This is a genomic window from Acinetobacter sp. NigerLNRRAM0016, from assembly GCF_054112845.1.
On sequence record NZ_JBSYVT010000019.1, the window covers coordinates 1 to 57,671 of the forward strand.

Genomic DNA, 57,671 nt, shown 5'->3' on the forward strand with positions numbered 1-57,671 from the left:
CTTTAAATTTGCATAATTAACACTTTTTGTCACTTATTTACAAAACACTGCAATCCATTTTAATTATTTTTTCTTATTCCCAAACAAGGCATTGATTTCACAACCAATAAGTAGCTAATATTGATTGGCACAAATTGTGCTGACTATAAACTAGCTTACAAAGCTAATAATTAAATAAACACAAAACATTTGTGGAGAATGTTATGAACGCTCAAAAAGGTTTTACCCTAATTGATACTCCATAAGTGTCCATATAAAATGAACATTCCATAAGTAAGCTCATATGGACATCATCGAATAAACGACAGACTCGTTCCCGCTATGAAGCAGAAATATTCCTTTGCTCTTCTTTTGTTTCTTCCTACATTGATTCATGCACAAGCGTTAGACTTAGATCAATATTCAGATATTTCATCAATTACGCAAATTGCTTCAAATCAAAAAATTCAAACAGAACTTCAAAAGCTGTTAAAGCATGATTATCAAAAATTTCAATCTCATTTTGAGCATTACTCAGCGCCTTATTTGTTGAAAACAGATGAGGCTTTGTACTATGAAGGTCGGTCTGCATCCAGTTTAGATGCTTCATCAGCGATTATTTTTGAAGATGGTCGATTGTTTGCTGCTATTTATTTTTATGAAACCAAGATACTAAAATACTTTAGTAATGATGCGAGTTGCTCAGAACAGTTACATCCTGCGATTCAAATTTTTGCTCAGCAGCGTGAAATTCAAAATATCGAGTATGTGACAGCTAGAGTAGATATCGCTTTAAAATATAATCTTGGTTTGCCTCCTCAATGCGAGGCTTATATAGAAAAACTAAAGAAAGGAGACTAATTTTAGTGATTGAACTTACATATATTTTTAAAAATAATTTTTTCTCAGTCCTGAGAGCAAATACTTGTCAGCCAATAATATCCACTAAAATATCTGCCAATTTTTGACCATTTTTACGATCTATCAATCTAGCAGACATGCCAAATGCTGTTGTCCCTGTAAAATCAGCCAAGAGCTGTGTCCCCAATAAATAAAACTTCTGAAGTTTGGCAACGTAGTTGGTCAATTAGCGATTGATAGATTTTCGGTCCAGGTTTAATTACACCAACTTCATAACTCCAAGCATAAGTATCAAGGGGAGGTAATAATGAAGAAAAAAATTTTCCATATGGCATAGCTAAATTTTAGCATAATCCCAATTTAATCCCCAATTTTTTTTAATTCTTCCAAAGTAGTTAAGGTATCTTCATATAGTGCAATAGACCGTAATTCTTCATTTAAATCATGTTCAAGTTCTTGCAGAAACTGGTCTGGAATATTTGCTGCTAATAGCTTTACACGTTCTACCAAATTTAAATTGCGGGATATAATAAATTTAGCATCATCAGGTTTTGGTTGTCACCCATTTTCTTTCAGCTATTTCATTAATTTTCTATATGGGAAACGTCTTTCTCCTATTTTATAAGTGTACCAAATACGTCAAAAGCAATGACTGATGGCTCAACATGACCTGTTTCTATAGATGATTCCATATTTTTAAAATCAATTAAATTAAGTTTCACTTTTAGTTGAGATTACCATAAGAGCATTGTCTCATTCTGAAGTAGATTGATGTAAAAAATTAAAGGAGATATTTATATCTCCCTTTGTTTGTTTTATTCACTAAAGTTTGTAAACATGATTTTAGGAAAATTTTTCATGAAGTGGCGACGAACTTGGTTGAAATCGTTAAGATCATGTTGAATTTTCGAAAAATTATTAACCCAAGCTAAAACGGCATCTTGATCATTTAAATTGGGGTTTACATTTAGAAACAAAGCTAAATCAAATGTCCGGTCAATATTAAACTCTTTGATGAGTGCAACGGCAGTCGAACGGACTTCTTCTGAAACAGATAATTTTGGGGAAAAGTAGTTATTCATCGCTAAAACTCCTTTGAAACAATATATAATGATATTTAAGAAGGTTAATTTGCTTCTTTGATATGTAAAATAACCTGTTGCAGGTTGAAATTAGCATAGATAGAACTTTGTATCAAGTTAAAATAACCTGCTATGGGTTGAAATGTTGTTTTGTGAGTTGTTATGATTAGATGTAGATTATCCGCTCTGATGGGCGAACGCAAAATTTTGAAGCTAAGTGATGTGGCGCATGCCACTAGTATTAACCGTAATACCTTGACGAATTTGTATTATGATCGTGCGATTCGAATTGAACTTTCGGTTGCAGATACCTTGTGTAAATATTTTAATTGTAATATGCAGGACTTGTTTGAATATAGTAATGAACCTGAAAAAAGGAATGACATTCAGTAATACGCCATCGCTATTTTAAAGCTGAATAGGATGCTTTAGATGCAATTCAGGATCATTCCAAATCGTCTGAATGTATTTCTCTTTAGCAAAATCTTGAATTATTCTTGCTCTTAATACATCAAAACCATTCCAATAGTCTAAAATTCCGTCAGGAAGTTTATCTGCTAAATCATCAATCCAAGGAATATGATGTAATTTTTCTACAATTGTTAAGGGATGAACTGTTCCAGTCAAAATAAGTTTAAACTGCTCTTCTGGAAGAAGGTGGCTATGTATAGATACATTATGGGTGTAATATCGCAGTAACACTTTGGTCAATAAGCAAAAATATAACAATGATCTATATCCACCATCACCATTTACATTGCTAATATGGTATGGAGGTGAAAAAGTTTCAACTGCATAATTTTCATAGATTTTAAGAATAATTAATTGCCCCGTTTCTGACAGTTCTCGAATAAACTTTATTTCTTTCACCCTTGAGTTATTTAAATATTCATTATTAGGATTTGAACCTAAGAGCAGCTTTATATCTTTTTCTAAATACTCATTCAAACGTGTATGTTGAATATCATATGGAGTCTGTTTACCAAAGAGTAACCAGTTTGGATTTACTGAAGTATGTTGCGCTATTTTTTCCAGTTGTCCAAATGTAGGTTCTAATTCTGCCCTAAACCATGCTTCAGCTTCATCAGCCGTATCTTCACGTATCTCAAAAGCTAATTCAGCAATTGTAAATTCTCTAAAATGATAAATTTTTTTTAATTCGCTTAATACGAAATTTAAACGTTTAGCTACTACTTTTTTCCGTTCTGTAGGAGAGTGTGATCGTAAAAATTTTTCAACGATTTTTGCCGCTTCAACTTGGATATTATCATTCATGACGAATGAATCATAAAGCCGAGAAGTTGCTTCAGCATTGATGGAACGTTGATTGGCTTTCGCAGCATCATCCACTTTATTTTTTAACTCTTCTGGAATTCGAAGGTTAAATTGAATGTCTTTTTTACCCATACATTCCATGAATACTAGAAATTTTAGTACTAGCATTATGCTATAAAAAAAAAATTGACATAAGTGTTAGCATATTGCTATGTTAGCAATATGCTAACAAGTAGTTTATTGCATATGAAACAAACAAATCTTCGCTTACCCACAGATTTAGTTTCTTGGGCCAAACAAACGGCAAAGAAAAGACATCAGTCAATGAATGCTTTTTTTATTACAGAATTGGAACGATTAAGAAAGGAGGAACAGAGTGAATTGACAAAAAAGTAATTATTTTCATTCGGCAAAAAGTATAAAAGCCCATGTCGTAACCATGAGCTTTTATGGATGTCTTCATTGCTGATCAGACATTTGTATTTTGATGAATAGGGACATTTTTGTCAATCCTATCTCAAGATCACTTTTTGCCTGTTTTTAATAAACAGGAGGCTCAAAATGAGCACTAAACTTAAAAATGGTCAGTCACGCTACCAATCAAAAGCCAAAGTTGTGACCATTAAAAAATTTCAGTTATCGACGTTGAGAAAGGCAGCTGATCGTTTAAATGATGCAGCGTTCGAAAAACATGGTGATGCGTATCTCGAATTCCCTGTGATTATCCAGGGAGATGGCAACCCTTCTGAAATTTTTAATCTGTATTTGCTGAAAAAACTTGAGCAAACAATACAGTATGATTTTAAAACATTTGCATCTATTGCTCATCAGCTTGTTGATTTTCAGCGCTTTTTAGAAGATGAGCAGCTGGACTGTTTGAAATTTCATAAACTAAAACAGTTAAATGCGATTTTTAAATATCGTACTCGTCTTATTGAGCAGGCAAATGCAGGTCTAATTTCAGCCAGTTCTGCACGTGGTCGAATTAATGCAGTGGTGAACTTTTATCGATTTCTTGTAACGGAAGACTTAGTTGACCATCAACGTTATGGACTTCCATTTCAGGATGTCTATAAATATATTGCCGTGGATAATGAGTTTGGCGCACGTCGAAAAATGGCAATTAAGTCACATGATCTTGCAATTCATGTTCCTGCTAAAGCCCAAAACTCTGAAGCGATTTTAGATGGTGGTGAATTAAGCCCACTTACTGTTGAAGAGCAAGCTGTTGTATTAAAAGCACTGCAAAAATCATCACTTGAATATCAGTTGATGTTCTATCTTGCATTGTTCACGGGTGCTCGCCTGCAAACAATTTGTACTTTACGAATCAAGTGCTTATTCAACCGAGAGTCTGATAATCATGGCTTTATTCGTCTGCCTGTTGGGGCTGGGACAGGTGTGGACACTAAATTTCAAAAGCCAATGACGCTGCTAATTCCGCATTGGTTGGCGCTAGATCTTAAAATTTATATCAATAGTGAGCAAGCTCAACAGCGTAGACAGAAGTCAAACTATGCTGACTCGGATGAAAATTATGTATTTCTCACCAAGCTTGGTACACCTTTTTATACCAGCAAAGCAGAACAGCAAGAGCTGACCGATAAGATTAAAGCTTCTGACTCATTTGGGGCTAGGCTTAAGCTTTATGAAGGCGAAGCGGTACGCAGCTATTTAAAAGGTGTGTTATTGCCTGAAATTCGCTTGATTGATCCGCAATTTCAAAGTTTTAAATTCCATGATTTACGTGCCAGTTTTGGTATGAACCTGCTTGAAAGTCAGTTACAACACCTGCCCGAAGGGCACTCGGCGATGACAGCTGTCGAATATGTGCAAGCTCGCATGGGTCATCGCAACATCAGCACCACTTTACAATATTTGAATTACAAATCTCGTTTACAGTGGCGTAATAAAATTCAGCATGAGTATGAGTCAAGTTTAATGAAGTATGTGATGTCTTCTGTCAATCCAGTAGGAGATTTTTCATGAGCTTCACACGTACCCCATTGTTTGTCCATATCTCCGATATCAACAAACAAATTAATGAATATGAGCGACTTGTTCTCGTCTGCAAAGATAAAACTGCTTCTTTTGGTTTTAAGACATTAGATATTGGAACTCTGTTTTACCGTAAAAGAGTATCTGACGAGATTTTGTCAGAACAGCAGTTAGCTGCATCATTTGATGAAAAAAGGCGTTATTTTTTACAATGTTTGACCGACTATTTGCTGCAAATGAGCGGATCAGATTTGTCAAAAGGACTTTTTTACTATACTAGTAAAATGTTTCTAGATTGGGTGGATCAGCAAAAGAAAGTTTTTGATTTATCGAATCAAGATAGTGTGATTGATGCGTATCGTCGTTACAGTAAATATTTAGTTGATCGCACTTTGCTTGCGGATACTGAAGAGGAAAGTTTGGCTGCACATACAGCAAAGCAATATCAGCGTAATACAGCCAAATTAATCGCATATGTATTTGACTGTCATGAAATTGATATTGTTAGTCAAGCAATGCAAGTACAGTCCCAGCGTTATGATGTACCTATATTACCGATTGCGGAAGAAGATCATCAAAAAACTTATGCGACTTTGCAGAATGTCTTTCTTGAAATCCATCGTATCGTTGTGCAAGAAGAGAGTTTTCCAGCGCATTTTAAATCGGTTGATGAAGAGAACTTTTATTTTTATTCCGGTTTTCATCATCAAAATGAAAAACAGCATATCCAGTTTGATATACAGAGTTATTTAGTCAAATATCCAGTTATTCCAGCTTTTTCCAAAATGCTAGCTGATTTTGAATTAGAAGAAGATAGTGAGCATCGAAAACGTTTACGTGAGAATCGCAATCAAGCGATTCGTAATCTTGAAAAACGTAATAAAGACAAACGACATACCGAGCGAGAACGACTCGCCTCCTATGGTCTTTGCATTGGCATGTTGTTATTTATTGCACAAACTGGGGCAAATTTAGACACTGCTCAACAGTTAGAACTCGATACGATGGAAATCCTACCAAGTACCCAAGGGCGAAGGTTTTCGGGAACAAAAAGCCGTGCAGGAGGCAAGACAGTATACCCAGAATTTGGGGCGAAATTTGAGCCAGTGTTTAGGAAGATTCTGGAACTTCGTGAATGGTATATTCAAGATGAAGCATGTGATTTCATCTTTCCATTACGCAACGAAATTCAACATTTGGGACCTGTCAGCTACAGCAGATTACAATTAATGAAAAAGCTTTTTCAGCGCATATTCCCACGAATGGTCTGGATTACACCACAACAGTGGCGTAAGCATAAAAGCAGTCAAACTGTTGAGTTTAGCGATGGTGATCTACTGCTTGAAGCTGAAGTAATGGGTCACTCACTCGATACGGCAAGAAATAATTATGCACGTACTTCATTCAAAGATGCAGCCCAGCAAATTTCACAGTTTTTTAATGAGCTGCGAGAAGTTGCGGTCTCAAAAACACGAACACTTGAGAGAATCGCTGTACAAATGTTAGATGAAACTGTTGATGTTCAGACCTTACCTGTCGGTGCATGTATTACAGCAGCTCCACATCCTGAAAAAGCTTTAGGTTTTACCGAACAAGCTCCTAAACCTAACTGTCAGCAATTTGAGCACTGTTTATTTTGCCAACATTATGCAGTTCATGCTGATGACGAAGATGTGCGTAAGCTTTTATCACTGAAAAGTCTGCTCGGCTACGTTAAGCAAAAAGCCACGGACTTAATCAAGTGGGAACAACAGTTCGGCGTTGTACTACATCGTATCGATGAAGTGATCGAAGAGTTATCAAATACTTATGGAAATTTACGTGATCGTATTTTTTTGATTCAGGAAGAAGTTGAAAGTGGTGATTTAGATGCCTATTGGCTCAATCATTTTGAGCTTTTAATCGATTTGGGGTGGGTCGCATGAGTTCATTTAATTCATATTTATACGGTCTTGGTGTTACTGAGCAATTCTTACCTGATGAGTACAACCTACAGAATAATCAGCTGACTGTTGCAAATACTTTTGTATTATCGCGAATGAAAAGCGGTGAAACATTATCAGTTTATTCAGACAATGTGTGGGATCTTTCTCCATATTTACCGAAGTGTCACTGTCGCCTGAATTTTGATAGCTGGCTTGAGAATTCCCGTGAAGATGACTTTCTCTTCTGCCAAATTCGGGCAGAAATGAAAAAAATCAGTTTTGCTTTGCTTTATATAAAATCTGGCAAGTCGATTATTAAAAGTATTGAGAAGCGGCATACTATTTTGCGCCAGTTTGCTGCTATCGCATACCGCAATGGCTGTACATTGCAGCAGTTATTTGGCGATGTTGCTTATATCTCAAAAGTAAATGATGCTTATGTTGGCGTGAGCCATCAAAAAGCACTCCAAATTAAAGCATTTTTAACTGATTGTTTTGCCTTACAACAGCAATATCCATTGCTCATTCCAGCATTTAATACATATCAACCGATTGAGCATTTAGCAAAGTTGGCTGCTCAACTCAAGTTGCAGTCGGGCAAAGTAGGTCCGCAAACTAAGTTGATTCCATCTCGTATTTATATAAGTTTAATTAATGGGTTAGCAGAGAAATTGAATGAGTTTAATCATTATGTACCTGCTTTACATCAGTGGTTTCAGCGCATTCAACAAGAGCCGTTTTTTGCGCGTATGCCACGTGAGTTTAAAGATTATAAAAATGCAGTGAGTTTTGTGGATGCTCGAGATTTGCTTGGCTTAACGGCACTGTTTGAAAATAATCAGATTCAAAAACATGCCAATCTCACCCGTTATATGACGTTGATTCAAGGTATGGCCAAGCTTTGGATTCATCTGTTTACAGGCATGCGGGATAATGAAGTAAATCAGCTGTCTTATGACTGTTACCAAACTGTTCAGAGCAATGAGCACCTAGTGCATGTGTTAATAGGCTATACCTCCAAGTTACATGGTGGCGGTAACAAGTCTACCTATTGGATTAGCTTTGAAGATATCCAGCTTGGGGTACGTGCAGCACAAAGCATAGGTGAAATCTATGCCTTGCTCAATCCGCATTATGATCTGTCTAATCCTGCTGAATACCCATTATTTCCAACCCTGTATTCGCAGAAACATCGGCATAAAAAGAATCAAAATATTGAAAATGAAACGGATTTTATTTCCAATTTTTCAGGTGCTCCGACTAGAACGCAGTCCAACTTTAACCAGTATCTAAACCGCATCTCGGCATCGTTTGGTGATGGATTGAGAATTACTGAAAGTGATTTAGCAGAGCTAGAAGCATTTGATGGTTTTCTTAATTGGCGAGAAGAAAAAGACTGTCAAATTGGTGAGTACTGGAATATCTGTACCCATCAATTTAGACGCTCATTGGCTGTCTATGGCGCTCGTTCAGGCATGATCGGACTTGGTGCCATGTCGGTTCAATATAAACATTTAACCGAAGCCATGACTTTGTATTATCGAGATAATGCGGTGTTTGCTCCAAACATTTTAGCCAGTGATAGCCAGAAAGAATTTATTCAAGAACTAGAATATCAGCGTTTGGTACATTCTTATGAACAATTTGAGGATGGTGTAATTAATAGTGCTAGCCGTTTGCTCGGTGGTGCAGGAAACTATTTGCAGCTGCAAAAAGACCGCGAGCAATTACTCACAGTATTTCCGAATCGTGATGAAACCATCAAGCGTATGAAAAAAGGGGAAATTGCTTGCAAGACTAGCCTGTTTGGTGCTTGTACTAATCCTGATTCTTGCGAAAAAATTTCATTTACTGCGATTACCAGTTGTTTGAATTGTGCCCATGCAATTTTCGATATTGCTAGTGCAGAGAAGATGAATAAAGCGGTTCAACGGCTACAGCGAGTTCGGGATGCGCAAGTGCAAGGTAGTTTGCTATACGGACAAATGGACAGAGACATTGTGGCATTGAATAAGACCATTCAAAAGATTAAAACTGTGAATATTGAGGGTTAAAACATGAGTGTACTCAATGAATATTATGCTGCTTTGGAGCGATTGAAAGCCAACAAACCGACCGTCCTACCAAAAGGTTCTGCCATTAATAATGACACGGTGGCGTTTGAGGCTGGACGTAAGCGGGGTTCGATTAAGAAGAGCCGTTATGCGGCACTGGTGGAGGCGATTGAGCTGGCTGCGATTGACGCAGAGCAAAATGTTCTTTCGCCTGCACAGCAAATTGAAAAAGCTAAAAGTAAGACCAAAGCGGTGAAAAGTGATTATGAGCAATTGAAAGAAGATTATGAAATATTGCTGGAAAAGTGCAATTCGCTGCTGCTAGAAAATTTTGAATTAAAACAAAAAACGCATCTAATTTAGATGCGTTTTGAATAGAATTTTATGATTGACAGCTAGTTGGTAAACGAGCCTTATCAATACCATCTTGAGCAGCGGGAGCACAAATCCATTTTGAAATTTGATTGTTTGCTGTTATTACAGTAGGAGTTAAAGTCATTTTCTTACCTGAATTTGTACCAGCGTTAAAAGTAACAGTGATTACACCACCATCAGTAACAGTTACTCCACCCGCAGTAAAGTATTTACCTGTCAATGCGTCTGCAGCTGCATCAATCGCCCCTGCTGGTTTAGTAGCTGCGGATAAATCATCTGTTGTAGGGGCACGATTATATTCATTTACAAAAACACCAATATCTGTTTGTAAACCTGAAGTTGCTTTAAAGCCTTCGGATGCTTGGGCACGACCAGTGTAGTCAGAGTAAGCAGGAATCGCAATTGCAGCCAAAATACCGATAATAGCGACAACAATCATCAGCTCGATCAATGTAAAGCCTTTTTGAGCATTCATAACATTCTCCACAAATGTTTTGTTAATTTATTTATAAGCTTTGTAAGCTAATTTATAGTTTGCACAAAATGTGCCAAAGTATATTAATCAATTATATGCTTTTAAATCAATACATTGTTTAATAGATTAAAAATCTTAGTGTATACATAAGTAAATTTATGAAATTAAGTGACAAAAAATGTCAGTTTTGTCGGTTTTGCGAGATATGCATATGAAAGTTACTTGCAGCAGGAAAACTAAATTATTAGCAGTTAAGCAGATGTGTGCTTGTTAGTTGAATTGTTTTGCTTATTTGCTTACCAATCCACTTTGAAATTGAAAATTCTGTCCTATGCTGAAAGCTTCATATAATAGGGAATAATAGAGTGAAACGGCTAAAAGACTTCAAAGTAAACGAACGAATACCTCGTCCAGCTGTAAAAGTTTTTCCCATTCAATTTGGTGATGACGAAGCGACTAGGCGTATTCTTCTGCATCATGCAAGACATGTGATTCTTCAGCATAAAGAAGAAATACAGAAGTTGGCTTATAAATGAGGCTGGACTTTTTTATTCTGTTTTTAGCTTGTCAAAATTTTAAAATACTTTACGATCAGTCTGCTTGTACAAAAATTCATCCTATCACACTAAGTAAAAGCTATTTTCTGATATGGACAAATTGGGAAAATTTGTCCTTTTAAAAGCATGTCCATATGGACAAAATGAAGAATGAAGTAAAACAATATAATTCAATGATTTGATGTATGTCCATATAAAGTGACTTATGGAATGGTAGCTATTAATGATCGTTGTCGCTATTATCGGTATTTTAGCAGCAATCGCAATTCCTGCATATCAAACCTACATTGCTAAATCACAAGTTTCAGCTGGGTTAGCTGAAATTACAGCCGTTAAAACAGGATACGAAAACCTCGTCAACGAAGGTACAACTATTACTGCTTTAGGACAACTTGGTTTTGCTGCTACTTCAAGCACTCGTTGTACAGCTTATGGAGCAGAAGCTGTAACTGCTGGTGCAGCAACAAACGCTCTTACTTGTACTTTAGCTGGCTCGCCAGCCATCGCGGGTAAAATTATCTCACTTAGCCGTGCGGCTACAGGAATTTGGACTTGTACCTCTGATGCTGATGCAAAATACCTACCTAAAGGTTGTACAAATGGCTCACCTACCGCTGGTACAATCGTAGCATTGTAATCCTCATTAAATATTAAAAACGCATCTAAGATAGGTGCGTTTTTAATTAAATATTATTGGCGCATTCGGTAATTCATTTTTTTGCTCTATTCCTTGCTCAACATAAAATTGCTGTAACAACTCACCTATTTTTAAAATTGCTTGTATGACCGCCTCAACATATTGTCGTTGGCTAAATTGCTGCACTATGTCCTGGCAAATTACATTCCAAACTTCTTGCTTAATGACCTGATGCAATCCGCGATCAAATATAAGTTCAACCTGCCGTTCACATAAATTTAAGTACAGCAGCACACCACTATTATATTCAGTATCCCAGACACCCAGTTCAGAAAATAACTGCTCGGCACGTTTTCGGGTATTCTGTTTATACGCTTGTAAACAAGGTAAATGCCCTTCTACCACCACCTGAATTTCACCGACATGCCCACATTCAGCTTGCTGTACAGCAGCTGCTATTTTCTGTAGGTCAACAGGTTTGAAATAACGTCGAGTATATTGAAAATAAAAACTATGCTTGAGCCAACGTTTAAAACTCGGTTGGGCATGTTCTTGCACATTCGGTGTTGTGACTATTTGCGTTGAATCTGTTACTGTTACCATGAGCCTGAAGCACCTCCCCCACCAAAACCACCACCACCGCCTCGGTAGCCACCTCCGCCACCAAAACCACCGCCAGAACCGCGCCCCGAACCACCTCCACCAGAAGCAATAATTTGTAAAATCAATTGTGCAAATGATGTAACAAGCAGCAAGAAAATTCCAAAGCCAACTAATAAGCTGGTGAGTAAACCGACTCCACTAACCAAACCAGCCACCACACCTGCTACTCCCGAAGTCGCCGCACTAAGCCGTTTGCCAATCATCATGGAGGCAAAAGTACCAACTACAACAATAATTAAGGCATAGGTCCAAAGTTGAGAACGTGCTTGCTGTTCATGTAATGCCTGTGCTTGTTGTTCTTTTAATTGTTGTGCGGCTTGCTGGGCAATTTCAGGATCTAAATTCAAGATTCGCTCGATTTCACTCAGCCCAGCTTGAATCCCCTGCGCATATTCAGCTTGTTTAAAATATGGCGTGATCTGATTACGAATGATCTGTCCCGCCACAATATCAGGCAATACGCCTTCTAAACCATAACCCGTCAAGATCTGAATTTTACGGTCATTAATCGCGATGACCATCAGCAACCCATTATCTCGTTTTGCCGTGCCCAACTGCCATTGCTCGGCAACCCGCATCGCATAATCAAAAATCGCTTCCTGTCCTGTAGTCGGTACAATAATGACACCAATTTGAGCTTTGCCTAGCTGATGCAATTTGAGAATCTGATCGCTAAGAAACTGTTTGTCCTGAGCTGAAAGAATATTGGCTTGATCAATCACAGGTGCATTCAAGCTGGATAAGCTACGCATTTGCCCATCAGCCAAATCATTCGCAACGTGTACCGAAGAGGATGCCTGTTGTTGAATCTCTGTAGGCACAGCCCCGTTTTTAGCTTGTTGTAGAATCTTACCGATCACAACGGCATCTTCAGTATGACTTTCTGTTTGATTAGTCTCTGCCCAACTCAATGAACATAAAATCAAAGACAAGAAACCACTGAGCAACCATAAAACTGCTTGATGCATCCTGTCTTTCAAACAAGTCATTTGACTATTCTGCTTCAAGATCAATTAAAAGGAGACTTTCGGGGCAGTCTGCGCACTTTGTTCCGCACTAAAGTTTGGTTTAGTATGCATGCCAATCACTTTTGCCGTCATCACCTGCGGGAACTGTCGCACATAGGCATTGTAATCTTGTACTGTGGTGATATAGCGATTTCGCGCTACAGCAATCCGATTCTCAGTGCCTTCAAGCTGAACCTGTAGATCACGAAATTGTTCATTGGCTTTTAAATCGGGATAGTTTTCGGAAACCGCTATCAAACGTGACAACGCACCTGTAAGCTGCCCTTGAGCTTCTTGATATTTCTGGAACAATGCTGGATCTTCCAAGACTTCCTTATCAACTTTTAAACCCGCGACATTGGCTCTGGCCTGAGTCACTTCAGTCAGGACTTGCTCTTCGTGTTTGGCGTAACCCTTCACCACATTGACCAAATTAGGCACCAAATCGGCACGGCGTTGATACTGGTTTTGCACTTCTGACCAAGCTGCGGTGACGGCTTCATCTTTGACTTGCATGGTGTTATAACCACAACCCGTGAGCATCAAACTACTACTCAACAACATGATCAGCGCACTTTTTTTCATCCACTGCATGATTCGATCCTCATTTTATTCTTAGCATGTCATTTTCACTGAATGACAACATTGTAGACTGAATCCATTTTGCTTGTGTTTGATTTGTTTTATTTTAAGCACAAAAAAGTCGGGGAATTCCCGACCCAAACCAGTTCAATCTTATGTAAGCGTGGCATCCGCTTGAAATCCTTGCATTTGATAATCTTCCGCTAATCGTTGTTTCCAGTAATTCACAATCTGACAATAGTCATGTGCAGCTGGATGAAAGTCCCGTTGATAATAACTCCAATATTCAGGTGCCAACTGCACCAACATTTTTAACAATAGACAGATGCCAAAGATATTCCCTTTTACTTTCAGGACACTCCTTTTTCGGTCTTGCCAAAACAGACGTGTCGCAGAATAAAAAGTTAAACTGGCAAATCCTGTGGTCACACTCCGCATTATCATGCGGCGTACAGCATCATCCCCATAGATATGCTGATACACATCAAAAGCCACAGCGCGATGTTCAATTTCCTCTATGGCATGCCAGACCCACAATTTTTGAGCATCTTCATCTAAAGTACTCAACACTTCGGGATGACGTAAAATATAGCCTCCCAATAAAGCAGTGAAATGCTCAAAGGCGCAGGTAATGGCCAACTGAATTTTAGGATGTAGACTTTTGACATGATGATCTTTACGCGCTAACCATGCCTGAAAACGATCCAGCTGATAATCATCACGTCGCCAAGCCTGATTAAATTCCGTGTGTGCTTTGGAATGCATGGCTTCCTGCCCAATAAATGCTGCAATCTGCGCCTGTAAAACTTGATCAGTGACCTGATCCCGCACGTTACGCACACTATGCACAAAAAATTGCTCACCAATCGGAAAAGTTGAAGATAAAGCAGTCAGCAAATGTGACATCACAGGAGAATTGGCAAAATAATGGCGATGAATTGCTTTCGGATTGAACTGCAACTGGCGCACAGTGATACCGTTTGCTTGAGGACGATTTAAGTATGATTTTTCTGTCGTCGGGTTCAGCATGGTGACATCTCAACTTGAGTCAAAATACAAAGTCTCAGTATCTAAATGTCATCGCTATCACTAAATGGCAAAAATGCTTAGTCCATTTGCCAAATGGCTCAACCCGATTATTGGTTAAATCGCCATAAAAAAACCCACCGAAGTGGGTTTTAAAATGCGCTTAATTTGAATGATATCAGGTCAAATTAAACATCGAGATAGTCTAGAATTCCTTCTGCTGCTTGGCGACCTTCCCAGATTGCCGTTACAACCAAGTCAGAACCACGCACCATATCGCCACCTGCAAAAATTTTCGGGTTAGACGTTTGGAATTTATATTGTTGCTTTTCAGCAGCAACAACACGACCAGAACCATCTAAACCAATATTCGCACCCGCAAACCAGTCCGCTGGACTAGGACGGAATCCAAATGCAAGTAAGACTGCATCTGCTGGTAAAATTTCTTCAGACCCCGGCACTGGCTCAGGGCTACGACGACCACGACTATCAGGCTCACCCATTTGTGTCGTTACGAATTTCACACCCGTAACTTTGCCATTTTCACCGACAATTTCAATCGGTTGACGGTTAAATAGGAATTTCACGCCTTCTTCGTAAGCATTTTTCACTTCACGTGCAGAACCCGGCATGTTGCTTTCATCACGACGGTAAGCACACGTCACATCATGCGCGCCTTGACGCAATGAAGTACGGTTACAGTCCATCGCGGTATCACCACCACCGAGCACAACCACTTTTTTACCATCAACACTGATGTATTCGCTTGGATCTTTTTCCCAACCTTGGCAACGATTGACGTTGGCAATCAAGAAGTCTAGGGCATCATACACGCCATTTAGATCTTCACCAGGGAAACCACCTTTCATGTAAGTGTAAGTCCCCATGCCCATGAACACTGCATCATAGTCGGCAAGTAACTGCTCAATGGTAATGTCCGTACCAATTTCGGTATTTAAACGGAATTCAACGCCCATCCCCGTGAAAATTTCACGACGACGTTTCATCACGTCTTTTTCCATCTTGAATTCAGGAATACCAAATGTGAGTAATCCACCAATTTCAGGACGCTTATCAAAGACCACTGGTTTTACCCCGTTACGCACCAGAATATCCGCACAGCCTAGACCCGCAGGACCCGCACCAATAATCGCAACTTTCTTGTCCGTCCATTTCACATGTGACATGTCTGGACGCCAGCCCAGTGCAAAAGCAGTATCGTTAATATACTTTTCAGCATTACCGATAGTGACTGCACCAAAACCATCATTCAGGGTACACGCCCCTTCACACAGACGGTCTTGTGGACAAACACGACCACACACTTCAGGCAAAGTATTGGTTTGGTGACAAAGTTCAGCCGCTTGGAAAATACGACCTTCCGCAATCAGTTTTAACCAGTTTGGAATGTAGTTGTGTACTGGGCATTTCCATTCACAATACGGGTTACCACAACCTAAACAGCGGTGGGTCTGATTCGCAGCCACTTCCGCAGTAAACGGTTTATAAATTTCCACAAACTCTGCTTTGCGGACAGTAATATCTTTTTTCTCTGGATCTTGCCGTGCGACATCCAGGAATTGAAAGTCATTATTTAGGCGCTCTGCCATGTCTCTCTCCGTGGGTAGGTGCAGTCTTTTTTATCTGCTGCACCTGCCTATATATCTGCAGTAGTGGAATTATTGTGGATCAGCTTTGGTCGTTTTCAAAAGCGTAAGCAAGTTAGCAGCTTTTGGTTTTACAAGCCAGAATTTACGGCTGTAAAAATCGAACTCGTTGCGGATCTTATACGCCCAAGCACTACCCGTTTCAGCAATATGCTCATCTAGAATACGTAACAAGAATTCTTGATGCTCTTCCATCGATTCTGTTGAGATACGGTTCAACTCAATTAACTCGTGGTTGTAGTAATCGACAAAGTCATTATCCAAGTCGAGTACATAAGCAAAACCACCCGTCATACCTGCACCGAAGTTGTGACCCACTTTACCGAGTACAGTCACCACACCACCAGTCATGTATTCACAGCAGTGATCGCCCGCGCCTTCAATGACCGCGAAAGCACCTGAGTTACGTACCGCAAAACGCTCACCTGCAGTCCCCGCAGCAAACACCTTACCGCCTGTTGCACCATATAAACAGGTGTTACCGATAATCGCAGTTTCTTGTGTTTGGAATGGTGAACCTTTTGGTGGGAAGATCGACACACGACCACCAGCCATGCCTTTACCGACATAGTCGTTCGCATCACCTTCAAGTTTGATGTGCAAACCACCTGCGTTCCATACACCTAAAGACTGACCAGCAGTACCTTTCAGGTTCATCACTACAGGATGCGCTTCCATATCTAAATTGCCGTAACGACGTGCAATTTCACCCGAGATACGTGCACCGATTGAACGGTCACAGTTACCCACTGTGAAGCTATATTCACCGCCAGTACCTGCTTCAATCGCTGGCAACATTTCAGCAACCATCTGCTCAGCCAACAAGCCTTTGTCAAATGGCGCATTCCCTTCAACTTGGCAATATTGAGCCTTACCTTGAGCCGCAGGATGTGATTCAAGCAATGCACTAAGGTCTAGGTGAGCATGCTTTTCAGTTTCACCCGGTAATACTTCGAGTAAATCGGTACGACCAATCAAATCTTTCAGGCTTGCAACACCTAATGCCGCCAACCATTCACGTGTTTCTTCCGCAATAAAGTGGAAGAAGTTGATCAACATTTCAGGTTCACCAATGTAGTGTTCCTGACGTAAATGATCTTGCTGAGTCGCAACACCGGTTGCACAGTTGTTCAAGTGGCAGATACGTAGGTATTTACAACCTAAAGCAATCATTGGGGTTGAACCAAAGCCAAAGCTTTCTGCACCCAAAATTGCCGCTTTAACCACATCTAAACCAGTTTTTAAACCACCATCAGTTTGTACGCGAACTTTACCACGCAAGTCATTCACACGAAGGGCTTGATGCGCTTCAGAAAGACCCAATTCCCATGGTGAACCAGCATGGTGAATCGAAGAAAGTGGTGATGCGGCTGTACCACCGTCATAACCTGAAATGGTAATAAAGTCAGCATAGGCTTTCGCTACACCTGCTGCGATTGTTCCCACACCTGGCTCAGAAACCAGTTTCACCGAAACCATCGCTTTTGGATTGACTTGTTTTAAGTCAAAGATCAATTGCGATAAATCTTCAATTGAATAAATATCGTGGTGCGGAGGTGGAGAAATCAGTGTTACCCCAGGTACTGAGTAACGTAAACGCGCAATTAAGCCATTCACTTTACCACCTGGTAACTGACCGCCCTCACCTGGTTTTGCCCCTTGCGCCACTTTAATCTGCAACACTTCTGCAGAAGTTAAGTATGCCGGTGTTACACCAAAACGACCTGATGCAATCTGTTTGATTTTCGAGTTACGAATCGTACCGTAACGCGCAGGATCTTCACCGCCCTCACCCGAGTTCGAACGACCACCAATGGTGTTCATCGCAATTGCAATGGCTTCATGCGCTTCAGGAGACAAGGCACCCAGAGACATCCCCGCTGAGTCAAAGCGCGGCAAGATTGCTTCAACTGATTCAACTTCTTCCAATGCAATTGAATTGTCTGTTTTTAACTTGAACAAGTCACGAATGGTCGCGATAGGGCGATGATTCACAAGTTCTGCATATTCTTTAAAGTCTGCATAGTTGCCTGAACGTACAGCCTTGTGTAAAGCATTGATCACGTCAGGGTTAAATGCATGGTATTCCTTGTCGAATACAAATTTCAGCAAACCACCTTGATCGATTGGCTTACGTGATTTCCACGCAGTATCTGCCAATTTTTTCTGATCATTTTCAAGGTCAACAAAGGTTGCCCCTTTAATACGGCTAGGTACGCCACTAAAGCATTTGCCCACCACTTCTTCAGACAGCCCCACGGCTTCAAACAACTGACCGCCACGGTAAGAAGCAACCGTTGAAATTCCCATCTTAGACAGAACTTTCAACAAACCTTTATCAATCCCTTTACGGAAATTTGCTTGCGCATGAATTGGATCACCCAATAACTCGCCTTTTACAATCAAGTCATTGATTACATCGTAGGCTAAATATGGATAAATTGCGGTTGCACCAAAACCTAAAATCACTGCAAATTGATGTGGGTCACGAGCAAAACCTGTTTCCACAATAATGTTGGCATCAGTACGTAAACCAACATTAATCAAGTGGTGATGTACTGCACCTGTTGCCATTACAGCATTGGCAGGTAAATAGCCTTCACGGATTTTTTTGTCCGAAAGCAATAATAAAGTTTTGCCATCACGAATCGCTTGTGCAGATTCTTCGCAGATACGCGTGATTGCTGCCGCTAAACCTTCACTCTCAGCGTAGTTCAAATCGATATCTGCAATTTCATAACCCTTACGACCTAAAGTACGGATTTGATGCATTTTCGAGTTTGACAGTACAGGACTTGAGACAATTAAACGATCTGCATGTTCTGGACCTTGTTCAAATACGTTTTGCTCACGACCAAAGCATGTTTCCAATGACATCACAATCGATTCACGTAATGGATCGATTGGCGGATTTGTTACTTGCGCAAACTGTTGACGGAAGTAATCTGATACATGACGGACTTGACGCGACAACACGGCCATTGGCGTGTCATCACCCATCGAACCTACCGCTTCCTGACCACTTTCTGCGATTGGACGTAGTAATTGGTCACGCTCTTCAAAGGTCACCATAAACATTTTTTGCGCTGCTTTCAGGTCATCACCTTTTAAACCTTGCTCGCACAAATATTCTTCAAGTTCTGGGCTGCCTTGCAGGCGAATTGAATTTTCACGTAACCATTCACGATATGGACGCATTTTCTTCAAATGGTTGCTGACATCTTTGGTATCTAGCAATTTACCGGTGAAAGTATCTACTACTAAAATCTGACCAGGACCAACTCGACCTTTAGAAATCACATCTTCAGGTTGATAATCCCAAACACCAATTTCAGATGCTAAAGTGATATAACCATTTTTCGTGATCACCCAACGCGCTGGACGTAAACCATTACGGTCTAACATACAGATTGCATGACGACCATCCTGAATTACCAGACCTGCTGGACCATCCCAAGCTTCCATATGCTTCGAGTTAAACTCATAGAATGCACGTAAGTCAGCATCCAATGTTTCAACGTTTTGCCACGCTGGTGGAACCAGCATACGCAGTGCACGGAACAGATCCATACCACCGCCCACAAGGATTTCAAGCATGTTATCCAAGCTTGAAGAGTCAGAACCGGTACGGTTTACGATTGGCTTAAGCTCAGTTAAGCCTGGCAATAATGGGTTTGCGAATTTTGGTGTACGTGCCATTGCCCAGTTACGGTTTGCGGTAATGGTATTGATCTCACCATTGTGTGCAAGGTAACGGAATGGCTGAGCCAACGGCCAACGCGGTAAAGTATTGGTTGAGAAGCGTTGATGGAACACCACAATATGTGATGCCAAACGTTCATCAGCAAGGTCTGTATAGAAGTCTGCAATCGCAGCAGGCATCATCAAGCCTTTATAGCTGATAACAGTTGAGCACAGTGTTGTGACATAGAATGACGGATCATTGCTAAGTTGCTGCTCTGCACGACGACGTGCCAAGAATAACTTACGGTTAAATTCAACCTCAGTAACTCCCATAGGGCAGTTCACAATAATCTGTTCAAAGGCAGGCAAAGATTGCATCGCAATTTCACCGAGTGCTGCATTATTCGTTGGCACTACACGCCAAGCCAAAACACGCAGACCTTCTTCTTCAATTTCTTTGCTCAGAATTTGTTTTGAGTGTGCCGCGATTGCTGGGTCCAAATTCAGAAAAATGGTACCTACCGCAAAAATTTCACTCAGGGTAATATCGCTCAGCTTTTTCGCTTCTTCTCGGAAAAACTGTTTTGGCATTGCCAACAATAAACCACATCCATCCCCTGTCTTACCATCGGCGGCGATACCACCACGGTGGGTCATACAGCTCAAGCTATGAATAGCGGTCTTGACCAGATCATGACTCTCGTCCCCTTGCATGTGTGCAATAAGGCCGAAACCACAGTTATCTTTAAACTCATCCGGTTGGTATAAACCTTGAGCGGGAGCTACAGTATTAGGCGATGGCATGTGCATAGCGTACCCTTCTTTCTACTTGGCCCTGAAACGGGCGCTGACTATCGAACTTCTTTGCGACTTAGTCTAACTTTCTCACACTAAGATCAATTTAATGCAATGATCTTGCACTCTCATGTCAAAGATAGACTGAATTTGTCTTTTGTACATGACCGAAATGCAAGAAACTATTGCGACTTTTGCGCACTCTTTTAAAGCAGGCAATCTTGATGTTTTCGCACACTCTTTGAATCTTTTCGCGCCAAAATAGTGACATCAACTCAAATCATGCACCATTTAAGCAAAAAATATGCCAATTTTATGATCGCTGATTAAATTCTTTTAAAGGTAGAAATATCAAGTGTTCGACCTCAATTGGCATCTTTTAAGCATTATTTTAATTGCACCATTTTTGCGCATTTAATCATTGGTATAGCACAATATGCGCCATTTTAGAACGATTAATTAAACGGATCTGCAATTTCTTGGCGCACTGGAGTGCTGCTATATGACGTTGAATTGGTTGATTTTGAATTATTCTCGGTATGAGATTGAGATTTTTGCACATCAATCACATTGCCGTCCGCATCTCTGCGCGTAACTGTAGTACTCGTGGTCGCATTACCCACATCGGCCTGACTGGAATTAGCACTCGCAGGCTTCGGCTTATTTGCATTGAGCATAGTTACATCAATTTTAGGTAAAGCCGCAGGACTGAGTTTCACGGCGTATAGTTGTGTCGAGCCCTGCATTTCTTCCATACCCATATCATTCACTTGAGCTGCGTAGCCTTCCAAAGCTCGTACTTGCGGCTGTACAGATGCAGGCAATTTCAGGTCAAGCTGCGCAAGTGCCTGCTTCGCCTCATTTTCACCTGAATACACACCATAAAACAAAACATATTGTTCTTGCTGTTGTTCTCCGCTTAAACGGAGATAAAAATAATTTTGTCGATTCCCCTGTTTATTTAAATAACTTTTAATAATGTCTTCTTCAGTTACATGAAAAAGCTCAATCGCCGTTTTATTTTTTTGCTCTGCAATAAACTTACTGCCACGAAATTCACTCGCATGATTTCCCGTTGCCACCACTCTAGTGGTCAGTGCAATCGGGCGCACCTCTTCTTGCAATGTACCTAAATTAGTTGTTGCTGTGACGCGTGCAGGCTGAATCTGCAACTCTGCATCTGATTCAACTGCTTTATTAACCTCTACCAGTTCTTCACTAGTATCCGACCCAGCCCAAAATATCAATGCAATAAAAAGACACACCACTCCGCCCACAAGCCAGATATAGCGCTGTGTATTTTGCCAATGTGTGCGGAGCGTTGTCATATGTAACCTTCTATTATATTTGATTCGCAACAATTGCCTGCTGCATCAATTCTACATCGAATTCTTTGGTGATCACGGCTTGACCAAGCTGTTTTAACAAAACCAGTCGCAATTGACCATTCAGCACTTTTTTGTCATGCGCCATATAACCCAAGAAGTCATCTAATGGAATCGCAGGACATACTATCGGCAAACCTGCACGCTGTATGATTGTTTTTGTACGCTCAAGATCGACTTCAGAAATCCACCCCATACGGTGAGACAAATCTGCTGCCATCACCATGCCTGTCGCCACAGCCTCACCATGCAACCACACCCCATAGCCTAAATAGGATTCAATCGCATGACCAAAAGTGTGTCCTAAATTCAACAACGCACGTTCACCTTGTTCTTTTTCATCATTTGCAACAATGCGCGCTTTATGCGCACAAGAACGATAAACTGCTTCAGCCAATAATGCAGGATCACGCGCAACCAGCCCCTCCATGTTTGCTTCAAGCCAGACCAGAAAGTCCTCATCTCCAAGCAAAGCATACTTAATCACTTCTGCTAAACCAGCGGATAATTCACGATCAGGCAAGCTTTTCAGTTGCGACATATCTGCCAGCACCACTTGCGGTTGCTGAAAAGCCCCAATCATGTTTTTCCCGAGTGGATGATTAATGCCAGTTTTGCCACCCACACTGGAATCCACTTGAGATAGCAGTGTCGTCGGTACTTGGATAAAATACACACCACGCTGGAAACAGGCAGATGCAAATCCTGCCATATCCCCAATGACCCCACCACCTAAAGCCAATACCGTACAATCTCGGTTAAATCCCGCTTCAAGCAAAGCATCAAAGATCAGATTCAAATGTTGAATATCTTTATATTTTTCACCATCAGGCAAAATACAAGTAGCGACTTTCTTACCCAAAGCCTCAATTGCTTGCACATAATGATCTAAATACAAAGGTTGAATCGTGGTATTGGTCACAATCATTACTTGTTGCCCCAAAATATAAGGTGCAAGTAAAGTTTGAGGATCTAAATCACTGCCAATGAAAATAGGGTAACGGCGTTCACCGAGTTCTACATGTAAAGTTTGCATGAATTCAACTGCTTTTCTATTCAATCAATCGGTTGTGAGGTAATCATGGTTAAGATTTTATGTGCCAGATCACGTGCAGCACCTTGATTGGTCTCAATCACATAATGAGCAACATCACGATACAAAGGGTCTCGAATCGCAAGTAAGTCTCGGAGTTTTTGCTCTGGATTTTCCACTTGCAACAGTGGGCGATTCTTATCGCGATAGGTCCGCTGTAGCTGGATTTCGACAGGAGTATAGAGATAAACAACAATACCACGTTGCTTTAAGAAAGCACGATTCGGGGCTTGAGTGACTGCCCCCCCCCCTGTAGCAAGTACCAAATGAGGGCGTGCGGTCAACTCATCAATCACAACAGTTTCACGGGTACGAAACCCCGTTTCACCTTCTTTTTCAAAAATCCACGGAATGGTCGCCCCTGTTTTTCGCTCAATTTCATGATCACTATCTAGAAATTCTCGGCCTAACAATTCCGCCAAATGCCGTCCAACTGTTGTTTTTCCCGCCCCCATCGGCCCTACCAAATAGATATTTGGTAGGGAATTAAACTCTTTGCTTGGCAAGGAGTCACCTATTAATTTTGTTTAAATTGAAAATATATTAATGATTTCTTGGAACACTGTCATTAACAATTCGTGGTGTCACAAAAATCAAGAGCTCTTGCTTGTCATCTGACTTGGTATCTTTTCTAAATAACCAGCCTAAATAAGGAATATCCCCCAAGAAAGGCACCTTGGTTTGTGAGTTACTAGTCGTTTGTTCAAATACTCCACCCAAAATTACCGTTTCACCATTATTCACCAAGACATTGGTTGTAATAGTGTTTTTATTCAAGATCAACTCACCGTTTGGCGCTTCACCCGCAATTGAATCCTTTGCAATATCAAGCTGCATTTGAACTTTACCATCTGGAGTGATACTTGGAGTCACCTCAAGGCTTAATAAAGCCTCTTTAAAAGACGTAGTTGCTGTGGAACCTGAAGCCGAGTTGGTCGTAGTTTGATAAGGCACTTCTTGACCTGTCGCCACTTTAGCTTTTTGCTTATCACCTGTCAGTACTTTTGGTGTTGAAATAACTTCACCATAACCATCCGCTTGTAAGGCTGAAAGCTCTAAATCCAACATAAAATCAGATAAGCTAATTAAGCTAAATGCAATTTGTCCAGCGGGATTGGTAACACCCAAATCCACATTCAAGTTATCTGGACGTTGGATGGTATATTTACCATCATCATCAGGTGTTTTTAGATCCCATAGCGTCTGGTCACTACCACCTACTAAGAGATCATTATTACTATTAATCCCTTGCGATAGAATCCCCCACTTCACCCCCATCTCTTTGGTAAATGAAGTAGATGCACGCACAATACGTGCTTCAACCATCACTTGCTGTACTTGCACATCTAATAGATCAATCATCTTACGAATTTGATCAATTTTCTGTGAGGTATCATTAATAATCAGCATATTGGTACGAGGATCAATTGAAACAGTCCCTCGTGGACTCAATAAGCTACCTACACTATCCCCTAAAGGATCTATATTATTACTATTACTTGAATTATTAGAATTCGAAGCATTTTTACCCTGCGTAATCATTTTTTCAATGTCACTAGCTTTAGCATAGTTCAATTGAATATATTCGGTTTGCAGAGGAGCAAGCTTTACGCTTTGTGCGATTGCTTTCGCTTCTTCTTCTTCGGCTTTGATGAGTTCTGAAACAGGAGCAATCCAAATCACATTGCCATTACGACGCTTATCTAGGTTTTTGGTTTTAAGAATAATATCGAGTGCTTGATCCCAAGGAACATCTTTTAAACGCAGTGTAATATTGCCTTGCACTGTATCCGCAGCAACCATATTAATGCCAGTAAAGTCAGCCAACAACTGTAATACACGACGTACTTCAATATCCTGAAAATCGAGTGAAATTTTCTTGCCTGTATAGCTATTTGACGCATGCGGTTTCATCGGATTCTTATCAACAGGGCGTTTCAAGCTAATTGTCAGCTTATTTTCCGCCTGATAAGCCATATACTCATAACTACCAGAAGACTGAATGGTAATAACTCCATTATTACCATCATTATAAGCATCCACAGTCGCCACTGGTGTCGCAAAGTCATTCACATTTAAACGGCGAGTTAAATGGGCTGGAATTTTAGTCCCCAACATGCGAACCACAATTTTACTGCCTTGTTGTTGTACATCTGCAGGCGTGTTACTGCCTAACAAATCAATAACAACTTGACCTTCACCTTCCGAGCCACGCTGAAAACCGATATTTGAAACACCTTGAGTTGGTGCCTTGACACTGGTCGCTACTGGTGTAGCAAAATTATTATCGGTTGAATTAATTTTCAGAATAAAGGTGTTGCCTTCAACACGTGTGGTAAATGCACCTGCATCAGTCAGATTCACCGTTAAACGTGAGCGCTGGGCATCTGAAGACACATCGACCGAACTTGCCTCTTTAGTCGCAACTTTAATATTGCTTTGTTTTAAGGTCTGTTGTGCTTTATCAAAGTCTAAAATCAGACGCGATGGTTGTTCCAACTGGTACGCTTGCGGTTGCGGTGGAATCCCATTAAACATCACACGAATTTCTGTACCTTGTCCCGGTATTTGCATCGGCACAACATTGGTCATGCTCACTTGTGCGCTGGCTGCTTGCATCACCGCCATCGCTACTGCACCCATAGAAAATTGACGGAAAATATGATTCATTGTATTACCATCCCCAAATATAAAATCTTGAATACTGTTTTTCATTTTTATTCCTTTAAATTAAGGTGCAGGCCCAATTAAAACCAGACTACGTGGGCGCTCAACATAACCTTCTCTTCCATCTGGAATAATTTCTATTAAGTCAATCTGTGTAGGCGTAATTTTTACAATGCGCCCTTGATTCATGCCCATATAGTTACCAATTAGCACACGCTCAATCTCACCATCAGGTGTCTGAATTAACCCCAAAATTTGCCCAGACTGATTTCGCATACTGCCTTTCATATTCAAGGATTCTAAAGCATAACTTTCGAGTGGTTGAGGCTGACGTGAGAAGTTCGGATAAACACGTTTACCTGCCATAATTTTTAATTCTGCCGCCAGTGAACTCGGCATAAATGGACTTTTTAATTGATGCGCGGCATAGTTAAAAGTCGGTACAGGCGGAAATACTGGGGCAGGTTCAATCGGCATTGGTTGCTGATTACGAATATTGACCATTTCCATATTCACAGCATCAATACGCGAATCACACCCCACTAGCACCAACCCACACATCAAAGCAAATGCTATTTTCTCAAATTTCATTACTTCGCTCCTTCTGGAGTAACTGCTGTCGGAGCAGTCGCTGTACTCGTACCAACTGCCGCATTTTGACTATCTTGATTACCCACATAGCGATATGTTCTCGCCTTAGCCACATATGTTACTTGCGGAATTTCCGACTTTTTGTCATTACTAATTGAAGATGTAATATCAAAGTCATGCAAGGTCACAATACGTGGTAATGCCGCAATTCCACTCACAAATGAGCCGAAAGCATGGTAATCACCCGTCGCTTCAATACTGATCGGCTGTTCAATAAAAAATTCTTGCTTAACTTCTGGCTCTAAACGGATATTCTTAAACTTCAGTCCAGAATTCACACCAGTCACGTTAATATCTTCAACCAAACCTGGAATTTCGGTTTCTTTAGGCAACTGTTCAAGCTGCTGGTTAAAGTTTGCCTCCATTTCCTGTAACTGTGCTTGATACTGCTGAAGGTTACGTAACTTTGAATCTTTTTCTCTGAATTCATTCAGTAGATTTTGCTCTTGTGCATGTGCACTGGAGATTGCATCTAATTTCGGTTTAATCACTAAAAAGTAACCCACCGCACAGATTAAGAAAACAATAAAAACCCAGCAGGTAATTTTTACTGATAACGGCCAACTGCCATAATTATTTGGATCTAAAGTATTAAATTGTTGAAAAAACTTCTCCACTGTCATTTTTTTCTTCGGCTTAATGACAGCTTCCTGATTTAGCTCATCAAATTCATCACGACTCATTTTGCTGCCCCCGCTTTTGAACTAGCCACGGCATTTGCATCATTCGCAGCATCCGTAGTAGGCATTGCGATTTCATCCAGATCTGCAGTAACTACAAAGCTTCCATAACCATCCTCAACACGAGGAACAACCGAACTCGGTGCCTTGTTTTTGTTTTCTTCGACAGCCAAGAAGGAGTTCATAAAGGCATTACGATACCAAGGTGAAGCTTCTAGATTACGCAAGAATTCAGCCACAGCATTTGGACTTTCGGCCTTACCTTCGATGGTGAATTTATCGCCGATTCGTGAGAATTTGGTGATATACAAATTCGCAGGAACCACTCGCGCCATTTCATCAATCAAACGTACTGCGATAGGACGTTGACTTTGCAGCCCTTGAATCAACTTCATACGTTCTACAATGGCATTACGCTGCTCTTGTAAACCCTCTAAAGACTTTAACTGTACATCCAGATTTTGATTGGTACTAATAATCAGTTGGTTTGCTTGTTCTTGATCTTCAAGTTTATAGTTGTAATAGAACCACGCCATAACAACCAGTAACACCCCAATTAAAGCAGCCCCAATACAAATAACAATGAATTCTTTTTTCCGTTTCTCTCTTAGCTCATCACGCCAAGGGAGCAAGTTAATTTTTGCCATTAATCAAAACTCCTCAATGCCAGACCACACGCCACCAAGAGAGAGGAAGCATCATTTTCAATCTTTTTAATATCAATTTTTGGTGAAAAGCCCATTTGCAAAAATGGATTCGCAATCGTAACGCGATAACCTAATTTTTGTTGTAGCAGCTTCGCCAGACCTGGGATGTTGGCATTACCACCCGCCAACAAGATATGATCAATCTCGTTAAATTGCGAAGATGAAAAGAAGAATTGTAGTGAACGCGCTGCTTGTTGCACCACAGCTTCTAAAAATGGTTCTAAGACTTCAACATCATAATCATCGGGTAAGGTACGGCTTTTCTTGGCACGACCTGCTTCCTCAAAGGAAAGGCCATAACGGTTTTGAATTTCCTGAGTCAGCTGTTTTCCACCAAAGACCTGTTCACGGGTATAAATAATCTTGTCATTTTGCATCACAGACAAGGTGGTCATGGTATGCCCAATATCCAAAATCCCGACGGTATTCACCCCCATAGGCATGGTATCCGCAAAGACTTTATAGACATTTTCCATTGCGAAACTTTCCACATCCGCAATTTTAGGAGTCAAACCCGCCAGCTCCAGCACCTCAGAGCGTGCTTCGACATTTTCTAGACGTGTTGCGACCAAGAGTACATTGACGCGATTTGGATTCGCCAAACGGTCAGACAACACCTCAAAATCAAGACTGACTTCATCTAAAGGGAACGGAATATATTGTTCGGCATCCATACGGATTTGAACTTCACGCTCATCATCCGTCATATCCGCATCCATTTCGATAGTTTTACTAATCACCATAGATGTTGGAATGGCAATTGCAGCCGCATTTGATTGAACATTTGCTAGATTTAAAGCACGTTCCAAAGCATCCCCAATCGCTTCAGGATTTAAAATGTTCTTTTCAACAACACTGCCTTCTGGTAATGGGACCAAAGCATAGCTTTCCACCCAATAGCGACCGTTTTTTACAGACAGCTCTAACAACTTAACAGAAGTGGAACTAATATCTACTCCTATTAACCCCTTACTTGGCTTACGATATAACCTGAGCACAATACTATTCCTATTATTTTTTTATCCCCAATAGAAGTAACTAACCAACTGGCTGCGGTCTATAATTTTATACGGATACAATAACTCATTAACAATCCGTATCTGTAAACGGCTATACTGACCACCAATTAGTTTGCCATTAGCTCCTATTAAAACTTACTTGTTATGAAAAAGCTATCTTGTTCAGGCCGTGTTCATCCATTTTTTTTGATCATAATTATAGTCTTGGTCGCAATTCCTATGGGGTTTTATGGCATGTATCTCTATATTGCCCCCTCTTTGCCTGAAATGAGCATCCTAAAAAAAGCACCCTTATTAAAACCATTACAAGTATATAGTGCAGATCAACAACTGATTGCAGAATATGGTGGCAAACTTTCTGTACCTGTTGAGTATGATCAAATCCCACGTACATTCATTCATGCTTTTTTGGCTGCAGAAGATTCGGCCTTTTTTGAACACAGTGGCATTAGTTTTAAGGGGCTAGGACGCGCGGTCAGTGAAAGCATTACAGGGTCAAATGTTCAAACAGGTGGCTCGACCATTACCATGCAGGTGGCAAAAAACTATTACCTTAGCCCTGAACGCACTTTAAAGCGTAAATTGACCGAGGTTTTCCTTGCGCGCAAGATTGAGCAAAACCTGAGTAAAGAAGAAATTCTCACGCTCTATGTGAACAAGATTTTTTTGGGTAAAAATGCCTATGGGATCGCTGCTGCTGCCAAGATTTACTACAACAAAAACCTTGAAGATTTAAGTATTGCACAAATGGCTATGATTGCAGGTCTTCCAAAAGCACCTTCAAAATACAATCCCGTCGCTAATCCAGAGCGTGCACTAGAGCGTCGCAACTGGATTTTGGGTCGTATGTTACAACTGGGCTATATCAACCAAGAACAATATCAAACTGCAATTGCTGAACCCATCAACCTAGACATGCCTGACCGTGGCGTGAGCAATTTGTTTCCGTACGTCGGGGAAATGGTTCGCTCAGAATTGGTCAGTAAATTTGGTGAGCAAGCGATTGATTCTGGGTATAAAGTTTATACGACCATCAATAGCCAACGCCAATTCTTCGCAGAACAATCGGTACAAGATGGTTTGGAAGCCTATGACCGACGCCATGGCTGGCGTGGTGCAGAAGCCCACGATAAAGATCTAAAACAGTTCACTGCCTATGCCAACACCTATCCTGCCAAAGTCACCAAAGTCAACGACACTTCTTTTGAAGCCTTTATGCAGGATGGTTCTAGCGTGACTGTACCTTGGTCTGGCATGTCTTGGGCGCGTCCCTATCGCAACGCCAACAGTGTTGGTGCTGCACCCAGTCGTGCATCTCAAATTGTCAAAGTCAAAGATATTGTGCGCTTAAGACCCAATGCAGACAAAAGCTCATGGGCTTTGGTTCAAATTCCCAAGGTACAAGGTCAACTGATTGCGTTGAATCCAAACAATGGTGCGATTGAAGCGGTTGTCGGTGGTTATAATTTTTATCAATCTAAATTCAACCGTGCCTTACAGGGCTGGCGTCAACCTGGTTCGACCATTAAACCCTTTGTCTATGCTTTGGCTTTAGAGCGTGGCATGACGCCTTTTACCATGGTCAACGACAGCCCAATTACCATTGGCAAGTGGTCACCTCGAAATTCAGATGGTCGCTACTTGGGTATGATTCCATTGCGTCGCGCCCTCTATTTATCACGTAATACTGTTTCTGTCCGGTTACTGCAAGCTGTAGGGATTGAACGTACTCGCCAATTATTTATGGATTTTGGTCTGCAAGAGGACCAAATCCCCAATAACTACACCATCGCCTTAGGGACACCGCAAGTCCTGCCAATTCAAATGGCAACAGGTTATGCCACATTTGCCAATGGTGGTTATCGCATTCAACCACACTTTATTGATCGTATTGAAGATGCGTATGGCAAAGTCATTTATCAATCCAATCCAGAATATGCTTGTATCGAATGCATTAATGCAAAAGAAGATGCTTCTGATTCAGCAGCACCTGTAACACCTGACGATGAAGTCATTGAGGTCACCAACCAAGCTGCGGAAGCCAAAGTTACAGAGCCCAGTGCGACCAATCCAGAATATCGCCAAGCACAGCGTATTTTAAAATCCAGTTCAGCTTTTGATATGGCCAACATCCTCAAAGATGTGATTCAGCACGGTACTGGCCGTGCTGCACTCAAAATTGGTCGTGATGACTTGGGGGGTAAAACAGGAACCACCAATGATGCTAAAGATGCGTGGTTTGCTGGTTTTAATGGCAAATTGGTCAGTGTTGCATGGGTCGGCTTTGACCAACCCACCACTTTAGGTCGTCGTGAATATGGTGGCGTTGCTGCACTACCGATCTGGACCAACTTTATGGACAATGCTCTAAAAGGCACACCATCTGCTTGGGTACATTTGGATCAAAATGCCAAAGCACCAACTTTGCATAATGACACACAATTTATTGAAGGTGAGACCAAAAAGGACTACCGCTCTTCACCACCTTTGGCTCAGCCTTTATCACGTCCAAAACCTGCTGCACCCGCACGGGCACCTGAACGTGATTTTGATGACTTACCTGATGAAGAAGCCTTGGTTCCAAGTGATCAAGCGCCTCCAGCCATGCAAAACGCACCTGCGACAAAAAAGGCTGATGCCATTGAACATCTGATTGATCAGTTCCAATAAGCGATGCATAACAGCATATAAAAAGCCCTCTATTTGAGGGCTTTTTATATGCTTATTTCTTTTGAAATAAATACAATTGGAACTGTGCGGTTACGCGAAATTCAGCTAATGCTTCCAATGCACTCCGTCGTTCAACCTTAGCTTTGTAAGCGTAGGGCGTCATTGCAATCAGGTTCTTTAACTGTTGTTGCGGCAACTGCAATTCAGCACTCACCACCTGCGATTCAAGCAAGTCAAAATCAGAAGCCAGCTGCTGCACAAATTTATTCGGCTCATGTGGTTTGACTTCCTCAAATAGCGCTTCTCGCAAAGCAAACAAATGTTCTGGTGCAGGCGTCACCACCAACAAGTAACCTTTGTCTTTTAAAACACGCAAGATTTCTTGCTGCGGAATAGGACTAAATAGGCTGCTACACAAATCAATCGATTGATCTAATACAGGTAAGGTTGCGCCCGTACCCACCACCCACGTGACGTCTGGATTCAGTTTAGCTGCAACTTGTACTGCATTTTTCGCAATATCCACACCGACACATTGCAATACTTCAGACTGCATGGCAGCTGTGTAATAGCCTTCACCACATCCAATATCCAACAGGTTTTCAATGCGAAGCTGACGTAATTTCTCTACCACAGCCTGCTGCAAAGGCGCATAGAACCCCGCACTTAGGAATGCACGACGCGCTTGTACCGATTCAACCGTATCCCCAGGTGTTTTACTGTGCTTATGCTGTACAACATGTAAATTCACATAACCTTGTTTAGCCACATCGTAACTATGACGATTCTCACATTGCCACGTCTTTTCGACCAAACTTAATTTCTCACGACATACAGGGCACATGAGTAGATTCATCATATTCTCCAAAAACTGCCCATAAAATAAAAAGGTCGGCATATGCCGACCTGATTTTTACGGATTTTGCTTAGCGCAATTTTAAAGTCATTAGACCCAAAACCACCAGCATAATTGTGATAATCCAGAAACGAATCACCACTTGGGTTTCACGCCAGCCTTTTTTCTCATAATGATGATGCAATGGTGCCATCAAAAACACCCGCTTATTGCGCATGCGCAGTGAACCAATTTGCAGGAAGACCGAAATCGCCTCCACCACAAATACACCACCCATAATTGCAAATACGATTTCTTGACGAACCATCACGGCAATCGTGCCCAGCATTGCACCCAGCGATAACGCACCGACATCGCCCATAAATACCTGAGCAGGATGTGCGTTATACCAGAGGAAAGCCAAACCTGCGCCAATCATGGCTGCACAGATCACCACCAGTTCAGAAGAGTATTTGACATAAGGAATATGTAGGTAGTTAGCAAAACGTACATCACCCGCCAAGTAGGCAAAGACACCTAGACCCGCAGCCACCAGTACAATCGGCATGATCGCTAGACCATCCAGACCATCCGTCAGGTTCACGGCATTGGATGCCCCGTTGATCACCAGATAGGTAAAGATAATAAAGCCAATCCCTAACGGTATCGCTGACAATGGAATACTGAGGTTCTTAAAGAATGGAATCAGCAAATCCAGCATATTCGCGGTATGCACTGGATTATCTTGTTGTTTAGCAATCACATACAACGCAATGCCCGCACCTATCGACGCAACCGATGTCCAGAAAAACTTCTTCCGCGCTGGCAAACCAGCATTGTCTTTATAACGGATTTTAATCCAGTCATCCGCCCAGCCGACAGCACCAAAAATCACCATCACGCCCAAGACAATCCAGACATAAGGGTTGGATAAATCTGCCCAAAGCAAGGTCGAAATTCCGATTGAAAGCAGAATCAGCACCCCGCCCATGGTCGGTGTACCCATCTTCTTGGCATGGTTTTCTGGGGCAAAGGTACTCACCGCCTGGCCATATTTTAAGGCTTGTAACTTACGGATCATGACTGGACCCAGCACCAATCCAATAGAAAGTGCGGTCAAAACGCTGAGCAATGAACGTAATGTTAAATAGCGTACTACTTGGAATGAGCTGTGATAGCCCGCAAGCTGTTCAAATAACCATAACAGCATTTTAGAGTTTCTCCATCAAGTCAGTCATCAACGTTTCCATATGGGTATAACGAGAACCTTTAAACAGGAAACTCATCGACTGGGGTTGATGTGTTTCGACTAAACTAATTAAAAACGGTAAGGCTTGTTCTTGATTCAAGAAGGCCTGTAATTTTTTACCATATTGGGTACTGCGCGCACCTTCTTGCGTTGCAGGTGAGAATTCACCGACCGCCACCACGAAGTTAATGCCTTTGATCGAAACCAAATCACGACCCAGCATATAATGTTGCTGTGCCGCACTTTGACCCAGCTCACCAATATCACCAATCACCATCACACGGACACCGTCTTGCTGTGCAAGCACTTCACCTGCTGCACGCATGGACGTTGGATTAGCATTATAAGTATCATCAATGAACAGATAAGGGGTTTTCTGAATAAAGTTCAATCGACCTTTGGCACCTTTCGCCTGCTCTAGACCGAGCACAATATCATCAAGGTCAATACCTATCGCCAGTGCAAAAGCAACCGCAGCCGTCGCATTCTGCACATTATGCTCACCGGCAAAAGGTAAGTTCACAACACGCTCGCCTTGCGGGGTATGTAAGGTAAAACTTGCCGATTGCGCTTGTAACTGCACATTCGAAGCATAAACATCACCGCCCTGACCAAAACTCAAGACTTGCTCTGTGTGTACCATTTGGCGAATTTGATCGGTAAAATCATCTGCTGCAGGAACTATCGCGGTCCCTGTCGGGGCAATGTGTGCATAAATTTCAGATTTGGCACGGCAAATCCCGTCACGACCGCCAAACTCGCCCAAGTGCGCTGTCCCGATATTGAGAATACCTGCTACATGGGGTTGAACCAATTGTGAAGTGTAATCAATTTCACCCTGATGACTGGCGCCCAACTCCATAACCGCATAACGATGCTCTGCGCGTAACTCTAACAACATCATCGGAACACCCAAATCATTGTTCAAATTACCGCGTGTAATCAGGGTCGGTGCAAGACGCGACAAAATACTACCGAGCATTTCTTTGGTGGTGGTTTTACCACTACTCCCCGTCAATGCAATCACTTTTAAATCTTGATGCTGTGCACGTCGATAAGCCCCCAAATGCCCCAACGCTAAACGCGTATCTGGCACGACCAACTGGCAAATATCCGCATCAACAGGCTGACTGACAATCGCCACCTCACAGCCCTGCTCTGCAACTTTTGCAACGAAATCATGTGCATCAAAACGCTCACCTTTCAGCGCTAAAAATGCATCACCCTGCTCCGCATGACGTGAATCGGTCAAAATACGTTTAATGTCAGCGCTTGGCAGTCGATCATGCAGCCAATAACCCTGTGTGGCTGCCAGCAACTCTGCTGCAGTCCATGGTTCTAAAGGAACGGTACTGGTGGTTGAAGTATGCATCTGTATTTCCTATTGCGCGGGATATGCTGAATCGGTAGCGTGATGTTGGGCATCAAGGGCAGCTTGCACCTCAACCACATCATCAAACCAGTGCCGAACACCTTCAATTTCTTGATAGTTCTCATGCCCTTTACCTGCAATCACTACAATATCACCTGCCTGCGCAGTTTTAACTGCAAATTTAATCGCTTCGCGGCGGTCATGAATTTCATGCACCACATATCCTGAGAAATCAATGTCCGCTTTCATATCCGCAAAGATCTGTTCTGGATTTTCAGTCCGTGGATTGTCCGAAGTCAACAGCACCACATCGGCACCATTTAAAGCGGCTTGGGTCATCAATGGTCGTTTACCGCGATCTCGATCACCACCACAGCCAAACACCGCCCATAAATTCTGTTCAACATGGCGCTTCAAGGTGGTTAAGACTTGCACCAAGGCATCTGGGGTATGTGCATAATCCACCACAAACAAGCGCGCATCATCACGAATCACCTGCATGCGTCCCGGTGCACCTTTAAGTTGCGGAACTGTTGCAATCAACTGTGCCAAATCAAAACCTGAATGTTGCGCCACAATCAAACTGGCGACCAGATTTTCAATATTGAAATGTCCAAGCAGTGGACTTTGCACTATGAATTGCCCTTGCGCGGTCACTAAACTGAAATTCGCACCCGACAAACTGTATTGAATATCCTGAACTTGATAATCCGCAGCTTGGGTCATGGAATAGGTCAAAATCTGTGGTTTGGCTGGGTTGGCTTGTGCTGCCGCCAACATCAGTGCTGCATATTCATCATCCAGATTAATAACCGCAAATTTCAAAGACTCAAATTTAAACAGCAGCGCTTTGGCTTCGGCATAGGCTTCCAGTGTGCCGTGATAATCCAGATGATCTCGACTTAAATTGCTATACGCTGCAATCTCAATCGCACAACCCGTTAAACGCCCTTGCTCTAAACCGTGCGAACTCGCTTCAATCGAGGCAAATTTTGCCCCTTGTTTTGCGTAATTGTGCAAGGCATTTTGCAACTGTAAAGCATCAAGCGTGGTATGAGATGAGCTTTCTAGATTCGGAAGAATGCCATTACCCGTAGTGCCCATCACGGCACATGGCTGACCTTGTAGTAGCAACAACTCTGCCACCAATCTGGAAATGGTGGTCTTACCGTTGGTTCCTGTCACCGCCAAAATCGGCAGCGCTGCTGTTGGAGATACCGCTTGCAAATACTGTTTTTGCCACGCACCCATCAAATGACGGACTTCAGGTACCACCAGACTCGGAGCAAGCCCCAACTCGGTTTCGCTGATAATTGCCAATGCCCCTTGATCCAAGGCAGCCTGCGCAAATTGCACCGTTTTTTCTGGCTGACTTAAACTATTTAAAGCAATAAAAATTTGTCCAGTCTCAACATGGCGACTGTCTAAACAAAAACCTTGAAAAGGTTGTTTCATCCATCCAGCGATCTGATCAGAAGGATACAGTTCTTGAAATGTAATTGACATTCAGCACCTATTACTGGATTTTCGGCGTGTCTAAAGGTTTATCTAAAGGCACATTCATTAAACGGAGAGACTCTTGCATTACGCGAGCAAATACAGGTGCTGCAACCAAACCACCATAATATTGACCTTGTGGGTTTTCCACCACCACAAAGATCGCCAGACGTGGATCACTCACAGGCGCTACCCCTGAAAACAGCGCACGATATTCTTTTTCTGAATAGCCTTTACGGTCAGCCCGTAATTTATGTGCCGTCCCTGTTTTACCTGCGACACGATAACCCGGAATGTTAGCTTGACGTGCTGTACCGCCTGGCAAAGTCACGGCTTCCATCATCAACAGCACTTGATCGGCAATTTTCGGATCAATCATTTGCTGACCTTTTGGTGGTTCTTCCAGCTTATATAAACTTAAAGGAACTTTGACTCCGTGATTGGCCAACATCGCATAAGCATCCACCATTTGTAGCACCGTCGCGTTAATACCATAACCATAGGCCATGGTCGCCACTTCCGAGACATTCCACTTGCTTGGTGGTAAAACCAGACCCGAACTTTCACCTGGGAATTTCACGGCTGAACGTTCACCAAAACCCACACGCTTCAAGAAAGTCGGTAAAGTTGAATATGGCAAGGACAAGGCAATTTTTGCGACACCCACGTTCGACGATTTTTGGATAATCCCCGCCAGCGTTAACTGTCCATAGTTATGGGTATCGCGAATGGTGTGATTACCGACGCGCATCGAACCCGGCGAGGTATTCACCACGGTATTGGGTTGATATTTACCCGTTTCCAAAGCCATCGCGACCGTTAAGGGCTTCATGGTTGAACCTGGTTCAAACATGTCCGTCGCACCACGGTTACGCATGGCATCTTTGTTGGCTAAGCCATTCTTGTCATTCGGGTTATAAGACGGCCAACTGGTCATCGCCAAGATTTCGCCCGTTTTCACATCTACGGCAATAGCAGATGCAGAACGTGCATTATTGGCAACCCCTGCCGCAGTCAATTCGCGATAGAGAATATATTGCAGACGCGAGTCGATACTTAGGGTAATATTTTCCCCAGACTCGACTTCTTTAACCACTTCAGGGTCTTTGACTCGGTTACCCTTCTTATCACGCACCACTTGCTGCTCACCATCTACACCTGCAAGGCGCTTGTTGAGCTGCATTTCCAAACCTTCAATCCCGACCCCTTCACTATTGGTCAAGCCAATAATTTGCGCATTCGGCTGCGGTTGCGGGTAATAACGTTTGTAGTTTTTCTCGGTGTACACCCCTTGGAATTCACGTTTCTCGATCAACTCAGCCTGCTGCGGCGGAATCTCTTTTTGCAACACCAAATAGCGCGAACGCGGGCGCTCATTCATTTTTTTCTTGAGTTCGGTGCGATCCATACCTACCGCATCAGCCAACTCATCTAAGTTAAGATTTTTATCGGGCAACTGACGCTTTAATTTGCGGTTGTGTGGATCTTTCGCCAATTCAGCAGTAATTTCATCAAACAGTTTTTTATTATCAAAATAATCACGCGGGTCAATCACCACCTTCATCACAGGGGTACTGATTGCCAACGGCACACCATGACGATCATAAATTACGCCACGCATGGCTTTTAATCTTTCGGTGCGCAAAATATTGGCATTGGCTTTGTTTTGTAAAAAGTCACGATTGATGACTTGCACATAGAATGCACGCCCCACAAGAGCGATAAAGCACATGAGTACCACCGCCCACATCAGATAAAAACGCCACATCTCGACGCTGATGGCATTTTTTCCCGTAATTGACTGCTGCTTTTTACGTGGTTGCTTGGTCTGCTTGTCTACCATATACAGCTAGCCTTATTTTTTATCATCTGAAGTCATAGGTAAAGAAATCACAACCGTTTGCGCGGTTGGCGGTGAATACATTCGAAGCTGGGTGACGGCACGCGTACCAATCTGTGCTGTCGCACCAAAGGTTTGCTGCTCAATCAATAAACGTCCCCACTCTGCATTCAAATCATCGCGTTCGCGCATAAATGAACTGAGTTCACGATAATCATGGCGGTATTCAAACACCTGAAATACCACCATAATTGCGCTGATAAACACCAAAATTAACATGCAGGCATACGTAATATATTTCTTCGTCCGCAATTTTTCTGCTTTCTTTTCGACTGCTTCAGTTTTCATGGTTTGCCTTTTTAAACTAAGCGTTCCGCAACACGAAGCCAAGCACTACGGGAACGTGGATTGGCTTTTACTTCTTCTTCGCTGGCACGTACACGCGAAATTTTCTTCAAACGACGGGTATCTTGCTGTTGTTGTGGTAAACCCCATCCTGAGTCTTCAGGCAATGTTGATTCTTTCTGAATAAATTGTTTAATCAGGCGATCTTCCAGAGAATGGAAGCTAATCACCGCCAAACGTCCTTCAGGTTTAAGCACCTCAACGGCTTGAGGCAGGAAAGCTTCAATATCTTCTAATTCTTTATTAATCGCAATACGTATTGCCTGAAATGTACGTGTTGCAGCATGTTTATTTTTTTCCCACTTGGGATGCGCGACTTTCACAATCTCTGCCAACTGGCGTGTGGTGTCGATTTGACCCGCAGCTTTAATGGCTTTGGCGATACGACGGCTATAACGCTCTTCACCATATTGGAAAATCACATTCGCCAAGGCTTCTTCTTCAATCTGCATTAACCATTCGGCTGCCGTTGGACCTTGCGAGTTGTCCATCCGCATGTCCAATGGACCATCCTGCATAAAACTAAAGCCACGTTCAGCCTGATCCAGTTGCGGTGAAGACACGCCTAAATCCGCCATGACCCCGTCGACATGTTCTAAACCCAATGCAGCCAATTCTTGTTGTAGGTCTGCGAAACTGGCATGAATAATATGAAAGCGTGGATCTTCTGCCTCCAATTCGGCTGCAACAGCCAAAGCTTGCGGATCTTTGTCAAAGGCATACACGGTAGAATTTGCATCGAGTTTTGAAAGCAACAAGCGCGTATGTCCGCCACGACCAAAGGTGCCATCGACATAAATTCCTGTATTCCGACCTGCCAACAAGGCATCCACAGTTTCATGAAGTAATACAGAAATATGAGACATAACAGTGCAATCAAAGTACCAAAAATTTAACTGCACATTATTACCTTGTTTTATCAAAGCTCCAAACGTCTTTTTGTAGGGAAATATTACTTTCCATAGAGAAAACCGTTTCTATTGTATGCCTTCAACAAAAAAAGCCTCCTTTGGAGACTTTTTTGTACTGTTTTCAGTCTGTTTAATGGGCTTGATTATAGATTTGATCAAATATCGCCCCATTCACAAAATGCGTTTGCTGTGCTTTTGCCCAACCACCAAAAACATCACCAATGGTGAACAGTTTCAGCTTCGAAAATTGTGCCGAATATTTGGCGGCCGCTTGTGCATTGCGTGGACGGAAATAATATTGGGCGGCCAAATCTTGCCCCTTAGGCGAATACAAATAATTGAGATAGCCCTTGGCTAAATTGCGGTTGCCATTTTTATCTACCGTTTTATCGACAATCGCAACCGAAGGTTCTGCCAAAATTGAAATGGAAGGATAAACAATTTCAAACTGGCCTTTGCCCAAGCCCTTGGTTGCCAATAAAGCCTCATTTTCCCAAGACAGCAACACATCCCCAATACCACGCTCGGCAAATGTGGTTAGCGACCCGCGTGCACCCGAGTCCAATACTTTGACATTGTGATAAAGATTTTTGACCAACTCACGGGCTTTGGCATCATTTCCACCCGGCTGTTTCAGCGCATAACCCCAAGCCGCCAGATAAATCCAGCGCGGTGCGCCCCCTGTTTTCGGGTTTGGGGTAATAATTTCTACCCCGGGCCTGACCAAATCATTCCAGTCTTTAATCTGCTTCGGATTGCCTTTACGCACTAAAAACACCACGGTTGAGGTATAAGGTGCAGAATTGTTCGGAAATTCTTTTTGCCAGTTTTTATCGATATAACCTGCTTTCACAATTTCATCGATATCGTTGGCTAAAGCCAAAGTCACCACATCTGCTTCCAGCCCTGTTGCTACGGCACGCGCCTGTTTACCCGAACCGCCATGCGACTGCTTAAATTCAATCTCCTGCCCTGTGCGCTGTTTCCAATATTGTCCAAATTCTTTGTTATATTCCTGATAGAACTCGCGAGTGGGATCATAAGACACATTCAAAAAGCTTTTCGCTGCAAATGCCTGTCCAGAAACCCCTGCCAAGATGGCGATTCCAAATGCTAAGATGTTTTTATTCATGTGCTCACTCTAATCACTGTTTTTAGCACTATATTTTTAATAAATTATTTTAACAATCATAAACATATAATCATTTAAGCGTAGTTTTTCTGATTTTCAGATATATAAAATGTTGCAATATACACAAAGAAATATGCTGAAAAGATGTCATGAAATAGTCTAAAATTTGTCACAATATTACAATCTTCATGATGTCTTCATATTTATTTGCTACAACAGCAAGTCATCAATATTAATGTAACAATGATGCGTAGAATCGCTTAGATTTTCTTATCTTTTTGTAAAAAGTGTGACGCAAGTCTACTTTTATGTTTCTAAAGATGTTTAAATTGTAGCTATAGTATGTTGAACATTATTTGATAAAAAAGTTCTCAACATATTGAGTTAAAGGGGAATTCGAGATGAACTTACACTATTTGCAAGCGATTTGCCTCAGCCTTGGCTTGGGTCTCATGGCACAAACAGGCCATACGGCTGCCATTAAAGCCACCATGAACAAAAGCGTTGCCCCTGAAAAAGTCTCTTTGATTGAGAAAGCACTCAATCAACAAAAGCAGGGTGACAATTATTTACAGGCAGACAATAACCTGAAAGTTCTGACTGCAATTAAAGTTGCGCCAACACAAAGTTTCTTTGCGACACAGAACGAACGCTTCTCTCGTTTTTTACAGTCGATTTTCCCGCAAAATAATTCTTGATCCAAAACACCAATTTCCCCCTTTGAAATTGGTGACAAGCCCAATCACAAATGTTGAATTTAGCATTAAGTGATTGGGCTTTTTCGTTATAATAGCCCCAGTTCACCTTTTGAAAATATTGTTATGACTATTCGTACCCGTATTGCTCCCTCACCAACAGGGTTTCCTCATGTAGGAACTGCCTACATCGCGTTATTTAACATGTGTTTTGCGAAAAAACACGGTGGCGAATTTATCCTACGTATTGAAGATACCGACCAACTTCGCTCTACTCCTGAATCTGAAAAAATGATTTTAGATTCTTTACGCTGGTTGGGTTTGAACTGGTCTGAAGGTCCAGATGTTGGGGGGCCTCACGCGCCTTACCGCCAATCTGAGCGTATGCATATCTACAAACAATATGCTTTGGACTTGGTTGAAAAAGGTCATGCGTTCTACTGCTTCGCAACGGCTGAAGAGTTGGATCAAATGCGTGAAGAACAGCAGGCACGTGGCGAAACACAAAAATATGATGGTCGCGGCTTAAAACTGACCCAAGAAGAAGTACAACGTCGTCTTGCAGCAGGCGAACCCCATGTAATTCGTATGAAAGTGCCTGAAGAAGGCGTGTGCAAAATTAATGACTTATTACGCGGTGAGGTTGAAATTCCTTGGGCGCAAGTCGACATGCAAGTGTTATTAAAAACCGATGGTTTGCCAACTTATCACTTGGCCAACGTAGTTGACGACCATTTGATGGAAATCACTCACGTGCTGCGTGGTGAAGAATGGTTGCCATCTGCGCCAAAACATCAGTTGCTGTATCAATATTTTGGTTGGGAAATGCCAACCCTGTGCCACATGCCATTGTTGCGTAACCCAGACAAATCAAAACTGTCTAAACGTAAAAACCCGACTTCAATCAACTACTACCGTGATATCGGTGTTTTGCCTGAAGCGCTCTTGAACTACTTGGGTCGTATGGGCTGGTCTATGCCTGACGAACGTGAAGTCTTTACCTTAAATGACATGGTTGAACACTTTGATGTACAGCGCGTGTCTTTGGGTGGTCCAATTTTTGATGTGGAAAAACTCAATTGGCTGAATGGTCAATGGATTAAATCCCTCACCCCTGGTCAGTTGCTGGATCGTCTATTGAGCTGGAAAAGTGACCGCAATACCCTAGAAGATATTGCTGCTGCGATTCAGCCACGTATTCACTTACTTTCTGAAGCTGTGAATTGGGCAGGTTTCTATTTCAACCATATGCCTCAAATTACTAAAGAGCAGTTTGAAAGCAAGAAATTGACTGAAGAACAAGTCCGTCAAAGTTTACAGTTTGCGATCTGGCGTTTAGAAAGCCAGTTCACATGGAACAATGACACGGTCAGCCAGATCCTGATGGATTTAGCCAACCAGATGAACATTAAACTGCGTGATTTCATGCCAGCGTTCTTTATTGCCATCGCAGGTTCAACCTCTTCGACTCCTGTGATGCAATCCATGGTGACTTTAGGACCAGACTTGACCTTCGCCCGTTTACGTCATGCACTGGAAATTGTCGGTGCGCCGAGTAAAAAAGAAGCAAAAGTATGGGAAAAACTCAATGAAAGCCTGAAATTGCCGAAAAATAATGCAATTGAACAAGCTTAATTAAATTAGCTGTTGACGTGTGAGCAGAATATCCCTAATATTGCGCTCACACAGACTGGGGTCATAGCTCAGTTGGTAGAGCGCTACAATGGCATTGTAGAGGTCAGCGGTTCGATCCCGCTTGACTCCACCAAAAAATCGTTTTACCTGTGTTGCCTCATAAGTCCCTATCGTCTAGAGGCCTAGGACATCGCCCTTTCACGGCGGTAACCGGGGTTCGAATCCCCGTAGGGACGCCAGATTCAAAAAAGCCACTGTTCAACAGTGGCTTTTTTATTGCCGCAACGAAAGATAAATGGCCTGAATTATTTTGGCTCTGCGCAACATTCCGCTAAAATACATCCAGATCAAAATAATGGAGCTGAAATGCAATACCGTTGCCCAAAATGCCAAAGTCCAAAGATTATGCCTGTTGCTCAAGGCAATACGCCTGCGACACGTCCAGTTGTACCAAAAAGCTTGGTCTTTCTGGTCCCTTCGATTTTTGTTTTACTCTTGTTGGTATTGATTAGCATCGCCATGTGGTTATTTGGTGATGGTGCGGGTTCAACGCTGCAAATTGCAACTGTCGTAGTATTTGTGATCTGTGCTGTTGCAGGTTTCTTGTTTTACCGTGATTTGCCTGATTTTAAAATTTCAATGCAAGCCTTTATGCAATCGCAAAAGAAATGGAAATGCCGCGAATGCGAGCATGAGTGGGAAATCTAACTATTCTTCCACAACACTTCACATCAGCTTAATGCTGATGTGAATGATCATGTGCTTGGTGTTCCGTGTGCACATGTTCATCTGACTGATGTGGATGCGGCTCGCTATGTGCATGTGCCAGACATTCATCATCTTCAATCTGTAAGGTCATTTCGGCAATGCCATGTTGCTGATGTAGCATTGCAGACGCTGCCTGATACAGCTGCTTCTGATCGGCTTGTGGCGCATACAGATGTACGGTCAGATGGATATTCTTGGAGCTAATGGCCCAGACCTTGAGCTGGTGAATACTTTCCACTTCAGGCAATTGCAGTAAATCTTGGCGTAATTGCTCAATATCAATTTCTTCAGGCACTCCTTCCAATAAAATATTGATGCTTTGCTTGAGTAAAATCCATGTGCGTGGCAACACCCAGAACCCAATCAGCACTGCAATCAGCGTATCCACCCAAAACCACTGGGTAAAATAAATCACAATCGCCCCGATAATCACTCCCACCGAACCCAAGGCATCACTCAATACCTCCAAGTAGGCCCCTTTTACATTCAAACTTTCCTGTGCACTGGAAAATAAAATACGCATGGAAATCAAATTGATGATTAAGCCAATTACAGCCACGACCAGCATGCCCACACTCTGAATTTCAGGTGGGTGACTAAAGCGCTGATAGGCTTCGTATAAAATATAAATCGCAACCAAGAACAGCATCAGCGCATTGAAAAGTGCCGCCAAAATTTCAAAACGTTGATAACCAAAAGTGCGTTTATCGTCGGCAGGCAATTTCCCAATTTTTATGGCAACCAACGCAATCGCCAGCGCAGCCGCATCGGTAAACATATGCGCGGCATCGGAAAGCAATGCCAAACTCTGGGTCATAAAGCCTGCAATCACTTCAATAATCAGAAATAGACTGGTCAAAGCCAAAGCGACACTTAATTTTTTGGCATTTTGTTCAGTGACTTGCGCATGTGAATGATCATGCCCATGTGATCCACTCATGGTTTGCCCTCTTTGGATTGTTATCTGCATCACTTCGTCTTATTTCAGCAACAAAATAAGACGGATGACTTTTAAAATTGTATGAAAATAATTATCATTTACAAAATTAAAACTTTTACTTGGAAATGATTTTGATGAAAAAACTAATTTTGTGCCCCGCATTCCTATTCAGTGCTTCTGTTTTTGCCCATGAACCTTATGTTGCCCCTTTGGCTTACAACACTGACAATACCCAAATCCCAGTAATTGCAGGCTATGCTGAGCAGGCTTTACAAGCTGAATATGCACTGAAAGATGCTCAGTTTAGCATTATCCCACCCAACCAAACCGCATATACGGTACAGGATCTTCAACAACTACAGGCCATGACAGCTTTTAATCTTAAATTACCCGAATCTGGGACCTATACCATCTACAGTAAAACCACTTATCCTGTGCAATATGTACAACATCAGCAGCAATGGAAAATCTTGGCCAATGTCACCGCTGAGCAAGCACCACCGCTGAATGAACGCGACTACGTGATTGCCAGCGACTTTAAAGGCAAACTCCCCAAGACAGTAGACACCATTCGTGAATGGAGCATTCAGTCTTATCTCAGCAAAACGTCCACTTCAGACGTTGCCAGAACCGCAGCACCCATCCAAGTTCTTTTTCAAACCCATCCGAATCGCATCGTTGCACAGCAGCCTGTACACGTTCAGATACTAAATTCAGGAAAACCTTTTGCTCAAGCTGAGCTTGTGCTGCGTGCCCAAGGGGCAACGGAACAACAAGCCCAAAGTATTCATGTTGAATCTAATGGCATAGCCAGCCTCACTTTCCCGCATGCGGGTCAATATTTGCTTGAAGTGACGGAAAAAGTCGATCCCAAAGCGATGCCTAAAAACCAGTACTACACCATCATCAGTTTAAATGTGGCGCCAGCCAGCTCTTAAGACCGCAACCGTACCTTCTAGCCAAAGCGAAAAGGTACGGTCGACATTTCTTTAATGGCTGCTACGCTCATTCAACCAGCGATACAGCACAGGCAATAACACCAAGGTAAGCAGCGTAGATGATACAATCCCACCAATCACCACTGTGGCGAGAGGTCGCTGTACTTCCGCACCAGTGCCTGTTGCAATCGCCATCGGAATAAATCCCAATGAGGCGACACATGCTGTCATCAATACGGGTCTTAAGCGCAAAATCGCACCCTGCCAAGTTGCATGATAAACATCTAAATGCTGACGCAATTCTTTAATGAAGGTCAGCATCACCAGACCATTCAGCACAGCCACACCCGATAAGGCAATAAAGCCCACGCCTGCCGACATCGACAATGGAATATCGCGTAGCCACAAGGCAATCAGACCACCACACAAGGCAAACGGCACCCCTGTAAACACCAGCAAGCTTTCTTTGACGTTATGAAACACCGCCATCAGCAGAACAAAAATCGCGATCAATGCCAAAGGGACCACCCACAACATCCGGTTTTTTGCCGAGATCAGGTTTTCAAACTGTCCACCATAATCCAGCCAATAACCTTCAGGTAAGGTTTGCTTAGCCAAGGTGCTTTGCAGCTCCTGTACAAAGGAGCCGAGGTCACGCCCTTCTACATTGGCGGTCACCACCACACGACGCTTACCATCCTCGCGACTGACTTGATTAATGCCTAGAATGGTCTCTACTTTAGCCACATCTTGCAGTTGAATTAAGCCCCCATTGGCGGTTTGAAGAGGCAATAGTGCCAAATGTTCGGGGGTGCGTTGTTGATCATCCAAGCGAATCACGAAATCAAAACGTCGATCGCCCTGTAAAATCTGCCCAACATTTTGACCACCGACACTGGTCGCCACCAAATCTTGAATCGCTTTGACCGACAAGCCATATTGCGCAGCCAGCGCAGGATTGACCTCGACATTGAGCAATGGCAGACCACTGGTTTGCTCAACATTGACGGCTGTGGCACCTGAAATACTCTGAATCTTTTGTGCAATTTGTGTAGCTTGTTGATTCAGCACCTGCATATCATCACCGAAAATTTTCACCCCCACATCGCTACGTACCCCTGAAATCAGTTCATTAAAGCGCAGCTCAATCGGTTGCGAAAATTCGCTGTTGTTCCCCGGCAAGGTGGCGAGAAAAGCAATCATGCGTTGACGTAGTTCATCCAGACTTTGTTTCGGCTCAGGCCATTGCTCGCGGGGTTTTAACAGCACCGTGGCATCGGAGATATTCGGTGGCATCACATCAGTTGCCACTTCTGCAGTTCCCGTTCGGGCAAAAATTGCCTTAATCTCAGGAAACGCTTTTAACAGCAACTTTTCCGTATTTTCCTGCATGCGTAGAGATTGTTCTAAGCCCGTACTTGGCGAACGCATTTGTTGCACGGCAAAATCACCTTCGCTCAACTGCGGCGCAAACTCGCTCCCGACTTGGGTGGCAAGCACACCAGTGAAAAATAAAATACACAGTGCCAACGTCAGCACCAATGCCTTGAAATCATAGGCCCAATTCAGTAAACGGGTGTATTGCTGCTTGAGCCAGAGCATCCAGCGACTTTCGGTTTCCTTCACTTCACCTGTGACCCATAACGCCACAGCAGCAGGCACAAAACTGATGGACAAAATGATGGCGCCAATTAATGCCAAGACTACGGTCATTGCCATCGGATGAAATAGCTTAGCTTCTACCCCAGACAAGGCAAAAATCGGGAAATACACCACCAAAATAATCAGTTGCCCAAAGATGAGTGGACGGCGTGCCTGCTTCGCCGCCAAAAACACTTCCTGAAAACGTTCGGAGCGGGTGAGTAAACGCCCCTGTCGATGCTGCGCTTCTGCCAATCGGCGAATACAGTTTTCGACAATCACCACAGCACCATCCACAATGATGCCGAAATCCAGCGCACCTAAACTCATTAGATTGGCGCTGATGTTTTGCTTAGCCATTCCCGATAACGTGAACAGCATCGACAGTGGAATCACACAGGCTGTAATCAGGGCTGCACGAAAATTCCCGAGAAACAAAAACAGAATCACGATGACTAATATCGCGCCTTCAACCAGATTCTTCTGTACGGTGCGTATCGCGCGATCGACCAGACTGGTGCGGTCATACACAGTTTCAATCATCACTCCTTTGGGTAAAGATTGCTGTACCTGTTGCAGCTTGGCATTCACAGCTTGCGCCACACTACGGCTATTTTCACCCATCATCATCATGGCGATACCCAGTACAGTTTCTTCTCCATTATAGGTTGCCGCACCTGTGCGTAAATCGTGTCCGATCGAAACCGTAGCCACATCGGCAACTCGAATCGGAAAACCATTTTTATTGGCAATGCTGACATTCTGAATCGCTTCAATGCTGTTTAAAGTACCTGGAACACGCACTGTCAGTTGCTGCCCATTTTGCTCGATAAACCCTGCGCCACGGTTTTCATTATTTTCAGTCAACGCTGTCTGCAAATCTGACAATGGAATTTGTAATTGCTGTAGGCGTTGCAAATCAGGCGTCACCACATAGGTTTTGTTATAGCCGCCAATCGAGTTGATCTCAGCCACACCCTCGACACGTTGCAATTGCGGACGCACAATCCAGTCCTGAATTTCACGCAAATCCATGGCGCTATAGGCTGTTCCATCCGCCTTACGCGCATTCGGCTCTGCCTTAATCACCCATTGATAAATCTCGCCCAGTCCCGTAGAAGTCGGTGACATGGTCGGAATAATCGCATCGGGAAGCTCCGCCTGTGCTGCTTGTAAGCGCTGATTGATCAGCTGCCGCGCCCAATAAATATCGGTCCCATCCTGAAAAATAATGGTGACTTGTGACAAACCATAACGGGAAATGGAACGGGTTTGCTGCAATTCAGGCAAGCCTGCCATGGCCGTTTCAATCGGATAGGTAATCCGCTGTTCCACCTCCAAAGCAGTAAAGCCTGTGGCTTGGGTATTAATTTGCACCTGTGTATTGGTAATGTCAGGCACGGCATCAATCGGTAATTGTTGATAGCTATAAATCCCCACCCCAATCCAAGTCAGTACAAATAGCATGACCCAAATCGCATTATGAATGGAAAATTGGATGATCCGGTCAAACCATCCTTCTGGCTGGGGTAAGCCATCTGGAGCGAGCTGTGCCACCTTCTCATCGGATGGTTGAGGCTGATTAGTGTGCATGGCTCGCCTCTCCTTTTTCCAGCTCAGATTTCAGTAAGAAACTGCCTTGTGCGGCATATTTCTGTCCTTGCTCCAGACCTGACAACACTTCAATCCATTGACCATCACTCGAACTTGTACCCAAGGTCACGCTCTGCGGAGCAAACTCGATCTTTTGCTCATGCTGCGCTGCCACAAACACCGCATCTTTCCCTTCAATTTTCTGTACGGCACTGGCGAGAATACGCAAGCCCTGCTGCGCTTGTTGCTGTTGCAACTGTACATTGACCATTAAATTCGGACGTAATTCCGTTGCATTGGACAAGACTTTGGCGCGCACTTGCAAGCGACCTGTTTGCACATCGGCTTGGCTATTCAGGCTTTGAATTTGTGCCTTAAATACATTGCCAGTCTGTAAGGATTTAAATTCAATCGTTTGATTCGGCACGATGTCGGCAAACTCGCTACTCGGGGCAATAAATTCCAGCCATAATTGATCCAGTTGGTCAATCACAAACAATTGATCTGCCAGTTGCACATTTTCCCCCAGCACCAGATCTTTCTGACTAATGACCCCTGCAATCGGCGCAGTCAACACATAACCTCCCTGACTGGTCGTTTGCGCCCCCAAAGCAGCGATGCGCGCACGCGTAGCACGTACCTGAATCTGTGCTTGTTGATAGGCGTTATAGGCGCGCTGATAATCCTGTTTGGCAGAAATCCCTTCGTTCCATAGTTTTTTCTCGCGCTCATAGTCTTGTCGTGCCAATTCCAAATTGGCTTGTTCGACCTGTAAATTGGCTTGTTGATCAACCAAATCGGGCACCAACAGACGGGCAAGGGCTTGACCTTTTTTGACGTGCTGCCCCAATTCCACATACACCGCCTCGACATGACCTGCAAATGCAGGTGCCACATGTGCCTGACGATCGGTATTCACCACCAGCTTGGCAGGATAGGCTGTTGATTTGACCACAGCCCCCAGTTCAGCCACTGCCAGTTGAATGCCTTGTTCAGCCAGTTGCTTCGCGGTTAAAGCGATTGCAGCTGCATGCTCCTCCGCTTCGCCATGATCGTCTTCACCCGCATGTTCTTCTGCTTCAGCATGCCCGTGCTCATCTTCTTTGGTCGATGGCTTTTGACTCAACAGCCAGACACCCATCGACAGCAAGGCAGTGATGCCAATAGCCAAGAGTATGAGAAGTTTTTGGGAAATACGATCCTGTTGATTCAACATCTTATTTTTAAATTCAACATATTAGTTTTCCCCACCAATCACGGATAATGCCTGTGTGTCTTGCCACAGCGCTTGATTCATTTGTGCAATTGCATCCTTGTGCATGACCTGACTCGGCTCGATTCCCAAGCTCAGGCTTTCAGCTTCTAGCGCGCGCTGCCATGCATCTTTCAGTAACTGCACTTTACGCATACGCACCTCTTGCAACTGCAAGGTGGCTTGCTGCACATCCAAAAGCGAAAATTTGCCGACATTAAAGCCTTGCAGCGTTTTTTGCTGCACCGTTTGTGCTAAAGGAAGTTGAGTGTGTTGCAACGCTTTAAATTGCAGCTCAAGTCCTTGTAATTCGGTCAATAAACTGCCGACTTGCAAGGCATTTTGCTTGAGATAAAACGCTTGCTGCCGCTCTAGCTGAGTTTGTTGTGCCTGAGCAATCTGCCTGCCATATTGCTGACGATCAAACACATTTAAGGGCACGGACACTCCCACCACCAAGGCATTGTCTGTAGCGGTTTCAGCCGTTTTCATACGGTTGATTCCCACATTCAAGGTAGGATTGGGTCGCGCCTGTGCTTTAAATTGCTCGATTCGGGCTTGCGATGCCAAGAGTGACAATTGTCGATTTTTTTCGAGCAAGTTCATGGCGAAATGCTGCTGCACTTGCGCCTCAGTTGCAGCAGGCCATACATGCTGTGCAGTTAACGCCACATTCAGCGCCTTGTCGCGTTCACCCCAAGCACTCGACAAGTATTGTTGCGCGACTTGCACTTGCAAATCGGCCTGTCGAAACAAATGTAAATTATCGGCATGGCTGAGGCGAGCACGATCGACATCGACCTGCGCCACACTCCCCGCCTGATAGCGCTTTTGAATCGCATTCAGATTGTCTTCACTGACCTGTCGCTGTTCTTGCACGACCTGACGCTCCAACTCAAAAATCGCCAGTTGCGACCATAAATATTTCACCGCCAGTTCAAGTTGCGCTTGATAAATCTGCTGTTTCAATGTGGTTTGCTGCTGGGCTATCTGCGCGTAATTTTGATTGGCTTTACGCTCACCAAACAGATCTAGACGCTGGGAAATACCGAGTGCCAGCTCCCGATCTTGGTCAGAATTAAAGCCAGTTTGCTCTATGGACAACTCTGGATTTATCCACAGCTTTGCCTGTTTTATGTTCGCAGTGGCAATTTGCTGTTGGGTTTGCCACACCCCTTGCGACTGCTGATACTCACTAGAACGTTGAATGGCTTGTGCCAAAGTCAGTGGCTGACTCGGAAAGTCTGCCCATGTGCTCTGACTACAAAGTGCCACACTTAAGCCGAATATGATAATCCGTTGCACTGAACGCATCGCATCGAAACCGAAGGCTTCGGAAATTTTAAAAGACATTATGATGCCCCACTAAAGTTAAAAATTAGTGGTGGGCAATATTTTCGGCTACCCCACCTATAGCGGGGCTAAAACAGGAGGCGGGTTGGAAGGGAATAAATGTGGCGATTGATACAAGTTTTGCCAGTTAAACTGCACCTGAATCAATTTCGGAGTAAAGACTGGAGATACCGCTGCTGGCTGCGCTTCGGTCAGCATGATATGCGCAAACGAAGGCAAATGATCACTGTGATCATCTTGCTGAAAGGCAGCTAAATCGAAGGCGGTTTGAACTTGATCAGTATTTTTCGAATGAACCGCAACTGCCTCAGAGTCACAACTAACCGTAGTATGATGCCCAAAATGCGACATCGCCGTCACACGCTTTGGCTGCTCTTCATGCACACAAAAAGCTGCCGCCACATTCCAAAAACTTTGAAACATGAACAAGCTCAGCAATAAGGCGATAAAAAAACGAGAGCGTTTCACGGGATAAAATACAGTCATTTCAACTTGCGGACACTATAGCAGCTTCATGGATGTAATAAAATTATACTGGCCATCTAGGCAACCAAACGAATGGCTACAATATAAGAAAGCCAGCCATATCAACAACTGACTTTCTTAAACGCACTTAAGCCTTATTCAGACTTCTGCTTAATGTTTACTTCTTGGCTCTTGTTATCGACTTGAGGGTTGACTTGTTCCTGAGCGGCTTGATTCTTCTCCAAGAAAATCAAGCCGCCATCTGCATGCGCTGCACCCGCAACAAGAAACAAAATAACCCATAAAAATTTTGAATTGCTTTTAATTAACATCAGACTCACCTCATCTAGAATAATTTACTCATGATTTCGCTCATGAAAGAACTTGCATCACTGAGAAGCTTTTTAGATATAAATTCAAAAGCAGTTTTGCTTAGAGTTCACTTCAAATAAGAAAGTAACTCTTTAAAATTTATATCTTTATGGTGAGGCAATTTTCGGCTACCCCACCTATAGCGGGGCGAAAACAGGAGGCGGGTTGGAAGGAAATAAATGTGGCGATTGATACAAGTTTTGCCAGTTAAACTGCACCTGAACCAATTTCGGAATAAACACAGGAGATAGCGCTGCTGGCTGCGCTTCGGTCAGCATGATCTGCGCAAACGAAGGCAAATGATCACTGTGATCATCTTGCTGAAAGGCAGCTAAATCGAAGGCAGCTTGAACTTGATCGGTATTTTTCGGATGAACCGCAGCGGCCTGAGATTCACAACTAGCCGTAGTATGATGCCCAAAATGCGACATCACCATCACGTTTTTTGGCTGCTCTTCATGCACACAAAAAGCTGCCGCCACATTCCAAAAACTTTGAAACATGAACAAGCTCAGCAATAAGGTGATAAAAAACGAGAGCGTTTCACGGGATAAAATACGATCATTTCAACGTGCGGACACTATAACAGTTTCAGGGATGTAATAAAATTACACTGCCGATATTGATCGACTTCGTCACACAACATACAGAGAAAAACCAATTTGTTACAATAATTTAATACATCTGAGTGCAAGAACGTTTAAATTAAATAATGACACTGATGTTGTCAGCAACAAGGAGGCGAAAATGAATATGAAATACCTCAAAACAGTATGGACACTGTTATTTCAAACGCCCTATCACGACTTGGTAACACCTACATTTGACCTCGCAGGTGAACATGAATATCAACGTGGGCTACATTTCGAGCAACTGGCATTATGTGAGCACTATCATGTGTTCATGCAAAATAAGGTCTTGCACACAGCCGCCCCGATCCAGATCAACCACAGCCCGATAGCTTCCAGTAACACCCGTAATGCGATGTGGTATTTTCTTCGTTCTGCCTTACGCGGTAATCCTGATGCTGAATTTAAAATGGGCATTGGCTATTTAAATGGTCAATTGGGTCTGGATCGTAATTATGAGAAAGCCGAGAAGTGGTTAAAAAAAGCCGCACAAGATGGTCATCCTGACGCGAAACGCTGTCTGTATCATGCCTATAGTGAATTGGCTTTTTCTTAAAGCGTGTGCATAAAAAAACCAGCCCGAAGGCTGGTTTTTATTGGGTGAAATTAACCACCAATCTTTTTGTATTTGGTACGCTTTTGTACCGCATCTTCACCTAAACGAGCCAAACGGTAAGCTTCATATTCAGCATAGTTCCCTTCATAGAACTCTGGCTGTTCATTTTCAAATGACAAGATATGCGTCGCAATACGGTCAAGGAACCAACGGTCATGCGACACCACCATTACCGTACCTGGGAAGACTAAAATTGCATCTTCAAGTGCACGTAAAGTTTCGATATCCAAGTCGTTCGATGGTTCATCCAGTAGGATTACGTTCGCGCCCATTTGCAGGATTTTCGCCAGTTGTAAACGGTTACGCTCACCACCAGACAATTCACCGACACGCTTCTGCTGGTCTTGACCTTTGAAGTTGAAACGACCGATATAGGCACGCGATGCAATTTCGTATTCGCCGATTCTTAAGATATCCAAACCGCCAGAAACTTCTTCCCAAACAGTTTTGTTGTTATCCAAAGTATCACGGATCTGACCCACATACGCCACTTTAACCGACTCACCTAAAGTCACAGTACCTGTATCAGGCTGCTGTTCACCCGTCATCATACGGAATAACGTGGTTTTACCTGCACCGTTTGGACCCACGATACCGACAATCGCAGTTGGTGGCACCGTAAAGCTTAAGTTTTCATACAACAAACGACCATCAAATGATTTGCTGATGCCTTCAACTTCAACCACTTTATTACCTAGACGTGGACCAGGTGGAATATAGATTTCTGAAGTTTCGTTACGTTGTTGGAACTCACGCGAGTTAAGTTCTTCAAAACGCTCCATACGCGCTTTGTTTTTCTTTTGCTGACCCTTGGCATTTGAACGAACCCATTCAAGTTCTTTTTTCAATGCTTTGGCAAAAGATTCTTCTTGCTTCTGTTCTTGCTCTAAACGGGCATTTTTCTGCTCTAACCAAGCAGAATAGTTGCCTTGGTAAGGAATACCCATTCCGCGGTCAAGTTCAAGAATCCACTCGGCAACGTTATCGAGGAAGTAACGGTCATGCGTAATCGCCACAATCGTACCAGGGAAGTCTTTCAAGAAACGCTCTAACCAAGATACAGATTCTGCATCCAAATGGTTCGTCGGTTCGTCTAGAAGCAACATGTCTGGCTTAGATAAAAGCAAACGACATAATGCAACACGACGGCGCTCACCACCTGACAGTAAAGTTACGTCTGCATCCCAAGCTGGAAGATTCAAGGCAGCTGCCGCTTGATCCATTTGGTTGCTGAGGTTGTGCGCATCCCATGAATGAATGATGGCTTCTAATTTTTCTTGCTCTTTCGCGAGTTTATCGAAATCTGCATCTTCAGCTGCATATTCAGCAAAAACTTCGTCCAAGCGTGCTAAAGCATCAAGCGGTTCACGTAAACCATCTTCAACGTTACCACGCACATCTTTATTTGGATCTAAAGGTGGTTCTTGCTCTAGGTAGCCGATTTTGATACCCGGTTGCGCACGAGCTTCACCAGAGAAATCTTTGTCTACGCCAGCCATAATACGAAGCAAGGTTGATTTACCCGCACCGTTTAAACCTAGGACACCAATTTTAGCACCTGGGAAAAATGACAAAGAGATGTCTTTCAAGATTTCGCGCTTAGGCGGAACCATCTTAGACACTCGGTTCATCGTATAAATATATTGGGCCACGCAGGACTCCTCAATAGAAAAACCAAAAAATCGCAAAACAGCGAAAAATATTTTGGGGCATTATACGATGAATACGCTGAAAAAATAAGGCATGAATCCGATCTTCAATGCAATGTTACAACTTTCAGTTCGTCTAATTTTTATTCAGCATCTTCTTCGTAGCGTTTTACTCAACTTGTGCTGAGTCTAATTCATCTTTATGAATTTTTTAGATAATTATTCTTCACATTCACACTTTCACTTATATTCAATAGTGATAGAATGTGCAAAATTTAACTCACGCAGATGAAGTACATGACCTATAAAGATGAAACTTTAGCCATTCACGCAGGTTACAGCCCTGAAGCCACCACCAAAGCGGTTGCTGTGCCAATCTACCAAACCACCTCTTATGCCTTTGACAATACCCAGCACGGCGCCGATTTATTCGACCTGAAAGTCCAAGGCAATATTTATACGCGGATTATGAATCCGACCACGGCGGTACTGGAACAACGTCTGGCAGCACTTGAAGGCGGTATTGGTGCCTTGGCTTTGGCCTCAGGTATGGCTGCCATTACTTATGCGATTCAGACCATCACCGAAGCTGGCGATAACATTGCCTCAGTCTCTACCCTGTATGGCGGGACCTATAACCTGTTTGCACATACCTTGCCGAAACAAGGCATTGAAGTGCGTTTCTTCGACTATCAAGACCCTGAAGCCTTGCGTGGACTGATTGATGACAAAACCAAACTGGTGTTTGTTGAATCCATTGGCAATCCTCTGGGCAATATCATTGATTTAGAAGCCATTGCTAAAATTGCCCATGAATATGGTGTGCCTGTCGTGGTGGATAACACAGTGGCTACTCCTGCACTGCTGAAACCGTTTCAATATGGCGCAGACATCGTGATTCACTCGCTGACCAAATACATTGGTGGGCATGGCAACTCAATTGGGGGGGCCATTGTCGATAGCGGGAAATTCCCTTGGGGCAAATACCCTGAACGTTTTAAAGTGTTGAATACGCCTGACCCAAGTTATCACGGCGTCAATTATGTCGAAGCCTTGGGCGAAGCTGCATATATTGCGCGTGCCCGTGTGGTGCCACTGCGTAATACTGGTGCTGCGATTAGTCCTTTAAGCGTATTCCTGATTTTGCAAGGCTTGGAAACGCTGAACTTGCGTATGGAACGTCACACCTCTAATGCGCAGAAAGTGGCAGAATATTTGCAGCAACATCCTAAAGTAAAATGGGTCAATTATGCAGGCTTGAAAAATCATCCACAGCATGGCTTGGCGCAGAAATATGTGAAAGGTCAGCCTTCTGCCATTTTATCCTTTGGCGTGCAAGATGGTCGTGAAGGTGGAACCCGCTTTATTGATGCCTTGCAACTGTTTACCCGTTTAGTGAATATTGGTGATGCCAAAAGTCTGGCCTGTCATCCTGCAACGACTACCCATCGCCAACTGAATGAGGCAGAACTCAAAGCTGCGGGCGTGAGTCTGGACATGGTTCGACTCTCAGTGGGCATCGAACATATTGATGATCTGATTGCAGATTTACAACAAGCCTTGGCAGCAGTTTAGACGATGTGATCAAGACCTCACTGGAGGTCTTGATTTTTGAGCATTTTCTCTTGGAATTGCAGCAAAATCGTGCTAAAACTAAAAAAAATAAAAATCACCTATAGAGTAAATACTCTAAATTTATTTGTTAATTCAAAGACTTATTTATAGCTTTTTTCAGTATATCCGCTATCATTATGCGTGTGAGTTTTAGTCAACTCATGGAATAATGTGAACTAAGTTCTCCAATAAAATAAAGACAATTTAGAATTCAAGTGAACTAAATTCTAATCAGGGAAACACAGCGTGAAAGCAAAATTAGAGAAACAATTTCGGGACCGTATTCACGGTAAAATCGTCCTTATTACTGGCGCATCCAGCGGCATTGGTTTAACCACAGCACATCGTCTTGCCGACGCAGGCGCGCATGTACTGCTGGTTTCGCGAACCAAAGAAACCCTAGATGAAGTCAAAGCAGAAATTGAAGCCAAAGGCCGTAAAGCCTCGGTCTTCCCATGTGATTTAAATGACATGGAAGCAATTGATGCGGTCTCTAAAGAAATTTTGGCGTCTGTCGATCATATTGATATTTTGATTAATAACGCAGGTCGTTCTATTCGTCGCGCAGTGCACGAGTCCCTTGACCGTTTCCATGATTTTGAACGCACCATGCAACTGAATTATTTCGGTGCGGTGCGCTTGGTGCTGAATTTATTACCGCACATGATGGAGCGTAAAGGCGGTCAGATCATTAACATCAGCTCGATTGGTGTATTGGCAAATGCCACTCGCTTCTCGGCTTATGTTGCGTCTAAA

The 57,671-nt window shown here is 42.8% G+C and carries 48 protein-coding genes, 2 tRNA genes and 1 pseudogene (1 of these 51 running past the window's edge); 17 read left to right on the forward strand and 34 right to left on the reverse strand.

Going from position 1 to position 57,671, the window contains the following annotated elements:
* The first annotated feature begins 321 nt into the window (after positions 1 to 321).
* Positions 322 to 840 carry a hypothetical protein gene (locus tag ACWQ4X_RS12355; protein WP_004691485.1) on the forward strand — a complete coding sequence of 173 codons (519 nt, stop codon included), beginning with the start codon at positions 322 to 324 and terminating at the stop codon, positions 838 to 840.
* Positions 841 to 907: 67 nt separating this feature from the next.
* Here the strand turns inward: ACWQ4X_RS12355 and ACWQ4X_RS12360 are convergent.
* Both ACWQ4X_RS12360 and ACWQ4X_RS12365 read right to left on the reverse strand, forming a co-directional pair.
* Positions 908 to 1,532 (reverse strand): annotated as a pseudogene (locus tag ACWQ4X_RS12360) (HAD family hydrolase).
* Between the two features lie 123 nt (positions 1,533 to 1,655).
* Positions 1,656 to 1,922 (reverse strand): hypothetical protein, encoded by a 267-nt coding sequence (locus ACWQ4X_RS12365; protein WP_004691484.1) that lies wholly within the window; start codon positions 1,920 to 1,922, stop codon positions 1,656 to 1,658.
* A 162-nt stretch (positions 1,923 to 2,084) separates the two neighbouring features.
* Here ACWQ4X_RS12365 and ACWQ4X_RS12370 point away from each other — a divergent pair, with 162 nt between their 5' ends.
* Positions 2,085 to 2,315, forward strand: coding sequence for a helix-turn-helix domain-containing protein (locus tag ACWQ4X_RS12370; protein WP_004691483.1), 231 nt, complete (start codon positions 2,085 to 2,087; stop codon positions 2,313 to 2,315).
* A gap of 15 nt (positions 2,316 to 2,330) precedes the next feature.
* On the opposite strand, the gene ACWQ4X_RS12375 is transcribed toward ACWQ4X_RS12370, so the two are convergent.
* Positions 2,331 to 3,329, reverse strand: coding sequence for an Arc family DNA-binding protein (locus tag ACWQ4X_RS12375; RefSeq protein ID WP_457903845.1), 999 nt, complete (start codon positions 3,327 to 3,329; stop codon positions 2,331 to 2,333).
* A 429-nt stretch (positions 3,330 to 3,758) separates the two neighbouring features.
* On the opposite strand from ACWQ4X_RS12375, the gene ACWQ4X_RS12380 reads away from it, so the two are divergent.
* From ACWQ4X_RS12380 to ACWQ4X_RS12395, 4 genes are read left to right on the forward strand one after another with little or no spacing between them, the layout of a single operon-like run.
* Positions 3,759 to 5,186, forward strand: coding sequence for a tyrosine-type recombinase/integrase (locus tag ACWQ4X_RS12380; protein ID WP_004691481.1), 1,428 nt, complete (start codon positions 3,759 to 3,761; stop codon positions 5,184 to 5,186).
* A complete protein-coding gene (locus ACWQ4X_RS12385) occupies positions 5,183 to 7,120 on the forward strand; it encodes a hypothetical protein (protein WP_457903846.1) in 1,938 nt (645 codons plus the stop codon). The genes ACWQ4X_RS12380 and ACWQ4X_RS12385 overlap by 4 nt, the downstream gene beginning before the upstream one ends.
* A complete protein-coding gene (locus tag ACWQ4X_RS12390) occupies positions 7,117 to 9,174 on the forward strand; it encodes a hypothetical protein (protein ID WP_151837703.1) in 2,058 nt (685 codons plus the stop codon). Before ACWQ4X_RS12385 ends, ACWQ4X_RS12390 begins: the two co-directional genes overlap by 4 nt.
* A gap of 3 nt (positions 9,175 to 9,177) precedes the next feature.
* On the forward strand, positions 9,178 to 9,537 hold the full coding sequence (locus tag ACWQ4X_RS12395) for a hypothetical protein (RefSeq protein ID WP_457903847.1): 360 nt from the start codon (positions 9,178 to 9,180) through the stop codon (positions 9,535 to 9,537).
* Positions 9,538 to 9,556: 19 nt separating this feature from the next.
* Here ACWQ4X_RS12395 and ACWQ4X_RS12400 read toward each other — a convergent pair whose 3' ends face one another.
* Complete coding sequence (locus ACWQ4X_RS12400; RefSeq protein WP_457903848.1) at positions 9,557 to 10,024, reverse strand: pilin; 468 nt, start codon at positions 10,022 to 10,024, stop codon at positions 9,557 to 9,559.
* 780 nt (positions 10,025 to 10,804) lie between these two features.
* Here ACWQ4X_RS12400 and ACWQ4X_RS12405 point away from each other — a divergent pair.
* Positions 10,805 to 11,218 carry a pilin gene (locus ACWQ4X_RS12405; RefSeq protein WP_457903849.1) on the forward strand — a complete coding sequence of 138 codons (414 nt, stop codon included), beginning with the start codon at positions 10,805 to 10,807 and terminating at the stop codon, positions 11,216 to 11,218.
* 42 nt (positions 11,219 to 11,260) lie between these two features.
* On the opposite strand, the gene ACWQ4X_RS12410 is transcribed toward ACWQ4X_RS12405, so the two are convergent.
* The 14 genes from ACWQ4X_RS12410 to ACWQ4X_RS12475 form a co-directional block, all read right to left on the reverse strand.
* A complete protein-coding gene (locus ACWQ4X_RS12410) occupies positions 11,261 to 11,821 on the reverse strand; it encodes a TPM domain-containing protein (RefSeq protein ID WP_457903850.1) in 561 nt (186 codons plus the stop codon).
* Positions 11,815 to 12,849: a TPM domain-containing protein gene (locus tag ACWQ4X_RS12415; protein WP_457903851.1), complete on the reverse strand. Its 1,035-nt coding sequence runs from the start codon at positions 12,847 to 12,849 to the stop codon at positions 11,815 to 11,817. Before ACWQ4X_RS12415 ends, ACWQ4X_RS12410 begins: the two co-directional genes overlap by 7 nt.
* A 45-nt stretch (positions 12,850 to 12,894) precedes the next feature.
* The gene (locus ACWQ4X_RS12420; protein ID WP_161932971.1) at positions 12,895 to 13,482 is read right to left on the reverse strand and encodes a LemA family protein; all 588 of its coding nucleotides are present in this window, start codon (positions 13,480 to 13,482) and stop codon (positions 12,895 to 12,897) included.
* A 141-nt stretch (positions 13,483 to 13,623) separates the two neighbouring features.
* On the reverse strand, positions 13,624 to 14,499 hold the full coding sequence (locus ACWQ4X_RS12425; RefSeq protein ID WP_457903852.1) for a metal-dependent hydrolase: 876 nt from the start codon (positions 14,497 to 14,499) through the stop codon (positions 13,624 to 13,626).
* A gap of 185 nt (positions 14,500 to 14,684) precedes the next feature.
* Positions 14,685 to 16,106, reverse strand: coding sequence for an FAD-dependent oxidoreductase (locus ACWQ4X_RS12430; RefSeq protein WP_457903853.1), 1,422 nt, complete (start codon positions 16,104 to 16,106; stop codon positions 14,685 to 14,687).
* Positions 16,107 to 16,175: 69 nt separating this feature from the next.
* Positions 16,176 to 20,651 (reverse strand): glutamate synthase large subunit, encoded by a 4,476-nt coding sequence (gene gltB, locus ACWQ4X_RS12435; RefSeq protein ID WP_457903854.1) that lies wholly within the window; start codon positions 20,649 to 20,651, stop codon positions 16,176 to 16,178.
* Positions 20,652 to 21,097: 446 nt separating this feature from the next.
* Positions 21,098 to 21,970, reverse strand: coding sequence for a hypothetical protein (locus ACWQ4X_RS12440; protein WP_457903855.1), 873 nt, complete (start codon positions 21,968 to 21,970; stop codon positions 21,098 to 21,100).
* Positions 21,971 to 21,983: 13 nt separating this feature from the next.
* Positions 21,984 to 23,063, reverse strand: a complete 1,080-nt coding sequence (aroB, locus tag ACWQ4X_RS12445; protein ID WP_457903856.1) for a 3-dehydroquinate synthase — start codon at positions 23,061 to 23,063, stop codon at positions 21,984 to 21,986.
* Between the two features lie 20 nt (positions 23,064 to 23,083).
* Positions 23,084 to 23,626: a shikimate kinase AroK gene (aroK, locus tag ACWQ4X_RS12450; protein WP_457903857.1), complete on the reverse strand. Its 543-nt coding sequence runs from the start codon at positions 23,624 to 23,626 to the stop codon at positions 23,084 to 23,086.
* A 37-nt stretch (positions 23,627 to 23,663) separates the two neighbouring features.
* Positions 23,664 to 25,790, reverse strand: coding sequence for a type IV pilus secretin PilQ (gene pilQ / locus ACWQ4X_RS12455; RefSeq protein ID WP_457903878.1), 2,127 nt, complete (start codon positions 25,788 to 25,790; stop codon positions 23,664 to 23,666).
* 60 nt (positions 25,791 to 25,850) lie between these two features.
* Positions 25,851 to 26,378 (reverse strand): pilus assembly protein PilP, encoded by a 528-nt coding sequence (locus tag ACWQ4X_RS12460; RefSeq protein WP_161932964.1) that lies wholly within the window; start codon positions 26,376 to 26,378, stop codon positions 25,851 to 25,853.
* On the reverse strand, positions 26,378 to 27,121 hold the full coding sequence (locus ACWQ4X_RS12465) for a type 4a pilus biogenesis protein PilO (protein ID WP_457903858.1): 744 nt from the start codon (positions 27,119 to 27,121) through the stop codon (positions 26,378 to 26,380). Before ACWQ4X_RS12465 ends, ACWQ4X_RS12460 begins: the two co-directional genes overlap by 1 nt.
* Positions 27,118 to 27,765, reverse strand: coding sequence for a PilN domain-containing protein (locus ACWQ4X_RS12470; protein ID WP_457903859.1), 648 nt, complete (start codon positions 27,763 to 27,765; stop codon positions 27,118 to 27,120). The genes ACWQ4X_RS12465 and ACWQ4X_RS12470 overlap by 4 nt, the downstream gene beginning before the upstream one ends.
* Positions 27,765 to 28,823: a pilus assembly protein PilM gene (locus ACWQ4X_RS12475; RefSeq protein WP_016168709.1), complete on the reverse strand. Its 1,059-nt coding sequence runs from the start codon at positions 28,821 to 28,823 to the stop codon at positions 27,765 to 27,767. The genes ACWQ4X_RS12470 and ACWQ4X_RS12475 overlap by 1 nt, the downstream gene beginning before the upstream one ends.
* Positions 28,824 to 28,988: 165 nt before the next feature.
* Between ACWQ4X_RS12475 and ponA the strand changes: the two genes are divergently transcribed.
* Positions 28,989 to 31,514: a penicillin-binding protein PBP1a gene (gene ponA / locus ACWQ4X_RS12480; RefSeq protein WP_457903860.1), complete on the forward strand. Its 2,526-nt coding sequence runs from the start codon at positions 28,989 to 28,991 to the stop codon at positions 31,512 to 31,514.
* A 52-nt stretch (positions 31,515 to 31,566) separates the two neighbouring features.
* Here ponA and ACWQ4X_RS12485 read toward each other — a convergent pair whose 3' ends face one another.
* The 8 genes from ACWQ4X_RS12485 to ACWQ4X_RS12520 form a co-directional block, all read right to left on the reverse strand.
* The gene (locus ACWQ4X_RS12485) at positions 31,567 to 32,370 is read right to left on the reverse strand and encodes a putative RNA methyltransferase (RefSeq protein ID WP_161933072.1); all 804 of its coding nucleotides are present in this window, start codon (positions 32,368 to 32,370) and stop codon (positions 31,567 to 31,569) included.
* A 70-nt stretch (positions 32,371 to 32,440) separates the two neighbouring features.
* Positions 32,441 to 33,559, reverse strand: coding sequence for a phospho-N-acetylmuramoyl-pentapeptide-transferase (gene mraY / locus ACWQ4X_RS12490; protein WP_016168712.1), 1,119 nt, complete (start codon positions 33,557 to 33,559; stop codon positions 32,441 to 32,443).
* Between the two features lies 1 nt (position 33,560).
* Complete coding sequence (locus ACWQ4X_RS12495; protein ID WP_457903861.1) at positions 33,561 to 34,970, reverse strand: UDP-N-acetylmuramoyl-tripeptide--D-alanyl-D-alanine ligase; 1,410 nt, start codon at positions 34,968 to 34,970, stop codon at positions 33,561 to 33,563.
* Positions 34,971 to 34,979: 9 nt separating this feature from the next.
* A complete protein-coding gene (locus ACWQ4X_RS12500) occupies positions 34,980 to 36,476 on the reverse strand; it encodes a UDP-N-acetylmuramoyl-L-alanyl-D-glutamate--2,6-diaminopimelate ligase (protein WP_457903862.1) in 1,497 nt (498 codons plus the stop codon).
* 10 nt (positions 36,477 to 36,486) lie between these two features.
* On the reverse strand, positions 36,487 to 38,310 hold the full coding sequence (gene ftsI, locus ACWQ4X_RS12505; RefSeq protein WP_100241932.1) for a penicillin-binding protein PBP3: 1,824 nt from the start codon (positions 38,308 to 38,310) through the stop codon (positions 36,487 to 36,489).
* A 12-nt stretch (positions 38,311 to 38,322) separates the two neighbouring features.
* Positions 38,323 to 38,586, reverse strand: a complete 264-nt coding sequence (ftsL, locus tag ACWQ4X_RS12510) for a cell division protein FtsL (protein WP_374530694.1) — start codon at positions 38,584 to 38,586, stop codon at positions 38,323 to 38,325.
* Positions 38,587 to 38,666: 80 nt separating this feature from the next.
* Positions 38,667 to 39,578 carry a 16S rRNA (cytosine(1402)-N(4))-methyltransferase RsmH gene (rsmH, locus tag ACWQ4X_RS12515; RefSeq protein ID WP_457903863.1) on the reverse strand — a complete coding sequence of 304 codons (912 nt, stop codon included), beginning with the start codon at positions 39,576 to 39,578 and terminating at the stop codon, positions 38,667 to 38,669.
* A gap of 175 nt (positions 39,579 to 39,753) precedes the next feature.
* Positions 39,754 to 40,755 carry a sulfate ABC transporter substrate-binding protein gene (locus tag ACWQ4X_RS12520; protein ID WP_457903864.1) on the reverse strand — a complete coding sequence of 334 codons (1,002 nt, stop codon included), beginning with the start codon at positions 40,753 to 40,755 and terminating at the stop codon, positions 39,754 to 39,756.
* A 401-nt stretch (positions 40,756 to 41,156) separates the two neighbouring features.
* Here ACWQ4X_RS12520 and ACWQ4X_RS12525 point away from each other — a divergent pair, with 401 nt between their 5' ends.
* From ACWQ4X_RS12525 to ACWQ4X_RS12545, 5 genes are all read left to right on the forward strand, one after another.
* The gene (locus ACWQ4X_RS12525) at positions 41,157 to 41,453 is read left to right on the forward strand and encodes a hypothetical protein (RefSeq protein WP_044739705.1); all 297 of its coding nucleotides are present in this window, start codon (positions 41,157 to 41,159) and stop codon (positions 41,451 to 41,453) included.
* 123 nt (positions 41,454 to 41,576) lie between these two features.
* Positions 41,577 to 43,085 carry a glutamate--tRNA ligase gene (gltX, locus tag ACWQ4X_RS12530; protein WP_457903865.1) on the forward strand — a complete coding sequence of 503 codons (1,509 nt, stop codon included), beginning with the start codon at positions 41,577 to 41,579 and terminating at the stop codon, positions 43,083 to 43,085.
* A 57-nt stretch (positions 43,086 to 43,142) separates the two neighbouring features.
* Positions 43,143 to 43,218: transfer RNA gene (locus tag ACWQ4X_RS12535), tRNA-Ala, on the forward strand.
* A 30-nt stretch (positions 43,219 to 43,248) separates the two neighbouring features.
* A tRNA-Glu gene (locus ACWQ4X_RS12540) sits at positions 43,249 to 43,324 on the forward strand.
* A 127-nt stretch (positions 43,325 to 43,451) separates the two neighbouring features.
* Positions 43,452 to 43,793, forward strand: coding sequence for a hypothetical protein (locus ACWQ4X_RS12545; protein WP_100241964.1), 342 nt, complete (start codon positions 43,452 to 43,454; stop codon positions 43,791 to 43,793).
* Between the two features lie 28 nt (positions 43,794 to 43,821).
* On the opposite strand, the gene ACWQ4X_RS12550 is transcribed toward ACWQ4X_RS12545, so the two are convergent.
* The gene (locus ACWQ4X_RS12550) at positions 43,822 to 44,793 is read right to left on the reverse strand and encodes a cation diffusion facilitator family transporter (protein ID WP_457903866.1); all 972 of its coding nucleotides are present in this window, start codon (positions 44,791 to 44,793) and stop codon (positions 43,822 to 43,824) included.
* Between the two features lie 134 nt (positions 44,794 to 44,927).
* Between ACWQ4X_RS12550 and ACWQ4X_RS12555 the strand changes: the two genes are divergently transcribed.
* Complete coding sequence (locus ACWQ4X_RS12555) at positions 44,928 to 45,731, forward strand: DUF4198 domain-containing protein (RefSeq protein WP_457903867.1); 804 nt, start codon at positions 44,928 to 44,930, stop codon at positions 45,729 to 45,731.
* A gap of 51 nt (positions 45,732 to 45,782) precedes the next feature.
* Here ACWQ4X_RS12555 and ACWQ4X_RS12560 read toward each other — a convergent pair whose 3' ends face one another.
* The 6 genes from ACWQ4X_RS12560 to ACWQ4X_RS12585 all read right to left on the reverse strand — a co-directional run bounded on the left by ACWQ4X_RS12560 (position 45,783) and on the right by ACWQ4X_RS12585 (position 52,964).
* Positions 45,783 to 48,965: an efflux RND transporter permease subunit gene (locus ACWQ4X_RS12560; RefSeq protein WP_457903868.1), complete on the reverse strand. Its 3,183-nt coding sequence runs from the start codon at positions 48,963 to 48,965 to the stop codon at positions 45,783 to 45,785.
* The gene (locus ACWQ4X_RS12565) at positions 48,955 to 50,181 is read right to left on the reverse strand and encodes an efflux RND transporter periplasmic adaptor subunit (RefSeq protein WP_457903869.1); all 1,227 of its coding nucleotides are present in this window, start codon (positions 50,179 to 50,181) and stop codon (positions 48,955 to 48,957) included. Before ACWQ4X_RS12565 ends, ACWQ4X_RS12560 begins: the two co-directional genes overlap by 11 nt.
* A gap of 21 nt (positions 50,182 to 50,202) precedes the next feature.
* The gene (locus ACWQ4X_RS12570) at positions 50,203 to 51,531 is read right to left on the reverse strand and encodes a TolC family protein (RefSeq protein ID WP_457903879.1); all 1,329 of its coding nucleotides are present in this window, start codon (positions 51,529 to 51,531) and stop codon (positions 50,203 to 50,205) included.
* Between the two features lie 96 nt (positions 51,532 to 51,627).
* Positions 51,628 to 52,056, reverse strand: coding sequence for a cation efflux protein, CzcI-like (locus ACWQ4X_RS12575; protein ID WP_457903870.1), 429 nt, complete (start codon positions 52,054 to 52,056; stop codon positions 51,628 to 51,630).
* Positions 52,057 to 52,190: 134 nt separating this feature from the next.
* Positions 52,191 to 52,367 (reverse strand): hypothetical protein, encoded by a 177-nt coding sequence (locus ACWQ4X_RS12580; protein WP_171519146.1) that lies wholly within the window; start codon positions 52,365 to 52,367, stop codon positions 52,191 to 52,193.
* A 177-nt stretch (positions 52,368 to 52,544) separates the two neighbouring features.
* Positions 52,545 to 52,964 carry a cation efflux protein, CzcI-like gene (locus ACWQ4X_RS12585; protein WP_457903880.1) on the reverse strand — a complete coding sequence of 140 codons (420 nt, stop codon included), beginning with the start codon at positions 52,962 to 52,964 and terminating at the stop codon, positions 52,545 to 52,547.
* Positions 52,965 to 53,154: 190 nt separating this feature from the next.
* Between ACWQ4X_RS12585 and ACWQ4X_RS12590 the strand changes: the two genes are divergently transcribed.
* The gene (locus tag ACWQ4X_RS12590; protein ID WP_161932950.1) at positions 53,155 to 53,592 is read left to right on the forward strand and encodes a tetratricopeptide repeat protein; all 438 of its coding nucleotides are present in this window, start codon (positions 53,155 to 53,157) and stop codon (positions 53,590 to 53,592) included.
* 50 nt (positions 53,593 to 53,642) lie between these two features.
* On the opposite strand, the gene ettA is transcribed toward ACWQ4X_RS12590, so the two are convergent.
* On the reverse strand, positions 53,643 to 55,304 hold the full coding sequence (gene ettA / locus ACWQ4X_RS12595) for an energy-dependent translational throttle protein EttA (protein ID WP_016168729.1): 1,662 nt from the start codon (positions 55,302 to 55,304) through the stop codon (positions 53,643 to 53,645).
* A 294-nt stretch (positions 55,305 to 55,598) separates the two neighbouring features.
* Here ettA and ACWQ4X_RS12600 point away from each other — a divergent pair, with 294 nt between their 5' ends.
* Both ACWQ4X_RS12600 and ACWQ4X_RS12605 read left to right on the forward strand, forming a co-directional pair.
* On the forward strand, positions 55,599 to 56,876 hold the full coding sequence (locus ACWQ4X_RS12600) for an O-acetylhomoserine aminocarboxypropyltransferase/cysteine synthase family protein (protein ID WP_457903871.1): 1,278 nt from the start codon (positions 55,599 to 55,601) through the stop codon (positions 56,874 to 56,876).
* A 285-nt stretch (positions 56,877 to 57,161) separates the two neighbouring features.
* Positions 57,162 to 57,671, forward strand: the 5' portion of a protein-coding gene (locus tag ACWQ4X_RS12605) for an SDR family NAD(P)-dependent oxidoreductase (RefSeq protein ID WP_457903872.1). Its footprint extends 378 nt past the window's final position; the window shows 510 of its 888 coding nt (coding positions 1-510); it begins with the start codon at positions 57,162 to 57,164; its stop codon lies off the right edge, out of view.

Bases quoted from the DNA above. Each gene is read 5' to 3' on its own strand.
- ACWQ4X_RS12465 (WP_457903858.1), bottom strand. From the start codon at position 27,121: ATGAGTCGTGATGAATTTGATGAGCTAAATCAGGAAGCTGTCATTAAG.
- gltX (WP_457903865.1), top strand. From the start codon at position 41,577: ATGACTATTCGTACCCGTATTGCTCCCTCACCAACAGGGTTTCCTCAT.
- ACWQ4X_RS12600 (WP_457903871.1), top strand. From the start codon at position 55,599: ATGACCTATAAAGATGAAACTTTAGCCATTCACGCAGGTTACAGCCCT.
- ACWQ4X_RS12570 (WP_457903879.1), bottom strand. From the start codon at position 51,531: ATGCGTTCAGTGCAACGGATTATCATATTCGGCTTAAGTGTGGCACTT.
- rsmH (WP_457903863.1), bottom strand. From the start codon at position 39,578: ATGTCTCATATTTCTGTATTACTTCATGAAACTGTGGATGCCTTGTTG.
- ACWQ4X_RS12425 (WP_457903852.1), bottom strand. From the start codon at position 14,499: ATGCTGAACCCGACGACAGAAAAATCATACTTAAATCGTCCTCAAGCA.
- ACWQ4X_RS12380 (WP_004691481.1), top strand. From the start codon at position 3,759: ATGAGCACTAAACTTAAAAATGGTCAGTCACGCTACCAATCAAAAGCC.
- ACWQ4X_RS12555 (WP_457903867.1), top strand. From the start codon at position 44,928: ATGAAAAAACTAATTTTGTGCCCCGCATTCCTATTCAGTGCTTCTGTT.
- pilQ (WP_457903878.1), bottom strand. From the start codon at position 25,790: ATGAATCATATTTTCCGTCAATTTTCTATGGGTGCAGTAGCGATGGCG.
- ftsL (WP_374530694.1), bottom strand. From the start codon at position 38,586: ATGTTAATTTTGGTGTTTATCAGCGCAATTATGGTGGTATTTCAGGTG.
- ACWQ4X_RS12375 (WP_457903845.1), bottom strand. From the start codon at position 3,329: ATGGGTAAAAAAGACATTCAATTTAACCTTCGAATTCCAGAAGAGTTA.
- ACWQ4X_RS12485 (WP_161933072.1), bottom strand. From the start codon at position 32,370: ATGAATCTACTCATGTGCCCTGTATGTCGTGAGAAATTAAGTTTGGTC.
- ACWQ4X_RS12590 (WP_161932950.1), top strand. From the start codon at position 53,155: ATGAATATGAAATACCTCAAAACAGTATGGACACTGTTATTTCAAACG.
- ACWQ4X_RS12430 (WP_457903853.1), bottom strand. From the start codon at position 16,106: ATGGCAGAGCGCCTAAATAATGACTTTCAATTCCTGGATGTCGCACGG.
- ACWQ4X_RS12495 (WP_457903861.1), bottom strand. From the start codon at position 34,970: ATGCATACTTCAACCACCAGTACCGTTCCTTTAGAACCATGGACTGCA.
- ACWQ4X_RS12370 (WP_004691483.1), top strand. From the start codon at position 2,085: ATGATTAGATGTAGATTATCCGCTCTGATGGGCGAACGCAAAATTTTG.
- ACWQ4X_RS12415 (WP_457903851.1), bottom strand. From the start codon at position 12,849: ATGCATCAAGCAGTTTTATGGTTGCTCAGTGGTTTCTTGTCTTTGATT.
- ACWQ4X_RS12575 (WP_457903870.1), bottom strand. From the start codon at position 52,056: ATGACTGTATTTTATCCCGTGAAACGCTCTCGTTTTTTTATCGCCTTA.
- ACWQ4X_RS12460 (WP_161932964.1), bottom strand. From the start codon at position 26,378: ATGAAATTTGAGAAAATAGCATTTGCTTTGATGTGTGGGTTGGTGCTA.
- ACWQ4X_RS12405 (WP_457903849.1), top strand. From the start codon at position 10,805: ATGATCGTTGTCGCTATTATCGGTATTTTAGCAGCAATCGCAATTCCT.
- ACWQ4X_RS12550 (WP_457903866.1), bottom strand. From the start codon at position 44,793: ATGAGTGGATCACATGGGCATGATCATTCACATGCGCAAGTCACTGAA.
- ACWQ4X_RS12365 (WP_004691484.1), bottom strand. From the start codon at position 1,922: ATGAATAACTACTTTTCCCCAAAATTATCTGTTTCAGAAGAAGTCCGT.
- mraY (WP_016168712.1), bottom strand. From the start codon at position 33,559: ATGCTGTTATGGTTATTTGAACAGCTTGCGGGCTATCACAGCTCATTC.
- gltB (WP_457903854.1), bottom strand. From the start codon at position 20,651: ATGCCATCGCCTAATACTGTAGCTCCCGCTCAAGGTTTATACCAACCG.
- ACWQ4X_RS12400 (WP_457903848.1), bottom strand. From the start codon at position 10,024: ATGAATGCTCAAAAAGGCTTTACATTGATCGAGCTGATGATTGTTGTC.
- aroB (WP_457903856.1), bottom strand. From the start codon at position 23,063: ATGCAAACTTTACATGTAGAACTCGGTGAACGCCGTTACCCTATTTTC.
- ACWQ4X_RS12470 (WP_457903859.1), bottom strand. From the start codon at position 27,765: ATGGCAAAAATTAACTTGCTCCCTTGGCGTGATGAGCTAAGAGAGAAA.
- ACWQ4X_RS12390 (WP_151837703.1), top strand. From the start codon at position 7,117: ATGAGTTCATTTAATTCATATTTATACGGTCTTGGTGTTACTGAGCAA.
- ftsI (WP_100241932.1), bottom strand. From the start codon at position 38,310: ATGGTAGACAAGCAGACCAAGCAACCACGTAAAAAGCAGCAGTCAATT.
- ACWQ4X_RS12520 (WP_457903864.1), bottom strand. From the start codon at position 40,755: ATGAATAAAAACATCTTAGCATTTGGAATCGCCATCTTGGCAGGGGTT.
- ACWQ4X_RS12525 (WP_044739705.1), top strand. From the start codon at position 41,157: ATGAACTTACACTATTTGCAAGCGATTTGCCTCAGCCTTGGCTTGGGT.
- ACWQ4X_RS12420 (WP_161932971.1), bottom strand. From the start codon at position 13,482: ATGCAGTGGATGAAAAAAAGTGCGCTGATCATGTTGTTGAGTAGTAGT.
- ACWQ4X_RS12410 (WP_457903850.1), bottom strand. From the start codon at position 11,821: ATGGTAACAGTAACAGATTCAACGCAAATAGTCACAACACCGAATGTG.
- ACWQ4X_RS12385 (WP_457903846.1), top strand. From the start codon at position 5,183: ATGAGCTTCACACGTACCCCATTGTTTGTCCATATCTCCGATATCAAC.
- ponA (WP_457903860.1), top strand. From the start codon at position 28,989: ATGAAAAAGCTATCTTGTTCAGGCCGTGTTCATCCATTTTTTTTGATC.
- ACWQ4X_RS12565 (WP_457903869.1), bottom strand. From the start codon at position 50,181: ATGTTGAATCAACAGGATCGTATTTCCCAAAAACTTCTCATACTCTTG.
- ACWQ4X_RS12355 (WP_004691485.1), top strand. From the start codon at position 322: ATGAAGCAGAAATATTCCTTTGCTCTTCTTTTGTTTCTTCCTACATTG.
- ACWQ4X_RS12395 (WP_457903847.1), top strand. From the start codon at position 9,178: ATGAGTGTACTCAATGAATATTATGCTGCTTTGGAGCGATTGAAAGCC.
- ACWQ4X_RS12545 (WP_100241964.1), top strand. From the start codon at position 43,452: ATGCAATACCGTTGCCCAAAATGCCAAAGTCCAAAGATTATGCCTGTT.
- ACWQ4X_RS12500 (WP_457903862.1), bottom strand. From the start codon at position 36,476: ATGTCAATTACATTTCAAGAACTGTATCCTTCTGATCAGATCGCTGGA.
- ACWQ4X_RS12560 (WP_457903868.1), bottom strand. From the start codon at position 48,965: ATGCACACTAATCAGCCTCAACCATCCGATGAGAAGGTGGCACAGCTC.
- ACWQ4X_RS12580 (WP_171519146.1), bottom strand. From the start codon at position 52,367: ATGTTAATTAAAAGCAATTCAAAATTTTTATGGGTTATTTTGTTTCTT.
- ACWQ4X_RS12440 (WP_457903855.1), bottom strand. From the start codon at position 21,970: ATGACAACGCTCCGCACACATTGGCAAAATACACAGCGCTATATCTGG.